The sequence below is a fragment of the Aeromicrobium halocynthiae genome (assembly GCF_039531385.1).
GTDB classification, from domain to species: Bacteria; Actinomycetota; Actinomycetes; order Propionibacteriales; family Nocardioidaceae; genus Aeromicrobium; species Aeromicrobium halocynthiae.
The window spans coordinates 57,035-112,539 of the sequence record NZ_BAAAPY010000009.1; the positions used below are offsets into that span (position 1 = coordinate 57,035).

The 55,505-nt window shown below is 71.5% G+C and carries 58 protein-coding genes and 1 tRNA gene (2 of these 59 running past the window's edge); 26 read left to right on the forward strand and 33 right to left on the reverse strand.

Going from position 1 to position 55,505, the window contains the following annotated elements:
- The 16 genes from ABD213_RS12145 to ABD213_RS12220 all read right to left on the reverse strand — a co-directional run.
- Positions 1-287, reverse strand: the 5' portion of a protein-coding gene (locus ABD213_RS12145) for a F0F1 ATP synthase subunit B (RefSeq protein ID WP_344328961.1). The gene continues 250 nt to the left of window position 1, outside the view; the window shows 287 of its 537 coding nt (coding positions 1-287); it begins with the start codon at positions 285-287; the stop codon falls past the left edge of the window.
- Between the two features lie 55 nt (positions 288-342).
- Entirely contained in the window at positions 343-549 is a 207-nt protein-coding gene (gene atpE, locus ABD213_RS12150; RefSeq protein ID WP_344328964.1) for an ATP synthase F0 subunit C, read from the reverse strand.
- 83 nt (positions 550-632) lie between these two features.
- Positions 633-1,433, reverse strand: coding sequence for a F0F1 ATP synthase subunit A (gene atpB, locus ABD213_RS12155; protein WP_344328967.1), 801 nt, complete (start codon positions 1,431-1,433; stop codon positions 633-635).
- Positions 1,430-1,687 carry an AtpZ/AtpI family protein gene (locus ABD213_RS12160; protein ID WP_344328969.1) on the reverse strand — a complete coding sequence of 86 codons (258 nt, stop codon included), beginning with the start codon at positions 1,685-1,687 and terminating at the stop codon, positions 1,430-1,432. The genes atpB and ABD213_RS12160 overlap by 4 nt, the downstream gene beginning before the upstream one ends.
- Before the next feature lie 35 nt (positions 1,688-1,722).
- Complete coding sequence (locus tag ABD213_RS12165) at positions 1,723-2,112, reverse strand: hypothetical protein (RefSeq protein ID WP_344328971.1); 390 nt, start codon at positions 2,110-2,112, stop codon at positions 1,723-1,725.
- Positions 2,109-3,230, reverse strand: a complete 1,122-nt coding sequence (locus ABD213_RS12170) for a glycosyltransferase family 4 protein (RefSeq protein WP_344328973.1) — start codon at positions 3,228-3,230, stop codon at positions 2,109-2,111. Before ABD213_RS12170 ends, ABD213_RS12165 begins: the two co-directional genes overlap by 4 nt.
- Positions 3,223-3,873 carry an L-threonylcarbamoyladenylate synthase gene (locus ABD213_RS12175; RefSeq protein WP_344328975.1) on the reverse strand — a complete coding sequence of 217 codons (651 nt, stop codon included), beginning with the start codon at positions 3,871-3,873 and terminating at the stop codon, positions 3,223-3,225. The genes ABD213_RS12170 and ABD213_RS12175 overlap by 8 nt, the downstream gene beginning before the upstream one ends.
- Before the next feature lie 36 nt (positions 3,874-3,909).
- The gene (locus tag ABD213_RS12180; protein ID WP_344328978.1) at positions 3,910-4,398 is read right to left on the reverse strand and encodes a VTT domain-containing protein; all 489 of its coding nucleotides are present in this window, start codon (positions 4,396-4,398) and stop codon (positions 3,910-3,912) included.
- A 76-nt stretch (positions 4,399-4,474) separates the two neighbouring features.
- A complete protein-coding gene (gene prmC / locus ABD213_RS12185) occupies positions 4,475-5,320 on the reverse strand; it encodes a peptide chain release factor N(5)-glutamine methyltransferase (RefSeq protein ID WP_425546061.1) in 846 nt (281 codons plus the stop codon).
- Positions 5,317-6,384: a peptide chain release factor 1 gene (prfA, locus tag ABD213_RS12190; RefSeq protein ID WP_344328980.1), complete on the reverse strand. Its 1,068-nt coding sequence runs from the start codon at positions 6,382-6,384 to the stop codon at positions 5,317-5,319. The genes prmC and prfA overlap by 4 nt, the downstream gene beginning before the upstream one ends.
- Positions 6,385-6,466: 82 nt before the next feature.
- Complete coding sequence (rpmE, locus tag ABD213_RS12195; protein ID WP_344328982.1) at positions 6,467-6,673, reverse strand: 50S ribosomal protein L31; 207 nt, start codon at positions 6,671-6,673, stop codon at positions 6,467-6,469.
- Between the two features lie 241 nt (positions 6,674-6,914).
- Complete coding sequence (locus tag ABD213_RS12200; RefSeq protein ID WP_344328984.1) at positions 6,915-7,397, reverse strand: glutathione peroxidase; 483 nt, start codon at positions 7,395-7,397, stop codon at positions 6,915-6,917.
- Positions 7,398-7,488: 91 nt separating this feature from the next.
- On the reverse strand, positions 7,489-9,327 hold the full coding sequence (gene rho / locus ABD213_RS12205) for a transcription termination factor Rho (protein WP_344328986.1): 1,839 nt from the start codon (positions 9,325-9,327) through the stop codon (positions 7,489-7,491).
- Between the two features lie 236 nt (positions 9,328-9,563).
- Positions 9,564-10,442 (reverse strand): homoserine kinase, encoded by an 879-nt coding sequence (gene thrB, locus ABD213_RS12210; RefSeq protein WP_344328989.1) that lies wholly within the window; start codon positions 10,440-10,442, stop codon positions 9,564-9,566.
- Positions 10,439-11,533 carry a threonine synthase gene (gene thrC, locus ABD213_RS12215; RefSeq protein ID WP_344328991.1) on the reverse strand — a complete coding sequence of 365 codons (1,095 nt, stop codon included), beginning with the start codon at positions 11,531-11,533 and terminating at the stop codon, positions 10,439-10,441. The genes thrB and thrC overlap by 4 nt, the downstream gene beginning before the upstream one ends.
- The gene (locus ABD213_RS12220; protein ID WP_344328993.1) at positions 11,533-12,852 is read right to left on the reverse strand and encodes a homoserine dehydrogenase; all 1,320 of its coding nucleotides are present in this window, start codon (positions 12,850-12,852) and stop codon (positions 11,533-11,535) included. The genes thrC and ABD213_RS12220 overlap by 1 nt, the downstream gene beginning before the upstream one ends.
- A gap of 88 nt (positions 12,853-12,940) precedes the next feature.
- On the opposite strand from ABD213_RS12220, the gene ABD213_RS12225 reads away from it, so the two are divergent.
- Genes ABD213_RS12225 through ABD213_RS12240 form a run of 4 tightly spaced genes read left to right on the forward strand, consistent with a single transcriptional unit; the run spans position 12,941 to position 14,896 of the window.
- Positions 12,941-13,396, forward strand: a complete 456-nt coding sequence (locus ABD213_RS12225; protein WP_344328995.1) for a hypothetical protein — start codon at positions 12,941-12,943, stop codon at positions 13,394-13,396.
- Entirely contained in the window at positions 13,393-13,857 is a 465-nt protein-coding gene (soxR, locus tag ABD213_RS12230) for a redox-sensitive transcriptional activator SoxR (protein ID WP_344328997.1), read from the forward strand. Before ABD213_RS12225 ends, soxR begins: the two co-directional genes overlap by 4 nt.
- Before the next feature lie 53 nt (positions 13,858-13,910).
- Positions 13,911-14,585, forward strand: a complete 675-nt coding sequence (locus ABD213_RS12235; RefSeq protein WP_344329000.1) for an AzlC family ABC transporter permease — start codon at positions 13,911-13,913, stop codon at positions 14,583-14,585.
- Positions 14,582-14,896, forward strand: a complete 315-nt coding sequence (locus ABD213_RS12240) for an AzlD domain-containing protein (RefSeq protein WP_344329002.1) — start codon at positions 14,582-14,584, stop codon at positions 14,894-14,896. Before ABD213_RS12235 ends, ABD213_RS12240 begins: the two co-directional genes overlap by 4 nt.
- A 3-nt stretch (positions 14,897-14,899) precedes the next feature.
- On the opposite strand, the gene lysA is transcribed toward ABD213_RS12240, so the two are convergent.
- The 3 genes from lysA to ABD213_RS12255 are packed head-to-tail and all read right to left on the reverse strand — an operon-like array spanning position 14,900 to position 18,392.
- Positions 14,900-16,294, reverse strand: a complete 1,395-nt coding sequence (gene lysA / locus ABD213_RS12245; RefSeq protein WP_344329005.1) for a diaminopimelate decarboxylase — start codon at positions 16,292-16,294, stop codon at positions 14,900-14,902.
- A 2-nt stretch (positions 16,295-16,296) separates the two neighbouring features.
- Positions 16,297-17,961, reverse strand: a complete 1,665-nt coding sequence (gene argS, locus ABD213_RS12250) for an arginine--tRNA ligase (RefSeq protein ID WP_344329008.1) — start codon at positions 17,959-17,961, stop codon at positions 16,297-16,299.
- Between the two features lie 44 nt (positions 17,962-18,005).
- Positions 18,006-18,392: a response regulator transcription factor gene (locus ABD213_RS12255; RefSeq protein ID WP_344329011.1), complete on the reverse strand. Its 387-nt coding sequence runs from the start codon at positions 18,390-18,392 to the stop codon at positions 18,006-18,008.
- Positions 18,393-18,469: 77 nt separating this feature from the next.
- Here ABD213_RS12255 and ABD213_RS12260 point away from each other — a divergent pair.
- A tRNA-Arg gene (locus tag ABD213_RS12260) sits at positions 18,470-18,541 on the forward strand.
- A gap of 698 nt (positions 18,542-19,239) precedes the next feature.
- Here ABD213_RS12260 and ABD213_RS12265 read toward each other — a convergent pair.
- Positions 19,240-20,124, reverse strand: a complete 885-nt coding sequence (locus ABD213_RS12265; protein WP_344329013.1) for an SDR family oxidoreductase — start codon at positions 20,122-20,124, stop codon at positions 19,240-19,242.
- Positions 20,121-21,194: a sodium-dependent bicarbonate transport family permease gene (locus ABD213_RS12270; protein WP_344329017.1), complete on the reverse strand. Its 1,074-nt coding sequence runs from the start codon at positions 21,192-21,194 to the stop codon at positions 20,121-20,123. The genes ABD213_RS12265 and ABD213_RS12270 overlap by 4 nt, the downstream gene beginning before the upstream one ends.
- A gap of 128 nt (positions 21,195-21,322) precedes the next feature.
- On the opposite strand from ABD213_RS12270, the gene ABD213_RS12275 reads away from it, so the two are divergent.
- Positions 21,323-21,607, forward strand: coding sequence for a helix-turn-helix transcriptional regulator (locus tag ABD213_RS12275; protein ID WP_344329020.1), 285 nt, complete (start codon positions 21,323-21,325; stop codon positions 21,605-21,607).
- Positions 21,608-22,093: 486 nt separating this feature from the next.
- Here ABD213_RS12275 and ABD213_RS12280 read toward each other — a convergent pair whose 3' ends face one another.
- Entirely contained in the window at positions 22,094-23,317 is a 1,224-nt protein-coding gene (locus tag ABD213_RS12280) for a PucR family transcriptional regulator (RefSeq protein ID WP_344329023.1), read from the reverse strand.
- Between the two features lie 121 nt (positions 23,318-23,438).
- Here ABD213_RS12280 and ABD213_RS12285 point away from each other — a divergent pair, with 121 nt between their 5' ends.
- From ABD213_RS12285 to ABD213_RS12300, 4 genes are all read left to right on the forward strand, one after another.
- Positions 23,439-24,941, forward strand: coding sequence for a flavin-containing monooxygenase (locus tag ABD213_RS12285; RefSeq protein ID WP_344329025.1), 1,503 nt, complete (start codon positions 23,439-23,441; stop codon positions 24,939-24,941).
- Positions 24,942-25,028: 87 nt separating this feature from the next.
- A complete protein-coding gene (locus ABD213_RS12290; protein ID WP_344329028.1) occupies positions 25,029-25,475 on the forward strand; it encodes an OsmC family peroxiredoxin in 447 nt (148 codons plus the stop codon).
- A 189-nt stretch (positions 25,476-25,664) separates the two neighbouring features.
- Positions 25,665-29,450, forward strand: a complete 3,786-nt coding sequence (locus tag ABD213_RS12295) for a multifunctional oxoglutarate decarboxylase/oxoglutarate dehydrogenase thiamine pyrophosphate-binding subunit/dihydrolipoyllysine-residue succinyltransferase subunit (RefSeq protein WP_344329030.1) — start codon at positions 25,665-25,667, stop codon at positions 29,448-29,450.
- Between the two features lie 65 nt (positions 29,451-29,515).
- Positions 29,516-29,692, forward strand: coding sequence for a DUF6104 family protein (locus ABD213_RS12300; RefSeq protein WP_344329032.1), 177 nt, complete (start codon positions 29,516-29,518; stop codon positions 29,690-29,692).
- Between the two features lie 242 nt (positions 29,693-29,934).
- On the opposite strand, the gene ABD213_RS12305 is transcribed toward ABD213_RS12300, so the two are convergent.
- The 4 genes from ABD213_RS12305 to ABD213_RS12320 form a co-directional block, all read right to left on the reverse strand.
- A complete protein-coding gene (locus ABD213_RS12305; RefSeq protein WP_344329034.1) occupies positions 29,935-30,555 on the reverse strand; it encodes a DUF559 domain-containing protein in 621 nt (206 codons plus the stop codon).
- A 615-nt stretch (positions 30,556-31,170) separates the two neighbouring features.
- On the reverse strand, positions 31,171-32,139 hold the full coding sequence (locus ABD213_RS12310; RefSeq protein WP_344329036.1) for a zinc-binding dehydrogenase: 969 nt from the start codon (positions 32,137-32,139) through the stop codon (positions 31,171-31,173).
- A 29-nt stretch (positions 32,140-32,168) separates the two neighbouring features.
- Entirely contained in the window at positions 32,169-33,368 is a 1,200-nt protein-coding gene (locus ABD213_RS12315; protein WP_425546062.1) for an NAD(P)-dependent malic enzyme, read from the reverse strand.
- Positions 33,369-33,474: 106 nt separating this feature from the next.
- Positions 33,475-33,987, reverse strand: a complete 513-nt coding sequence (locus tag ABD213_RS12320) for a hypothetical protein (RefSeq protein WP_344329040.1) — start codon at positions 33,985-33,987, stop codon at positions 33,475-33,477.
- Between the two features lie 193 nt (positions 33,988-34,180).
- Between ABD213_RS12320 and ABD213_RS12325 the strand changes: the two genes are divergently transcribed.
- Positions 34,181-34,432: a WhiB family transcriptional regulator gene (locus ABD213_RS12325; RefSeq protein ID WP_344329042.1), complete on the forward strand. Its 252-nt coding sequence runs from the start codon at positions 34,181-34,183 to the stop codon at positions 34,430-34,432.
- Positions 34,433-34,516: 84 nt separating this feature from the next.
- Here the strand turns inward: ABD213_RS12325 and ABD213_RS12330 are convergent, their stop codons facing one another.
- Positions 34,517-36,037, reverse strand: a complete 1,521-nt coding sequence (locus tag ABD213_RS12330; RefSeq protein ID WP_344329044.1) for a sensor histidine kinase — start codon at positions 36,035-36,037, stop codon at positions 34,517-34,519.
- Between the two features lie 88 nt (positions 36,038-36,125).
- Here ABD213_RS12330 and ABD213_RS12335 point away from each other — a divergent pair, with 88 nt between their 5' ends.
- The 7 genes from ABD213_RS12335 to ABD213_RS15115 all read left to right on the forward strand — a co-directional run bounded on the left by ABD213_RS12335 (position 36,126) and on the right by ABD213_RS15115 (position 43,462).
- Positions 36,126-37,043, forward strand: a complete 918-nt coding sequence (locus ABD213_RS12335; RefSeq protein ID WP_344329049.1) for a DUF2785 domain-containing protein — start codon at positions 36,126-36,128, stop codon at positions 37,041-37,043.
- A gap of 144 nt (positions 37,044-37,187) precedes the next feature.
- The gene (locus ABD213_RS12340; protein ID WP_344329051.1) at positions 37,188-38,903 is read left to right on the forward strand and encodes an acetolactate synthase; all 1,716 of its coding nucleotides are present in this window, start codon (positions 37,188-37,190) and stop codon (positions 38,901-38,903) included.
- 5 nt (positions 38,904-38,908) lie between these two features.
- Positions 38,909-39,445 carry a GNAT family N-acetyltransferase gene (locus ABD213_RS12345; protein WP_344329053.1) on the forward strand — a complete coding sequence of 179 codons (537 nt, stop codon included), beginning with the start codon at positions 38,909-38,911 and terminating at the stop codon, positions 39,443-39,445.
- Positions 39,446-39,460: 15 nt separating this feature from the next.
- Positions 39,461-41,188 (forward strand): ABC transporter transmembrane domain-containing protein, encoded by a 1,728-nt coding sequence (locus ABD213_RS12350; protein ID WP_344329055.1) that lies wholly within the window; start codon positions 39,461-39,463, stop codon positions 41,186-41,188.
- Positions 41,185-42,945, forward strand: a complete 1,761-nt coding sequence (locus ABD213_RS12355) for an ABC transporter ATP-binding protein (RefSeq protein WP_344329060.1) — start codon at positions 41,185-41,187, stop codon at positions 42,943-42,945. Before ABD213_RS12350 ends, ABD213_RS12355 begins: the two co-directional genes overlap by 4 nt.
- A gap of 31 nt (positions 42,946-42,976) precedes the next feature.
- The gene (locus ABD213_RS12360) at positions 42,977-43,357 is read left to right on the forward strand and encodes a thioesterase family protein (protein ID WP_344329065.1); all 381 of its coding nucleotides are present in this window, start codon (positions 42,977-42,979) and stop codon (positions 43,355-43,357) included.
- Positions 43,358-43,387: 30 nt separating this feature from the next.
- The gene (locus ABD213_RS15115; protein WP_407921286.1) at positions 43,388-43,462 is read left to right on the forward strand and encodes a 50S ribosomal protein bL37; all 75 of its coding nucleotides are present in this window, start codon (positions 43,388-43,390) and stop codon (positions 43,460-43,462) included.
- A 73-nt stretch (positions 43,463-43,535) separates the two neighbouring features.
- On the opposite strand, the gene rsrA is transcribed toward ABD213_RS15115, so the two are convergent.
- The 3 genes from rsrA to ABD213_RS12375 form a co-directional block, all read right to left on the reverse strand.
- Positions 43,536-43,805, reverse strand: coding sequence for a mycothiol system anti-sigma-R factor (gene rsrA / locus ABD213_RS12365; RefSeq protein WP_344329068.1), 270 nt, complete (start codon positions 43,803-43,805; stop codon positions 43,536-43,538).
- Positions 43,802-44,464, reverse strand: a complete 663-nt coding sequence (locus tag ABD213_RS12370; RefSeq protein WP_344329070.1) for a sigma-70 family RNA polymerase sigma factor — start codon at positions 44,462-44,464, stop codon at positions 43,802-43,804. The genes rsrA and ABD213_RS12370 overlap by 4 nt, the downstream gene beginning before the upstream one ends.
- A gap of 171 nt (positions 44,465-44,635) precedes the next feature.
- A complete protein-coding gene (locus ABD213_RS12375) occupies positions 44,636-45,361 on the reverse strand; it encodes an SOS response-associated peptidase (RefSeq protein WP_344329072.1) in 726 nt (241 codons plus the stop codon).
- Between the two features lie 161 nt (positions 45,362-45,522).
- On the opposite strand from ABD213_RS12375, the gene ABD213_RS12380 reads away from it, so the two are divergent.
- Genes ABD213_RS12380 through rsgA form a run of 3 tightly spaced genes read left to right on the forward strand, consistent with a single transcriptional unit; the run spans position 45,523 to position 48,299 of the window.
- Entirely contained in the window at positions 45,523-46,008 is a 486-nt protein-coding gene (locus ABD213_RS12380; protein WP_344329074.1) for a DoxX family protein, read from the forward strand.
- A gap of 45 nt (positions 46,009-46,053) precedes the next feature.
- Positions 46,054-47,325 (forward strand): 3-phosphoshikimate 1-carboxyvinyltransferase, encoded by a 1,272-nt coding sequence (gene aroA, locus ABD213_RS12385; RefSeq protein ID WP_344329076.1) that lies wholly within the window; start codon positions 46,054-46,056, stop codon positions 47,323-47,325.
- Positions 47,322-48,299, forward strand: coding sequence for a ribosome small subunit-dependent GTPase A (rsgA, locus tag ABD213_RS12390; protein ID WP_344329080.1), 978 nt, complete (start codon positions 47,322-47,324; stop codon positions 48,297-48,299). Before aroA ends, rsgA begins: the two co-directional genes overlap by 4 nt.
- Here rsgA and ABD213_RS12395 read toward each other — a convergent pair.
- Entirely contained in the window at positions 48,293-48,874 is a 582-nt protein-coding gene (locus tag ABD213_RS12395) for a TetR/AcrR family transcriptional regulator (RefSeq protein WP_344329084.1), read from the reverse strand. The genes rsgA and ABD213_RS12395 overlap by 7 nt on opposite strands.
- Positions 48,875-49,013: 139 nt before the next feature.
- Here ABD213_RS12395 and ABD213_RS12400 point away from each other — a divergent pair, with 139 nt between their 5' ends.
- From ABD213_RS12400 to arfB, 4 genes are all read left to right on the forward strand, one after another.
- Complete coding sequence (locus tag ABD213_RS12400; RefSeq protein WP_344329088.1) at positions 49,014-51,449, forward strand: MMPL family transporter; 2,436 nt, start codon at positions 49,014-49,016, stop codon at positions 51,447-51,449.
- A gap of 80 nt (positions 51,450-51,529) precedes the next feature.
- The gene (gene hisN / locus ABD213_RS12405) at positions 51,530-52,456 is read left to right on the forward strand and encodes a histidinol-phosphatase (protein WP_344329090.1); all 927 of its coding nucleotides are present in this window, start codon (positions 51,530-51,532) and stop codon (positions 52,454-52,456) included.
- A gap of 59 nt (positions 52,457-52,515) precedes the next feature.
- Positions 52,516-52,953, forward strand: coding sequence for a CBS domain-containing protein (locus ABD213_RS12410; protein ID WP_344329094.1), 438 nt, complete (start codon positions 52,516-52,518; stop codon positions 52,951-52,953).
- Between the two features lie 19 nt (positions 52,954-52,972).
- On the forward strand, positions 52,973-53,392 hold the full coding sequence (gene arfB / locus ABD213_RS12415) for an alternative ribosome rescue aminoacyl-tRNA hydrolase ArfB (protein WP_344329098.1): 420 nt from the start codon (positions 52,973-52,975) through the stop codon (positions 53,390-53,392).
- A gap of 27 nt (positions 53,393-53,419) precedes the next feature.
- On the opposite strand, the gene ABD213_RS12420 is transcribed toward arfB, so the two are convergent.
- A complete protein-coding gene (locus ABD213_RS12420; protein WP_344329103.1) occupies positions 53,420-53,785 on the reverse strand; it encodes a hypothetical protein in 366 nt (121 codons plus the stop codon).
- A gap of 139 nt (positions 53,786-53,924) precedes the next feature.
- Positions 53,925-54,335 carry a cyclic nucleotide-binding domain-containing protein gene (locus ABD213_RS12425; RefSeq protein ID WP_344329107.1) on the reverse strand — a complete coding sequence of 137 codons (411 nt, stop codon included), beginning with the start codon at positions 54,333-54,335 and terminating at the stop codon, positions 53,925-53,927.
- Positions 54,336-54,500: 165 nt separating this feature from the next.
- Between ABD213_RS12425 and ABD213_RS12430 the strand changes: the two genes are divergently transcribed.
- Positions 54,501-55,505: the 5' portion of an adenylate/guanylate cyclase domain-containing protein gene (locus ABD213_RS12430; RefSeq protein ID WP_344329111.1), read on the forward strand. Its footprint extends 591 nt past the window's final position; the window shows 1,005 of its 1,596 coding nt (coding positions 1-1,005); it begins with the start codon at positions 54,501-54,503; its stop codon lies beyond the right edge, outside the window.

Below are 55,505 nucleotides of genomic sequence, written 5' to 3' on the forward strand. Positions count from 1 at the left end.
TTGGCCTCCTCGCGGATGCGAGCGGCCTCGTGACGGGCCTCGGCGAGCTGGGCGTTGTACTTCTCCAGCGCGGCCTGGGCCTCCTTCTGCGCGGCCTGGGCCTCCTCGATGCCACCCTCGATGGCGGCCGTCCGATCGGCGTACGCCTTCTCGAAGTTGGGCACCACGAACTTGGCCACCAGGAAGATCAGGATGCCGAAGAAGACGGCGCCCATGATCACCTCGGGCAGGAACGGGATGAGGGGGTTCATCTCGTAGCCCTCGGCGGTGTGAAGGGTCGTGCTCACGACGTCACCTCGATCTTGGTCAACTGGGGTCCGGTCACGGGATAGGTGCCCGCGACTAGCTCAGGACGAAGGCGAGGGCGATGCCGATGATCGCGAGGGCCTCGGCCAGGGCGAAGCCGAGGATGGCGATCGTCTGCAGACGACCCTGCGCCTCGGGCTGACGGGCCACGCCGTTGATGTAGGCGGCGAAGATCAGACCGACGGCGAGACCGGGGCCGATCGTCGCGAGGCCGTAACCGATCATGTTCAGCGAACCACCCATTGTGGCTGTCCTTTCGTTCTCGGCGCCCTGCGGCGCCGCTCGGGAGAATCGTATGCAGTTGTACCGAGCCGACGGGTGCCGGATCAGTGCTCGTCGGCGAGCGAACCGCCGACGTAGATGGCGGTCAGGAGCGTGAAGACGTACGCCTGGAGGAACATGACCAGGATCTCCAGGAAACCGATGAGGATGAACATGATCGCCGAGCCGAAGCCAGCGATGATGTTGAGACCACCCAGGTCGAGGATCAGGTAGGCCGCGCCCATCGAGAACAGGATGAGCAGCAGGTGGCCGGCGAACATGGTGGCGAAGAGTCGCAGCGCCAGGGTGAAGGGCCGGACGATGATGTTGGAGAAGAACTCCAGCGGGATGAGGACGATCAGGATCGGGCCGTTGACGCCGGCCGGCATGGTCTGCAGCTTCAGGTAGCCGAGCAGGCCGTGCTTGGCGACGCCGACGCCGTTGTAGAGCAGCCACGTGATGCCGGCGAGGGCGGCGGTGAAGCCGATCCGCGAGAACGTCGGGAACTGCAGCACCGGGATCAGGCCGTAGTAGTTGTTCACCAGGATGATGAAGAACAACGACACGAGGTACGGCATGAAGCGCAGGAAGTGCTCGGAGCCGATGTTGTCGCGCGCGACGTTGCGCACGAACCCGTAGGCCATCTCACCGGCGAACTGCAGCCGACCCGGCACGACGGCCGCCTGGCGCGAGGCGGCCCACAGGACGCCCGCGATGAGCGGGACCGAGAGCAGCAGCAGGACCATCGGCTTGGTGACGCCGAGGCCGGCGACCTCGAACAGCGGCGGCAGGTCGAAGCTGGAGGGGCTCGGGATGTACGGGCCGCGCTCGGTGGCGGCCAGTCCCGACGGTGCAGCGAAGGTCACTCATCACCCTTTGTCTCATGGCGCGGTCGCGGTCTCGTGAGTCCGCCGACGGCCGACGTCATGTCATCGTGTCGCAGCGAGGCCCAGACCGTCCAGATGCCCAAACCGGCACCCAGCACGACTCCGATCCCCACCATGAACGTCGTGCCCCACCAGCGATCCAGTCCGAACCCGATGGCGCCGTACAGGACGACGCCGGCCACGATCCGACTGAAGGAGACCCAGGGGTCCACCGGCGGTGCAGTCTCGCTCATTGCACGAGCAGGCTAGCAGGCTCGCGGCGTGACTCCTACGGCAGGTCGTACAGGGGTCGACGGGTGCGCAGCTCGGCCACGACGAGCAACGCCGTCCACACCAGCGTGACGGCGATCACCGAGGTTCCGACGGCTCTCAGGTCGACCTGTTCACGGGTGCCGGGAGCGGCCAGGACGGACAGCGCGACGGCGAGGACGGCGACCTTCGTGAGGTAGAACGTGACGGCCGCCGCGAGCGACAGCTCGGGGACCACCCGTGTGATCGGACCGAGCACCACCGGCGTCGAGGTGAGCAGGACCGCCACGGCGAACCCTCCGCCGAGAGCCGACCAGCCCGCGCGCGCGTCGACCAGGAGGCTGTGCGCGGCGGCGACGCCCACGACGGCCACCAGTCCGGGGACCGCCACGCGCCACAGGGCGCTCACGTGTCCCAGACCTTCCTGTCCAGGCGCGGCAGGACGAAGACCGCCGCGGCCGTCACGACGGCGAGCGCGGCGAACCCGATGAACGAGGCCCACCCGCTGAACAGGCTCACCACGACGCTGCCGAAGGCAACCAGGCCGGCCGCGGCGTACATGATCAGGACCGCGCGCCGGTGCGAGTGACCGATCTCGAGCAAGCGGTGGTGGATGTGCATCTTGTCCGGGCTGAACGGCGAGCGTCCAGCGCGGGTGCGGCGCAGGACCGCGAGCCCGAGGTCGACGAACGGCACCAGCAGCACGGTGAACGGCAGGAACAGCGGCAGCAGCACCGCGAGGAAGCTCGCGTCGCCACCGATGCCCTCCTGCAGGCTCGTGGCCGGGAACTGCCCGGTGAGGCTGATGGAGGAGCACGCCAGGACGAAGCCGATGAGCATCGAGCCGGAGTCGCCGATGAACATCCGGGCCGGGAAGAAGTTGTGCGGCAGGATCCCCAGGCAGGCCCCGGCAAGGGCTGCGGTCAGCAGTGCCGCGGCGATGGCACGGGCCTCGCCGTTGACGACGGCGAGGATGAACGCGAAGGAGAAGAACGCCACGGCGCCGATCGCGACCATGCCGGCGGCCAACCCGTCGAGTCCGTCGACGAAGTTCACGGCGTTCGCGGTGCCGACGATGAGGACGACGGTGAAGATGACCGACTGCACGGTGTCCAGGCCAAGGTAGTTGTTGTAGAGCGGCAGGTAGAGGAACTGCACCCCGAGGGCGACCACGACCAGGCTCGCCAGCACCTGCCCGGCGAACTTGCTCAGCGCGTCGAGCTCGAAGAGGTCGTCGACGATCCCGACGACGCAGATGAGCGCTCCGCCGATGATGACTGCTCTCGCGTCGCCGAAGACGGCGTCCTCGTTGCGCGACAGGAACGGCAGGTTGGTGGCCACGAGGTAGGCCGCGAGCAGACCGCCGAGCATGGCCGGTCCCCCGAAGTACGGCGTCGGGATGGCGTGGACGTCACGGTCGCGGACCTTGGCGACGGCGCCGAAGCGCATCGCTGCCATCCGGGCGATGGAGGCCAGGAGGTAGGTGACGCCGAGGGCGACACCGAAGACCACCAGGTACTCACGCACCGAACGGCTCCACGGTGTTGTTGAACTCGTGGAGCTGCTCGAGGGTGACGGGACCCTCGCGGAGCACCCGGGGCGTCGACCCGGTGACATCGACGATCGTCGACGCCGTGCCGCCGCGGCTGGGACCGCCGTCGAGGTAGACCTCGACGAGGTCACCGAGCATCCGTTCGGCCTCGGCGACGGTGGTCGCAGCGGGGTCGCCGCTGGTGTTGGCGCTGCTCACCGCGAGCGGACCGGTCTGCTTCAGCAGGTTCAGCGCCACGGGGTCGTCGGGCATGCGCACGGCCACCGTGTGGTGGGTGTCGCCGAGGTCCCACGAGAGCGACGGCTGCTGCCGGCACACGATCGTGAGCGGACCGGGCCACAGCGTCTGCGTCATGGTGCGCAGCCAGCCGGGGAGGTCGGCGGCGAGCGCCTCCAGGGTGGTGGGCGCCCCGACGAGCACCGGCGGTGGCATGTCGCGACCGCGACCCTTGGCGTCGAGCAGGCGTTGCACCGCCGCCGGGGAGAACGCGTCGGCCGCGATGCCGTAGACGGTGTCGGTGGGCAGCACGACGAGCCCGCCGTCGTCGAGGGCCCTGGCGGCTGCCTCGATCCCGGCGGTGCGGCGCTCGTCGTCGGAGCAGTCGAACGTCGTCGTCACGGGCGCCACCCTAGCGGGACCGTCATCGATCCCCCGTCATCCGATGACCCGGTGGATGACGAACGCGATCGCGAGGTACTGGATCGCCCGCCCGATGAGCACCATCGTCAGGAAGACCCAGAGCCGCTGACGCGAGAGGGCCGCCACGATGGTGACGATCGCGAGCGGGGGGACGGCGACCAGCGAGGACAGGAAGACCGTCGCCGCACCTGCCCAGGGACGCTCCATCACGCCGAGCAGCACGTTCCCCACCCGTCGGACCCACGCCCCGAAGCGCGTGCGTGGCGGACGACGGGCCTTCGGGCTGCGGGAGAACCGCTCGGAGCCGCGGCGGATCAGCACGAAGACGACCGCCTTGCCGATGACCGTGCCGACGGTGAGCGCCACGATCGCGACGAGCAGCGTGACGTCGTCGGAGACCAGGCCGCCGAGACCGACGACGTAGGCCTCGGCGTTGAACACCGGGAAGATCGCCGAGGCGATCCCGAAGGCGAAGGCGGCCCCGTGGATCGCGAGGTCGCCCATGGCGATCACCCTAGGGCAGCCTCACCGCCGTTCGGCGACAGGTGTCGCGCGACGCGCGCTCGACGGTCTCGAGGACTCAGGGTCGCGTCGCCGTGACGAAGCGTGGTCGCCCGGCGAGGTCGTCGTGATCGACGACGTCGCGCCAGCGACGGGTGAAGACCGCCGGCGCGGACCCGCCCTGGGCGTCGGCGTGCTCGGCGCCGACCACTCCCCCGGGCCGCAGCAGGCGCCAGGCGGTCTCCTCGAGCCGGCGCATGGCGTCGAGGCCGTCGTCGCCGGACCACAGCGCCAGTGCCGGGTCGTGGTCGCGGGCCTCCGGTGCCACCGACTCCCACGCCTCCAGCGGGATGTAGGGCGGGTTGCACACCACGACGTCGACCGTGCCGTCGAGATCGGCGAACGCCTCGAAGGCGTCTCCCTGGCGCAGGTCGACGCCCGTGCCGAGGAGGTTGCGCTCGGCCCACGCCAGCGCACTCTCGTCCAGCTCGACGGCGTGCACGCGCGCGGCAGGCGCCTCGTGCACGATCGACAGCGCGATCGCGCCCGAGCCGGTGCACAGGTCGACCACCACGGGGGCCTCACGCGCCTGGGCCTGCTCGACGGCCCAGCCGGCGAGCAGCTCGGTCTCCGGACGTGGCACGAAGACCCCGGGGCCCACCTCGAGGTCGACGTAGCGGAACGCCGCGCTGCCCGTCAGGTGCTGCAGCGGGACACGCCGTGCCCGCGCCTCGACCAGCTCGAGGTAGGCACGGCGTTGCGGTTCCTGCGGCTTGGCCCGGGACCGGAGCATCGCGCGCGGCAGGCCCATCACGTGGGAGAGCAGCAGCTCCGCGTCCACCTCCGGCGAGGGGACGTCGGCCTGGGCGAGCGTCGTGACCGCCTCCTCCAGCAGCCGCTCGGCGGCGGTCCGCACGCGGCTCACGAGGACCCCGGCTCGAGCGCGGCGAGACGTTCGGCGAGGTCGGCCTCGACGAGGGAGGCGATGACGTCGTCGAGGGCACCGTCGATGACGGCGTCGAGGGTGTGCGCCTTGAAGCCGGTCCGGTGGTCGCTGATGCGGTTCTCGGGGAAGTTGTAGGTGCGGACCCGCTCGGAGCGGTCGACCGTGCGCACCTGCGACCGGCGCGCGTCCGAGGCCTCGGCGTCCGCCGCGGCCCGTGCCGCGTCGAGCAGGCGCGAGCGGAGGATGCGCATGGCCTGCTCCTTGTTCTGCAGCTGGCTCTTCTCGTTCTGACAGCTCACGACGATGCCCGTGGGCACGTGGGTGATGCGGACGGCCGAGTCGGTGGTGTTGACGCTCTGACCCCCCGGTCCGGAGGACCGGAACACGTCGATGCGCAAGTCGGCGTCGTTGACCTGGACGTCGACGTCCTCGGCCTCCGGCAGCACGAGCACACCGGCCGCCGAGGTGTGGATGCGTCCCTGCGACTCGGTGACCGGCACGCGCTGGACGCGGTGGACGCCGCCCTCGAACTTGAGCAGCGCGTACGGCGCCTCGCCCGGTTCCGGCGTGCCCTTGGCCTTCACCGCGGCGGTGACGGACTTGAAGCCGCCGAGAGCCGTCGAGGTGGCGTCGAGCACCTCGACGCTCCAGCCGCGCGACTCCGCGAAGCGTGTGTACATGCGCAGGAGGTCGGCGGCGAACAGGGCCGACTCCTCACCACCTTCTCCCCCCTTCACCTCGAGGATGACGTCCTTGGCGTCGGCGGGGTCGCGCGGGACCAGCTGGCGCTGCAGCCGCTCCGCGAGCACGGGGATCCGTCGCTCGGCGTCCTCGGCCTCCTCGGCGAGTCCGAGCTCCCTGGCCGCCTCGAGGTCGTCGACCGTCTGCTGCCACTCCCGATAGGTGCGGATGATGGCACTCAGCTCGGCGTACCGCTGCCCGACGCGCTTGGAGGCGGCCTGGTCGGCGTGCAGAGCGGGATCGCCCATGCGCTCCTCGAGCATCGCGTGCTCCTCGACGAGGGACTCGACCGCCTCGAACATCGGACCTCCTGCGGCAGGCGTGGGACGTGGACAGACGACGGCGCCGACCCACCCGACGGGTGGATCGGCGCCGTGGAGGTCGCTACTTCTTGCCGTACCGCTTCTCGAACCGGGCCACGCGGCCGCCGGTGTCGAGGATCTTCTGCTTGCCCGTGTAGAACGGGTGGCAGGCCGAGCAGACGTCGGCCCGGAGGGTGCCCTCGGTGGCCGTGCTGCGCGTGGTGAACGAGTTGCCACAGGTGCAGGTGACCTGGGTCTCGACGTACTCGGGGTGGATGTTGCTCTTCATGGTGTCCTCTCGTGGGGCACTGGGTCGGAAGTCCCGGGAGCCAGTACCGAGGGTCGATTGTGCCATCCGGCAGTGGTCTCAACGAAATCGACCGCCCGGAATGTTCCCCACCGCTCTCGCCGAGCTGCGGTTTACCACGGTCTGTAGGCAAACGCGTTCTTCCCGCGGCAGATCTGCCGCGGGAAGAACAGACATACCGAGGGACCGTGGTAAACCGCGGCCCCGGGCCAGGCAGGGAGGGTCAGGCGGGGAGGAGCTTCTCGATGTCGGAGGCGATCTTCTCGGGCTTGGTGGTCGAGCCGTAGCGCTTGACGACGTTGCCCTCGGGGTCGATGAGGAACTTGGTGAAGTTCCACTTGATCTTCGACGGGCCGATGCCGCCCTTCTCCTGCTTCAGCCAGACGTACAGCGGGTGGGCGTCGTCACCGTTGACGTCGACCTCGGAGAACATCGGGAAGCTCACGCCGTAGTTGCGCTCGCAGAAGGTGGCGGTCTCCTCGTCGGACTCCGGGTTCTGGCCGCCGAACTGGTTGCACGGGAACCCCAGGACGACGAGCCCACGGTCCACGTACTCCGAGTACAGCTCCTCGAGCCCCTTGAGCTGCGGGGTGAAGCCGCACTGGGTGGCGGTGTTGACGACGAGGAGCACCTTGCCGCGGTAGTCGGCGAGCTGGCGCTCGGCGCCGTCGATGGTCGTGGCGGTGAAGTCGTACGCGGAGGTCATGGCGCCAATCTAGACAGTGCGGCCTCGCGCCGCAGACCAGCGGCGGCCCGCGGTCCCGACACCCGGGACCGCGGACCGCGCGCGCCGGGGATCAGCCGAGACGGTCGAGCAGCGCCTGCAGCGCCTTGGCAGGGGTCGAGCCCGCAGCCTGCTGCCGGACGGCCTCGGCCTTCGAGCGCTCCGACGCGTCCTGCAGCAGGTCGTCACGGCGTGTGCCCGAGGCGGCGATGTCGACCGCCGGGAACAGCCGCTCGTCGACGAGGTCACGACGCAGGCGCAGCTCCTGGGTGGCCGCACCCTGCAGCTCCTCGAGGATGAGCTCGTCGGTGCGCGAACCGGTCTCCGACGACGCGACGGCGAGGATCGTCAGCGAGCCGCCGTTCTCCAGGTTCCGCGCAGCGCCGAAGAACCGCTTGGGCTGGTGGAGCGCGGAGACGTCGAGACCACCGTCGACGATGCGTCCCGACGAGGCGGCCTGGTTGTAGGCGCGCCCCAGGCGGGTCAGGGAATCCAGCAGCACGACGACGTCGTGGCCGAGCTCGACGAGACGCTTGGCCCGCTCGATCGCGAGCTCCGCGACGGTGGTGTGGTCCGACGCGGGACGATCGAAGGTGGAGGCGATGACCTCCCCCTTGACCGAGCGCTGCATCTGCGTGACCTCCTCGGGACGCTCGTCGACCAGCACGACCATGAGGTGGCACTCGGGGTTGTTGGCGGTCACGGCATCGGCCACGGCCTGCAGGATCGTGGTGCGGCCCGAGGAGGGCGGTGCCACCAGCAGGGCTCGCTGACCCTTGCCGATCGGGGCCACGAGGTCGATGACGCGGGTCGTGGCGACCGCCGGCGTGGTCTCCAGGCGCAAGCGCTCGTCCGGGAAGACCGGCGTGAGGGCCGAGAACTCCCGACGCGAGCGCGACTCCTCGGCGGTGGCGCCGTTCACGGTGTCGATGCGCACCATGGGGTTGAACTTCTCCTTGCGCTCGCCCTCGCGCGGCTGACGCACCTGGCCGGTGACGGCGTCGCCCTTGCGGAGCCCCAGCTTGCGAACCATCGACAGCGACAGGTAGACGTCGTTCTCGCTCGGCAAGTAGCCGGTGGTGCGGACGAAGGCGTAGTTGTCGAGGATGTCGAGGATGCCCGCGGCAGGCACGAGGACGTCCTCCTCGGTGTACGTGGGCTCACCGTCGGGACCGCGGCCCCCGCGGTTGCGACCGCGTCGGTTGCGGCGACGACCGTTGCCGCCGATCTCGTCGTCGTCCTCACGCGCGTCGGCACCACCGCGCTGGCGGTTGTCCTGGTTGCCGTTGCGTCCGTCGTTCCTGGACCCGTCGTTCCTGGACTGCTCGCCCTTGGTCTGGTCGCCCTTGGACTGGTCGCCGCGACCCTGGCCCTTCTGGCCCTGCTCCTTGTGGCCCTGCTCCTTCTGGCCCTGCTCCTTCTGGCCCTGCTCCTTCTTGCCCTGTCCGCGCTGTCCCTTCTGCGCCTGAGCGTCCTGCTGCTTCGAGCCCTGGTCCACCTGGTCGTCGGCCTTCTGGCCCTGACCCTTCCGACCCTGGTCCTTCGAGCCCTGGTCGTTCGAATCCTGGCCCAACTGGTCCTCGGCCTTCCGGGCCCGACCCCTCGATCCCCGACCCTTCGAAGCGGCATCGTCGGCGGCGGCCTGGCCGGACTCCTTCGGAGCGGCGACGGGCTCGGAGGACTGCGGCGCGGTGCGCGGGGCCTCCCCCCGTGCCTCCTTGATCGCGTCGATCAGCTGACCCTTGCGCATGGCGGAGGCGCCGTCGATGCCGAGCTCGGCGGCGATCTCCTTCAGCTCGGCCAGGACCTTGCCACCCAGGGCACCGCCCTTCTTCCGGGCGGGGGCGGCGGCCTTCTCGGCAGCGGGTGCGTCGGACGGGGAGGTGGACTCGGCCGTGGAGGTCTCGGTCACGTGGTGGTTCCTTCTGTGGTGGCCCGCAGACACGGGACGTCGTGGAGGCGACACCGGGCGCGGCCCCGTGGGACCGGCGATGCGCCGGGAACACCGGTGGAGGCTGATCCCTGGACCGGGCCCGGAGAACGGACTCGTGACGGGGGCTCAAACACCGACACGACCAGCCTAGCACCCGCCGCCGTCGCACCGACTCCCCGACGCGCGCCAGGCAGACTCCCTCCGGAGGGTGCGCCTCACACGACGGTGGCGCCTCGTGACGCCACCTCGGTCTCGACGACCGTCCACCCGGCAGGTGCCCAGTCGGCGAGACCGTGTCCGAACGCGAGCACGGTGGGACCGGCCCCGGAGATGACGGCGGGGACGCCCTCGACCCGCATCTGGCGGAGCAGCTTGTGCGAGTCAGGCATCGCCGGGGCCCGGTAGCCCTGGTGCAGGCGGTCCTCGGTGGCCGGCAGGAGTCGGGCGGGATCGACGAGCAGCGCGGCGACGAGCAGGGCGGCCCGGGCAGCGTTCGCCGCAGCGTCGGCGTGCGGCACCTGGACGGGCAGCAGTCCCCGCGCGACGTGCGTGGCCACCGCGTCCTGAGGCACGAAGAGGGTGACGGGCGCAGAGACGTCGAGTCGCTGCACGTCGACGACCGCCGCCTGTGTCCAGGCGATCGTGACACCACCGAACATCGCCGCCGCGACGTTGTCGGGATGGCCCTCGATGTCGTTGGCGAGCTGGTAGGCGGCACCGTCGCCGAGCAGCTCCGTCCCTGCGGGGACGAGTGCGCGCGCCAAGACGATCCCGCCCACGATCGCCGCGGACGACGAGCCCATGCCTCGGGCGTGCGGGATCCGGTTCGTGCATCGCAGGGTCAGGCCCGGACGAGGGACTCCCATGAGCGAGAACGCGGCGTCCATCGCCTGGACCACCAGGTGCTCCTCGTCGCGCGGGACGTCCCCCTCGCCCTCGCCGGAGACCTCCACGCGCAGCTCCTCGCCGGGAAGCACCTCGGCGGTGAGCTCGTCGTGCACGGCCAGTGCGAGGCCGAGGCTGTCGTACCCGGGACCCAGGTTGGCGCTGGAGGCCGGCACCTGCACCGTGACCGGAGCCTCGACGAACCTCATGCGAGTCCGGCGACCTCGGCGGCAGCCGAGACGTCGGCGTCGATGACCGAGTCGACGATCGAGTCCACGCCGCTGAGGGCGGTCTCCGTGTCCTTGAGGCCGTGGCCGGTCACGGTGACGGTGACCGTGAGGCCGGCCTCGACCTGTCCCGCCTCGGCGGCAGCGAGCAGTCCCGCGACGCCGGCGGCCGACGCCGGCTCGACGAAGACACCATCGCGTGCCCCGAGCAGACGCTGGGCCTGCAGGATCTGCTCGTCGGTGACCGCCTCGATGCGGCCGGAGGACTCGTCGCGTGCGGCCTCGGCGAGGTGCCACGAGGCAGGGTTGCCGATGCGGATGGCCGTGGCGATCGTGTCGGGGTCCGGCACCGGGGCACCGCGGACGATGGGAGCGGCGCCGGCGGCCTGGAAGCCCCACATCTGCGGGGTGCCCGCCGCCATGCCCGCCTCGGCGTACTCGCGGAAGCCCAGCCAGTAGGCAGAGATGTTCCCAGCGTTACCCACGGGGAGGACGTGCACGTCGGGAGCGCGGCCCAGGACGTCGACGATCTCGAAGGAGGCCGTCTTCTGGCCTTGCAGGCGCACCGGGTTGACGGAGTTGACGAGGGCGACGGGATACTCCTCGGCGAGGCCGCGGGAGATCTGCAGGCACTCGTCGAACCCGCCGCGCACCTGGATCACCTCGGCGCCGTGCATGACGGCCTGGGCCATCTTGCCCGCGGCGATCTTGCCGAGCGGCACGAGCACGATGGGCGTCAGCCCGGCGCGGGCGGCGTAGGCGGTCATGGAGGCCGACGTGTTGCCCGTCGAGGCACACACGACCGCCCGCGCGCCGTCCTCCAGCGCCGTGGAGATGGCGGCGGTCATCCCGCGGTCCTTGAAGGACCCCGTGGGGTTGCTGCCCTCGACCTTCAGGTGCACCTCGCCGCGGACGAGCTCGGACAACCACGCGGAGTGGACCAGCGGCGTGCCACCCTCGCCGAGGGTGACGACGGGGGTCTTGGCCGAGACCGGCAGCCAGTCGCGGTACTCCTCGATCACCCCACGCCAGGGCCGGGCCCCGCGTGCGGTGGTGGTCTCGTCCTGCGCCATCAGAGCATCCCCTCGACCCGCATCACCGACGAGACGTCGCGCACCATGTCGAGGTCGCGCAGGCCGGCCACCACGGCTGCGAGGTCGGCGTCGGCCGCCTCGTGGGTGACGATGACCAGCTGCGCGTCGGAGCCGTGGCCCTCCTGACGCACGGTCTTGATGGAGACGTCGTACTCAGCGAAGGCCGCAGCGACGGCCGCGAGCACGCCGGCGCGGTCGTCGACGTCGATCTGGACGTGGTACCGGGTGGTGGCGCGTCCGATCTCGAGGACCTCGAGCTGGGCGTGGGTGGACTCCCCCGGCCCCCACACGCCCTTGAGGCGGTTCCGGGCGACGGAGACCACGTCGCCGAGGACCGCGCTCGCCGTCGGGGCTCCCCCGGCCCCCGGCCCGTAGAACATCAGCTGGCCCGCGGACTCGCTCTCCACGAAGACAGCGTTGAAGGCCCCGCGGACGCTCGCGAGCGGATGGTCGAGCGGGATCATGGCGGGGTGGACGCGGGCGGAGACAGCCGCGCCGTCGGGTCCGTCGATGCGCTCGCAGATGGCCAGCAGCTTGACGACGCAGCCCATCTCCGCGGCCGATCGGACGTCGGCAGCGGTGACCTCGACGATGCCCTCGCGGTGCACGTCGCCGATCGTGACGCGGCTGTGGAAGGCGAGCGAGGCCAGGATCGCGGCCTTGGACGCGGCGTCGAATCCTTCGATGTCGGCGGTCGGGTCGGCCTCGGCGTACCCGAGTCGCTGCGCCTCCTCCAGCACCTCCTCGAAGCCGGACCCGTGGGTGGTCATGGCGTCGAGGATGAAGTTCGTGGTGCCGTTGACGATCCCCAGCACCCGGTGCACGGTGTCGCCAGCGAGCGACTCGACGAGCGGCCGGACGATCGGGATGGCACCGGCGACCGCCGCCTCGAAGGCGAGGTCGCGCTCGGCCTTGGCCGCCGCCGCGAACAGCTCGCCACCGTCCTCGGCGAGGAGCGCCTTGTTGGCCGTGACGACCGAGGCTCCGTTCTCCAGTGCCGTGACGATGAGCTCACGAGCCGGCTCGATGCCCCCGATCACCTCGATGACGAGGTCGATGTCCTCACGTGCCACCAAGGCGTGGGCGTCGGTCGTGAACAGCTCGGCCGGGAGGTCGAGGTCGCGTTCGCGCCCGGGTCGGCGCACGGCGATGCCGGCCAGCTCGAGGGGCGCTCCCACACGTCGAGCGAGCTCGGACGCGTCGCGCGTGAGCAGACGGGCCACCTCGCTGCCGACGACGCCACAGCCGAGCAGGGCGACGCGCAAGGGCCGGTCGGGATCTGCTGGAGTCGGGCTCACGTCCCGTAGCGTATCGGCGTCGCGTCCGGCCCGGTGCAGAGCCGCCATCGGTGAGACCGGAACGGCTGCCAGAGCCTAAGGTTGTCCCATGCCCCGCTCAGACGCAGCACGTCGGCGCGAGCGTCGATGGCAGGTCGGCGTGGTCACGGCGTTCGTGCTCGTCCTCGCAGCGGCGAGCGCGGCCGGCGTCGACGTCGTCCGCGAGGCGCGGGAGCGCCCTGCTGCCCTCTCGGCCGTCGATGCCGGGCCCGTCTCGTCGGAGGACTCTCGTCGCCAGGTGAACGTCACGATCTCGGTCTCCTCGGACGCGCCCTTCTCCTTCACGTACGTCACGACCGCCGGGGAGCAGGTGACCCGGGAGTCCGAGGACGGCTCACCGGTCAGCGTCACGACGGTCGAGCGTGGCAACGGACCCTACGTCCAGGTGTGGGCGCAGACCGCACCGTGGTCCACGTTCGTGCGGTGCGAGGTCGAGGTCGACGATGACCTCCGCTCGGAGGAACGCATCGAGGGCCCGGCCGCCGCGACCTACTGCGTCGCATGACGGGCGCCCCCACGAACGACGACCTGCGGCATCGGGAGCTGACGCCCGGCGAGGTCGCTCGGCGTTCGGGCGTGACGGTCTCGGCGCTCCACTACTGGGAGCGCGAGGGACTCATCGCGAGTCGGCGCACGAGCGGCAACCAGCGCCGCTACCACCGGGACGTCCTGCGACGGGTCGCGTTCATCCAGTTCTCGCAGCGGCTCGGCATCCCACTGAAGCTGGTGTCGCAGGCCCTGTCGACCCTGCCGAGCGACCGCACCCCGACCTCCCAGGACTGGGCCCGGCTCACCGACTCCTGGCGCGACGACCTCGACGAGCGGATCCAGCGGCTGCAGGACCTGCGTGACCGGCTCGACGGCTGCATCGGCTGCGGCTGCCTGTCGCTCACGAGCTGTGCGTTCTACAACGAGGGCGACCACCTCGCCGCGGAGGGACCCGGGCCGCGACGCGGGTTGCGCTGAAGCACGACCGAGGGACCTGAGAGCCGACGAGGGCACCGTGCGAGACTGCGCCGGTGACGCCCGCGGACCGTTCGAGCCTTCGCGAGGGTCTGCGCCTCGGAGTGGCCTTCGGCATCGCGGGCTTCCTGCTGTCGATGTCGTTCGGGGTGGTGGCACGAGAGTCGGGGTTCAGCCTCGTGGCGGCCGTCACGATGTCCGTCATCGTCTTCGCCGGGTCGGCCCAGTTCGCCGCCGTGGCCGTGCTCGGCGCCGGCGGCGGGCCGGTCGCCGCCGTGGCCGCGGCGACCCTGATGAACTCGAGGTTCCTGCCGATGGGCGTGGCGCTGGCCCCGTCACTGCCCGGGCGGGCGTGGTGGCGCGGTGTCCAGGGTCAGGCGGTCGTCGACTCGTCGTGGGCCGTGGCGTCCAACGGCGACGGCACCTTCGACCGGTGGCGGCTCTTCGGCACGACCCTCCCCCAGTACGGCGCGTGGCAGCTGGGGACCCTCGTCGGAGCCTACGGCGGCGACGTCATCGGCGACCTCGAGCGGTTCGGCCTCGACGCGGTCTACCCGGCGTTCTTCCTGGCCATCCTCGTCCCGGAGCTGCGTGACCGCGACCGACTCGGCGTGGCCGTCGCCGGCGGGCTCGTCGCCCTCGCGCTCGTGCCCGTCGCGCCACCCGGTGTGCCTGTCCTCGCCGCTGGGCTCGCGGCGCTGTGGGGCCTGCGTCGAGGGGGCGAGCGATGACCGTGGTCTGGGTGACGATCGGTGGTGTCGCGCTGGCGACGGCGGCGGTCAAGGCCGCCGGTCCGGTGCTGCTCGGTGGGCGTGACCTGCCGGCCCGCTTCGGGAGCGTCGTGGGCCTCATGGCGCCGGCCCTGCTCACGGCGCTCGTCGTGACGGCCGTGCTCGCCGACGACGGGCGGTGGACGGCCGGCGCGAGCGCGATCGGCGTGGCGGCGGCCGGGGTCGTCGCCTGGCGGGGGGCGTCGGTCGTCGTCACCGTCGGCGTCGCGGTGGCGGTCACCGCGCTGCTGCGGCTCGCCGGGATGTCGTGAGGCTCAGCCGAGGTCGAGCCGCAGGAGGTCGGCCTCGTCCTCGCGACGGACCACGAGGCGGGCCTCGCCGTCCCTGACGGCCACGACCGCCGGTCGGGGGACGTGGTTGTAGTTGCTCGCGAGGGAGCGGCAGTAGGCCCCGGTGCCGGGGACGGCGATCAGGTCCCCTGCCGCGACGTCGGCGGGCAGGTACTCGTCCTTGACGACGATGTCGCCGGACTCGCAGTGCTTGCCCACGACGCGACTGAGCACGGCCGGTCCGTCGGAGGAGCGTGAGGCGAGCGTGCAGGAGTAGTCGGCGCTGTACAGGGCGGGACGGATGTTGTCGCTCATGCCGCCGTCGACCGACACGTAGCGCCGGGTGGCGTCCCCGTCGAGACGGACGTCCTTGGTGGTGCCGACCTCGTAGAGCGTGAACGTCGAGGGCCCCGCGATCGCGCGGCCCGGCTCGATCGACAACTGCGGCACGTCGACACCGAGCGCGGCGCACTCGTCGGCCACGATCTTGAGCAGGCCGCGGGCGAGGTCGTCGGGCGTCGCCGGCCGGTCCTGCGTGGTGTACGCGATGCCGAAGCCGCCGCCGAGGTCGAGCTCGGGCGGCGCGCCGCCCTGCTCCTCGGCGATCTGCGCGTGCAGCCGCAGCACCCGGCGGGCAGCGACCTCGAACCCGTCGGTGACGAAGATCTGCGAGCCGATGTGCGAGTGCAGGCCGAGCAGGTGCAGCCCGGGCACCGCCGCGATGCGCCGGACGGCGTCCATCGCGGCACCGTCGGCGATCGAGAAGCCGAACTTCTGGTCCTCGTGGGAGGTGGAGATGTACTCGTGCGTGTGGGCCTCGACCCCGGCGGTCACGCGGACCATGACGTGGGCCGGGACGCCGAGCTCCTCGGTCAGTGCCGCGAGTCGGTCGATCTCCTCGGCGCTGTCGACGATGATGCGACCCACGCCGGCCTCGAGTGCGCGACGCAGCTCCGCGACGGACTTGTTGTTGCCGTGCAGTCCGATCCGCTCGGGCGGGAACTCCGCGCGCAGGGCGACCGCGAGCTCCCCGCCGGTGCAGACGTCGAGGTTCAACCCCTCCTCGGCCACCCAACGGGCGGTCGCGATGCACAGGAACGCCTTGGCGGCGTAGAAGACGTCGACCCCTGCGAAGGCCTCGGCGAAGGCACGTGCGCGGGCGCGGAAGTCGGCCTCGTCGACGACGTAGAGCGGCGTCCCGAACTCGCGGGCCAGCTCCGGCGCCGTGACGCCTGCCACCGACAGGACACCGTCGGACTTGGCCACACCGGCCGACCAGAGGTGCTCGACGAGGGCGTCGGGGTCGTCGGGGACCCGCAGCCACGCGGGGCCGCGGTCGCCGGCCTGACCGTGCAGGGCTCCTGCCTCGTGGGAACGCATGCTCACATCCTCTCGGGTGCCGTGACACCGAGCAGGCCGAGTCCGTTCGCCAGCACCTGCCGGGTCGCCGCGACGAGCACCAGCCGGGCCCGGTGGACGTCGGCGACGTCCTCGTCGCCCTGCGGGAGGACGCGGCACACGGCGTAGAAGGTGTGGAACGCGGCAGCCGTGCTCTCCAGGTAGCGGGCCACGCGGTGCGGCTCGCGCAGCTGGGCGGCACGCGCGACGACCTCGGGGAAGCTCGCGAGCGCTCGCAGGAGGTCGCCCTCCTTCTCGTGCTCCAGGAGTGCGGGGTCGAAGTTCTGGAGACCGTGCGCGATGGCGAGGTCGTCGGCGTTGCGCAGGATGCTGGAGAGGCGTGCGTGGGCGTACTGGACGTAGTAGACGGGGTTGTCGTTGGTGGTGCTGGCCCACAAGTCGAGGTCGAGGTCGATCGGCGAGTCCGTCGAGTAGCGGGACAGGGCGTACCGGGCGGCGTCGATCCCGATCGCGTCGACCAGGTCCTCGAGCGAGATGACCGTTCCGGCGCGCTTGCTCATCCTCAGCGGCTGTCCGTCGCGCAGCAGGTTGACCATCTGGCCGATGAGGATCTCGAGGTTGACGCCCGGCTCGTCGCCGAACGCGGCGCACATCGCCATCATCCGCGAGACGTAGCCGTGGTGGTCCGCGCCCAGCATGATCAGGCATCGGTCGAAGCCACGCTCGCGCTTGTCGAGGTAGTAGGCGAGGTCGCCGGAGATGTAGGCGGGCTGACCGTCGGACTTCACGACGACACGGTCCTTGTCGTCGCCGTAGTCGGACGTCCTCAGCCACCGGGCACCGCCGGACTCGTACATCTTGCCGAGCGCGTCGAGCCGGCCGATCGCCCGCTCGACGGCACCGGAGGCGTGCAGGTCGTTCTCGTGGAAGTAGACGTCGAAGTCGACGCCGAAGTCGTGCAGGGACCGCTTGATCTCCGCGAACATGAGCTCGACGCCCGCGGCCCGGAACACCTCGACGGCCTCGGCGTCGGGCAGCGCCACCGCGCCGGGGTGCTGGGCGACGACGTCGGCGGAGATGTCGTGGATGTACTGGCCCCCGTAGCCGTCCTCGGGCGCGTCCTGGCCGCGGGCCGAGGCGAGCAGCGACCGTGCGAACCGGTCGATCTGCGCGCCGTGGTCGTTGAAGTAGTACTCGCGCGTGACGTCGGCGCCGGCGAAGGTCAGCAAGCGTCCGAGGGAGTCCCCCACGGCCGCCCACCGCACTCCGCCGATGTGGATGGGACCGGTCGGGTTGGCGCTCACGAACTCGAGGTTGACCCGCTGGCCCGCGTAGGAGTCGTTGCGCCCGTAGTCACCGCCGCGCTCGAGCACCACGGCCGCGACCTGACCCTGCGCGCCGGCTGCGACCCGCAGGTTGAGGAAGCCCGGTCCGGCGACCTCCGCGCTCGCGATGCCGTCGGCGCTCTCGAGCTCCGCGGCGAGCCACTGGGCGAGGTCGCGCGGGTTCAGGCCGGCCTTCTTGGCGAGCTGCAGGGCGATGTTGGTGGCGTAGTCGCCGTGCTCCTTGACCTTGGGGCGCTCTACGCGGACCTCGGCAGGAAAACCGTCGGGCAGGGCGAGTCGGCCGTCGTCGACGAGCCGACCGAGGGCACTGACGATGGCGGTGGAGAGCTGGTCGGGAGTCACCCGCCGATCCTAGCGACGGCGGGCGGGTGTCCTGCGTCTCGTCCTCAGCCCTCGGAGTCGATGAGGTCGGTGATGGTCGCGATGAGCTCGTCGGGGTCGAACGGCTTGGTGACGTAGACGTCGGCGCCGGCCTCCATGCCGCGCTTGATGTCCATGGGCATGTTCTGGGTCGTCACCATGAGCACCGTGAGGTCGGCGAGCGCCGGGTCTGCGCGGATGGCGCGGACCGTGACCATCCCGCCCTGGCGCGGCATCATCTCGTCGACCGTCACCGCGTCCGGCAGGGTTCCGGCGGCCGCGTCCGCGCGCAGCTGCTCGATGCAGTCGATGCCGTCGACGGCCTCTCGCACCTCGAAGCCCGCGAGCTCGAGGTTCGTGCGGATGAGGAAGCGGATCGATGCGGTGTCGTCGACGACCAGGACGGTGGGCACGAGCCTCACGGTATCGGCTGTGCGCTACGCTCGGGGGGCAGTTCGGCAGACGTCCTCGGACCACGCCGGGACCGCGGGCCCCCGTAGCTCAGGGGATAGAGCACCGCCCTCCGGAGGCGGGAGCGCAGGTTCGAATCCTGCCGGGGGTGCCCAGGTGATGTCTCCAGACACCGAAACCTCCGAACCCTCAGGGTCGGAGGTCTCGTCGTCCTGCGGGGTCGGCCGTCGCGGCTGGTGTCGACGTCCAGTTCGCACCGGAGTTCTCCGGCCGTGGCGTTGACCGTGCGGACGTGCAGGTCGGCGATCGTGACGGGCTGGGCGCGGAGCCATCTCTTGAGGGTCCGTTGAAAGCGTTCGAGCCTTGCCTCGGGTGCTGGGGTGGTTGGCTCGGTCGTGCACGCAGTGCTTCGAGAAGGACCATGGCGTCGTCGTTGAGGGTCGAGGCCGGGATCCCAACGTCTGCGACGGCTCGGCAGACCTGAGCGACCACGGCCGAGCCGGTGATCCGTCGGTGGGCGGTGACTCCGATGCCTTGCGGGTGCAGTCGTCGAGCCAGGTCAGGATCTCGTCATCGATGCCGCCGGTGAGGTGATGACCGACGTCGCTCTCGACACCCGACGCAGCGTGGCCCGTGGCGTTCCCATGTCGTGCGACGTGGGTTGGCTACGTCCTGGGCCAGCACACTGCCGGCGATGCCCTGTGATGTCTCAGGACATCGCGGACAGCCGCACCCACGGAGCGGGTCCGGCTGTCCGAGACCTGGAGCCGGTGCACGAAGTCGAGGAGGCGGTGCACCGCCGTGGAGATCGACACTGGTGTCAACGGCGAACCGGTGCGGACGTCGGCCTCAGGAAGCCACTCCTGCGTCCCGCTCCCCCGACAGCCGTGGCCCTGTCCGTCGGTGACGCCCCAACGGGCCGGCCATCGCGTGGTACCCGCCGTCGACGTGCACGATCTCCCCCGTCACGGCTCGGGCCATGTCCGAGAGCAGGTAACAGACGGCGTCGGCCACCGGAGCGGTGTCACGGGGGTCCCACACGAGCGGCGAGCGGTCCGACCACGCCTCGAGCAGCTCATCGAAACCGGGGATCCCGCCCGCCGCACGCGTGTGGACGGGTCCTGCCGCCACGAGGTTGGAGCGGATGCCGACCGCGCCCAGGTCGCGCGCCAGGTACCGGTTGAGCGCTTCGAGGCCCGCCTTGCAGACGCCCATCCAGTTGTAGACCGACCAGGCACCCGCGGCATCGAAGTCGAGTCCGACGAGACTGCCTCCCGACTCCGGAGCCAGGTCACGCAGCACCCGAGCCAGCTCCGCGTACGAGACCGTGCTCGTGCGGAAGGCCTTCTCCAGCTCGGCGGGGTGGACGCCCAGCATCGACCCGGAGAGAGCCACGCGAGGGGCGAAGGCGATGGCGTGGAGCACACCGTCCAGACGGCCGAACCGTTCGCGGATGACGTCGACGAGCCCGGTCGTCTCCTCCGTACGCGCAGCGTCGTACGGGATCACCGGGTCGAGGTCGAGGGACGCGGCGACGCTGTCGGCCGACGCCAGGTCGCGGTGCAGGCCGGTGAGGACGACCTGGGCGCCGAGCTCTCGGGCCCGCAGGGCGACGGCGTACGCGATGCTGTCCGTCGTGACGACACCGGTCACCAGGACCACCTTGTCGTCGAGCAACGACGCCCTCTGCTCCTGCGGACTCGTGGCGGCGTGGTCCGGCTCGGGGCCGCTCATCGCGCGATCATCTCTGCGACGGCGTGGTACAGCGGGATACCGACGACGATGTTGAACGGGAAGGTGATCGCGAGGGACATGGTCAGGTACCGCGACGGCAGGGCTTCGGGGATCGCGTAGCGCACCACTGCCGGCACCACGATGTAGGAACCGCTCGCGGCCAGCACCATCAGGAGCGTCAGGTCCCCGACCGTGAGCCCGGCAGCCGATCCGAGCAGCAGTGCGAGACCCGCACCGACGAGCGGCATGACGATCGCGAAGCCCACCAGGAACGGTGGGATGCCCTTGACCTCCCGCGTCTGTCGGGCGACGAGCAGCCCCATCTCGAGCAGGAAGAAGGCGAGCAGACCCTTGAAGATATCGTTGATGAACGGCGTCATCGCCTCACCGCCGGCGGGCCCGGTAGCGGCACCGATGACCAACGAACCGACCAGGAGGAGGAAGGTCCCTTCGGTGAACGCTCCGCGTAGCACACCTCCGACCCCCTCGGAGCGCTCCGGCCGGCCCCCCGCACGACCCGCGGCGACCTCGGACCCCGACGACGCGCCGATGCCCGTCGCGAGCGGCGTCGCCCCGCCGCCGACGGTCGCGATCTGCCGGCTCGCGGCCTGCGACCTCGCCCAGCCCGCGAGGACGACCGCCATGACGATGGCTGGGGACTCCATCAGCACCAGCGCCACCGTCATGTGGCCACCGGGAGCGTCCCCCCGCGCCGTGAGGACCTGCGACGCCGCGATGAACGTCACGGCGCTGACCGACCCGTACGTGGCGGCGATCGCGGCGGCGTCGAAGGGGTTCACGCGTCTGCGCAGCACGAGGTAGCCGATGGCCGGGATGACGAGCGACAGCGTCATCGCGATGGCGATGACCGTGAGCGCCGTGGCGGTGAGGCCGGACTCGGCGAGGGCCTGTCCGCCCTTGAAGCCGATGGCCATGAGCAGGTAGAGGGAGAGGAACTTCGTCACCGGTGGCGGGACCTCGAGGTTCGATCGCAAGGAGCCGGCGAGAAGACCGAGGACGAAGAACAGGATGACGGGGTCCGTGAGGTTGCTGAGCGTGCTGAGGTCCATCGCGACTCCTGGGTGGTCGAACGTGACGACTCGTGGGTGAGCAGTCATTAACTGGAAGTAGATTACCGGCATTGAACTTCCGGTAAACCGAACGTGAGGTACGACACGCGCCCCGTTAGGGTGATGACGTGACGTCCGAGCGACCCTCGTGGACCTTCTTGAGCAACCACGGCCACGTGCTCGTGCTCGTCGCTCGCGAACCAGGGGTGCTGCTGACGGACCTGAGCGAGCGCGTCGGCATCTCCGAGCGCGCGGCGCGCTCGATCCTGCGCGACCTCGAGGACGCGGGGTACCTGAGTCGGACCAAGGTGGGCCGTCGCAACCGGTACGACGTGCACCCCGACGGTCCCCTGCGCCATCCCGAGGAGTCGACGACGATGGTCAGCGACCTCCTCACCATCTTCGGCGGCTGAGCCCTGATCCACCAGCCGCGGCGAGCGTCGTGTGTGTGGCGTAGAACGAGAATGCCCTCCTGAGCAGGGGAGGATGCCGATGGCGACGTCACCCTCCACCGCTCACGCGGAGCACTCGTACGTGCGACCTTCCCACAGGATCCGGCTTGTCCTCGATGACCCGCATCCGGTGTCGGCTGCTGGCTCGGTGCCGGCGCCGTGACGGGCCGAGTCCGCCGGTCTGCACGACCTGCCCGATGCCCCACGCCTCGGCCACCAGGGCCGGGCCCGTCGTGCGGCGCGTGCTCGCTCGCCGGGGTGAGGTGTTCGCGACCTACCGCCACCACGCCTTCATCACCGACAGCACCCCTGCGCATCGCCGAGGCCGGCCAGCATCACCGCGACCACAGCTGACGAATCAACTTCCGTGGATGAGGACCGAGCCAGGGCGGGCCTGCCGCCCCGCCGAGCGATCGTCACCGACGGCTCGGCGGGGCGACAGTGCGCTCAGCCCCGCCAGCGCACCGCCTCGAGCGCCATCGCGACCCGCAACGGGTCGTCGCCGAGCGGCCGCGGGAGCAGCTCGTTCGCACGCTCCAGGCGGCGCAGCACCGTGTTGCGGTGGGTGAAGAGCCTCTGCGCCGTGGCGGTGGCGTTACCGAGCAGGCCGAGGTAGACCCGCACCGTCTCGCGCAGGTCCTCGGGCGCCTCGGCCAACGGACCGAGCACCCGCTCGGTGAAGTCGCCCGACAGCGACGACTCACCGGCGACGATGGCCGCCACCTCGACCTGGTCGAAGGTGACCAATCCGGGCCGGGCCGACGCCCGCACCGCGAGTCGCTGCGCCTCGATCGCCTCGCGGTGGCTGCGCCGGAATCCCTCGACCCCGACGGCGGGGTTCCCGAGCGCCACCCGGACCGCACCGTCGCGGGCGGCGTCGGCCAACGCCTCGTCCGGCGGCGAGGCGTGGACGGGCAGCCACAGCCACAGCGTGCTCGACCCGGCCAGCACCGTCAGTCGCCGCCGGGTCCCCGCGCCCCGCATCAGACGCTCCGCGGCGGCCTCGAGCCGGCCCAGGTCGGCGTCGGCCGCCTCCTGCCACAGCACCGCCGCGAGATGCCCGCCCTCCAACCGGTGACCGAGCACGCGTTCCACCCGCGACCTGCTGACCGGCGCCCCGTGCAGGACGAGGGCGACGAGGTCGCGGCGTTCGGCCTGCGAGCCGAGCAGGAGGTCGTCGCTCTCGGCCGCCATGCGCTCGGCGAGCGCGGTGACCGTGGCATCGACGAAGTCGCTCATGGAGCGGGCGGTGACCGACAACAGCTCACGCAGCTCCTCGACGTCGTCGGTCAGGACGAAGCACAGGTCCATCCAGCGCTGCCACGCCACGCTCTGACCCGTGCGATACGCGTCGAGGGCGACGTCGGAGACCCCGCGCCGCACCATGTCGCGCGTGACGTCGAGCTGCACGTCGCTGACGTTCGCGGGGACCGGTTCGCCGGGTGCCCGGACGTTCGCCGCCGCCCAGGCCATGAGGTTGTCGAAGTTGCCACGACGCACGGCCTCGGCCAGCGACGGGTCGGCAGCGACCGTCGCGACCGCGGGTCCGGTCAGCGTGGCGGCGTCGATGGCCTCGGCCCACTGGCTGCTGGTGGACAGACCGATCTCCGCGCCCTGTCGGATGAGCTCACGCACCCGGGCCGAGATCGCGCGTCCCGCCTCGCCGTCCATCCAACGAGGGTAGTCCAGTGGTGCACTATGCACCAGGATAGTGCGGAAAGGGTGATGATCATCCCTGGTGGATGGAGTCGCGGAGCCGCGACGATGGAGGCCCCGCCGCCGAGGAGGCCCCATGACCACCACCACACCCGCCGAGGATCTCGAGGTCCTGATCATCGGTTCCGGGATCTCCGGCATCGGCGCCGCCTGCCACCTCACGATGGAGCGGCCGGGCACGGACTACGCCGTCCTGGAGGCTCGCGAGGCCTCGGGCGGCACGTGGGACCTGTTCCGCTACCCCGGCATCCGCTCCGACTCCGACCTCTTCACCTTCGGCTACGACTTCCGCCCCTGGCAGGACGACCAGGCCATCGCCTCGGCCGACAAGATCCTCACCTACCTGCGCGAGACGGCACGCGAGTACCGCGTCGAGGAGAACATCCGCTACCGCCACCGCGTCGTGCGCGCGGACTGGTCGAGCGACGCCGCCCGCTGGATCGTCCAGGTCGAGCGGGAGGATGGCGAGCGGGTCGAGATCCACGCGCGATGGATCTTCGGTGCGACCGGCTACTACGACTACGACGAGGGTTACACCCCCGACCTGCCGGGCCGCGACCGCTACGAGGGCCCCCTCGTCCACCCGCAGCACTGGCCCGAGGACCTCGACCCGAGCGGGAAGCGGTTCGTGGTCATCGGCTCCGGTGCGACGGCCGTGACGCTCGTGCCGGCCCTCGCAGAGCAGGGAGCCGAGCACGTCACGATGCTGCAGCGCACCCCCACCTACATCATGCCGGTGCCCGGCACCGACACGATGGCGACCGTGCTGCCGAGGCTGATCGGCCGCCGGCGGGGCTTCGCCGCCGTCCGCGCCCGCTACATCTGGCAGCAGCGACTGGTCTTCTCCCTCGCGCAACGGTTCCCGAAGGCGTCCCGGGCCCTCATCCGCCGGGTCAACCAGCGACTCCTGCCCGACCACGTCGACGTCGACACCCACTTCAACCCGCCGTACGACCCGTGGGACCAGCGCCTGTGTGCCGTGCCCGACGGCGACCTCTTCCGCACGCTCCGTCAGGGTCGGGCGTCGGTCGTCACCGACCGCATCGCCACGTTCACCGAGCGAGGGATCCGGCTCGAGTCCGGCGAGGAGCTCGAGGCCGACGTCATCGTCACCGCGACCGGCCTGAAGCTGTCGCTGTTCGGCGGCATCGACCTGGCCGTCGACGGCGAGGACTTCCACGCACCGGACCATGTCGCCTACAAGGGCATGATGCTCTCCGACGTCCCGAACTTCGCGTTCTCGGTCGGGTACACGAACTCCTCCTGGACCCTCAAGGTCGACCTGCTGTGCCGGCAGTTCACCGCGCTGCTGCGCCACATGGACGAGCACGGACTCGCCGTCTGCCGACCAGTGGCCCCGCCGATGCCGACCCGACCCCTCCTGGACTTCGAGGCCGGGTATGTCCAGCGCAGCATCGAGACCCTCCCCCGCCAGGGGGACCGTGCGCCGTGGCAGATGTCGATGAGCTACCTCGACGACGTCAAGCTCGTCGCGTCGACGCCGGTCGTCGACGAGTTCCTGCACTTCGACGCGGACCCCTCGTCGACGCGCCAGGACGCCGTGGCGACCGCCTCCTGAGTCACCCGAGGGAGACCGTCGCTCGGCTTGTGGGATCGTCGCCGCGCACTAGCGTCGAGTCGTCACCCACCCATGTCAGGAGGCACCATGCCCACTCGCTCAGCCCGCACCGCCTGGGACGGCGGATTCGAGGACGGAAAGGGCCAGGTCGAGCTCACCAGCTCCGGACTCGGCACGTTCGAGATGTCCTTCCCCAAGCGCTCGTCGCAGGACGGTGGCGACGCCACCAACCCCGAGGAGCTCCTCGGCGCGGCACACTCGTCGTGCTACTCGATGCAGCTCGCGGCCCTGCTCGGCCAGGCCGGCGGCACCGTGCAGTCCATCGAGACGACGGCGGACGTCTCCCTCGGAGAGGACCCCGCCGGTGGGTTCAGGATCCACACCATCGCCCTGACGGTGACGGCCGAGGTCGACGGGATCGACGACGCCGGCTTCCAGGAGGCGGCCAACGAGGCCAAGGAGTCCTGCCCGCTCAGCAAGGCCCTGGCCGGCGTCGACACCATCACGCTCGACGCCACGCTCGAGAACGGCTGAGCTCGACGGCACGCCCGGCCTCGCGTCGACGCCGAGCCCGTCGACGTGGGGCCGGGGCCGTCCGCCGCAGTCGTCCGACCGCCCGCCGACAGGCCGATGCCGCACCTGGCGAGCGAGGACGGGCGCGATAGGCTAGAGCGGCACCTCGTCCGGGTGCGAAGGCGATCAGTGGAAGAGGCGATTCTGGCCGTGGCCGAGTCCTCACAGGCATCTCCCGACTTCGGAACCAACGCGTGGTTGGTCGAGGAGATGTACGACCGGTACCAGTCCGACCCCGCGTCCGTCGACGCGTCGTGGAAGACCTTCTTCGAGGAGGGTGAGGGCGCCGCGCTGAACGGCTCGGCCAACGGCCGCTCGTCGACCGCGACGCAGCCCCGCGAGCAGAAGGCCCCCGAGAAGAAGGCGCCCGAGCAGAAGGCTCCCGGGCAGAAGGCTCCCGGGGCGTCGGCTGCTCGGGGCGAGGCTCCCCAGGGCAAGGCGCCCGCGAAGAAGGCGCCCGAGAAGAAGACGCCGCCCGCCGAGAAGCCGAGCGCCGCCACGAGCGGCAAGCCCGCGCCGAAGGCCGCTGCCGCCACGAAGGACAAGCCCGCGCCCGACAAGCCCACCGGTCCCGGTGAGGTCCAGCGGATCAGTCTCAAGGGTGCCCCGGCGCGCACGGCGGCCAACATGGACGCCAGCCTCGAGGTCCCCACCGCCACGAGCGTCCGGTCGGTCCCGGTCAAGCTGCTGTTCGACAACCGCACGGTGATCAACAACCACCTCGCCCGCGCCCGCGGCGGGAAGGTCTCCTTCACCCACCTCATCGGCTACGCCGTGGTGCGCGCCCTGTCCGCGATGCCGGAGATGAACACCGGCTACGACGTCGACGACAAGGGCAAGCCGGTCCAGCTCAAGCCCGAGCACGTCAACTTCGGCCTCGCCATCGACACCAAGAACGCCAAGGGTGACCGCCAGCTCCTGGTCCCCTCGATCAAGGCTGCGGAGACGCTCGGGTTCGCCGGTTTCTGGCAGGCCTACGAGGCGATGGTCAAGAAGGCCCGCGACGGCAAGCTCGAGGTCGCCGACTTCCTCGGCACCACCGTGAGCCTCACCAACCCCGGCGGCATCGGCACCAACCACTCCGTGCCGCGCCTCATGAAGGGTCAGGGCGTCATCGTCGGCGTCGGCTCCATGGAGTACCCGCCGGAGTTCCAGGGTGCCTCGGAGCACACGCTGGCGCAGTTGGCCATCTCCAAGATGATGACCCTCACCTCCACCTACGACCACCGCGTCATCCAGGGTGCGCAGTCCGGTGAGTTCCTGCGCCGCATCCACCAGCTCCTGCTGGGCGAGGACGGCTTCTACGACGAGATCTTCCAGGAGCTGCGGATCCCCTACGAGCCGATCCGGTGGGCGCGTGACATCCCGGTCAGCCACGACGACGAGGTCCACCGCCAGGCCCGCGTGCTCGAGCTCATCCACGCCTACCGCGTGCGCGGCCACCTCATGGCCGACACCAACCCGTTGGAGTACCGCCAGCGCAGCCACCCCGACCTCGACGTCGCCCAGCACGGCCTGACGCTGTGGGACCTCGACCGCGAGTTCGCCACCGGCTCCTTCGCGAACGGCTCGGGCAAGCGGTTCATGAAGCTGCGCGAGATCCTCGGCGTCCTGCGCGACTCCTACTGCCGCACCATCGGCTTGGAGTACATGCACATCCAGGACCCGGCCGAGCGCCAGTGGCTGCAGGACCGCATCGAGATCGGGCACACCAAGCCCCCGCGCGAGGAGCAGCTGCGGATCCTGCAGAAGCTCAACCAGGCCGAGGCCTTCGAGACGTTCCTGCAGACGAAGTTCGTCGGGCAGAAGCGCTTCAGCCTCGAGGGTGGCGAGACCACCGTGCCCCTGCTCGACGAGATCTGCGAGGAGGCGGCCAGCGACGGCCTCGACGAGGTCTGCATCGGCATGGCCCACCGTGGGCGCCTCAACGTCCTGGTCAACATCGCCGGCAAGAGCGCGGGCCAGGTCTTCCGCGAGTTCGAGGGCAACATCGACCCCAGCACCGTCCAGGGCTCCGGCGACGTCAAGTACCACCTCGGGGTCGAGGGTGAGTACACCTCCGAGAAGGGCGACGCCATCAAGGTCTCGGTCGCGGCCAACCCGTCGCACCTGGAGGTCGTCAACCCGGTGCTGGAGGGCATCACCCGGGCCAAGCAGGACCGGCTCAACCAGGGCGAGGCGTTCCCGGTCCTGCCGGTGCTCGTCCACGGCGACGCGGCCTTCGCGGGCCAGGGCGTCGTGGCCGAGACCCTCAACCTCAGCCAGCTGCGCGGCTACCGCACGGGCGGCACGATCCACGTCATCGTCAACAACCAGGTCGGGTTCACCACGAGCCCCTCGTCGTCGCGCTCGTCCACGTACTGCACCGACGTCGCGCGCATGATCCAGGCGCCGATCTTCCACGTCAACGGCGACGATCCCGAGGCCTGCATCCGGGTGGCCGAGCTGGCGTACTCCTACCGCAAGACGTTCAAGAAGGACGTCGTGATCGACCTCGTCTGCTACCGCCGTCGCGGCCACAACGAGGGCGACGACCCGAGCTTCACCCAGCCGTTGATGTACGACACGATCAGCGCCAAGAAGTCGGTGCGCAAGCTGTACACCGAGGCGCTCGTCGGTCGTGGCGACATCACGCTGGAGGAGGCCGAGGAGGCCCTCGCGGACTACCAGGCGCAGCTCGAGCGCAACTTCGCCGACGTCAAGCAGGCGTCCTCCGATCCCTCCTACACGCGCACCCCGGACTACCCCGAGAAGCCCGAGGAGCCCGCCGCCGGACTGGTGACGGCCGTCTCGCAGGAGACGCTCAAGGCCGTCGCCGACGCCTACACCGCGGTCCCCGACGGGTTCACCGTCCACCCGAAGGTCCTGCCGCAGCTGCAGCGCCGGGCGCAGTCGATCTCGGCGGGACCGATCGACTGGGGCACCGGCGAGATCATCGCGCTCGGCTCGCTGCTGCTCGAGGGCCGGCCCGTCCGCATGGCCGGGCAGGACTCGCGTCGCGGCACCTTCTCCTCCCGGTTCGCGACCATCATCGATCGCGCCAACGGCAGCGAGTGGACGCCGCTGGCGCACGTCGGAGACGACCAGGCGACGTTCTACATCTACGACTCGCTGCTGAGCGAGTACGCCGCCCTCGGCTTCGAGTACGGCTACTCCGTGGCCCGGCCGGAGGCGCTGACGATGTGGGAGGCGCAGTTCGGCGACTTCGTCAACGGCGCCCAGTCGGTGATCGACGAGTACATCTCCTCCGGCGAGACCAAGTGGGGTCAGAAGTCCGGCGTCGTGCTGCTCCTGCCGCACGGCTACGAGGGTCAGGGCCCGGACCACTCCTCGGGTCGGATCGAGCGCTTCCTGACGCTCGCGGCCAACGACGAGATGACCATCGCCCAGCCGTCGACGCCCGCGTCGTACTTCCACCTGCTGCGCAAGCAGACGCTGGAGTCCGAGCACCGGCCGCTCATCGTCTTCACGCCGAAGTCGATGCTGCGCAGCAAGGCCGCCGCCTCCCAGCCCGAGGACTTCACGTCGGGACGGTGGCGACCCGTCCTCGGCGACGAGACCGTCGACGCCGAGCGCGTCGAGAGGGTGCTGCTGTGCTCGGGCAAGATCGCATGGGAGCTGTTCGCCGAGCGCAAGAAGCGCGAGGGCGACGAGCCGCGGACGGCGATCGTGCGCATCGAGCAGCTGTACCCGCGTCCGATCGAGGAGCTGAAGTCCGAGCTGGCCCGGTTCTCCGGCCTCAAGGAGGTCCGCTGGGTCCAGGACGAGCCCGTCAACCAGGGCCCGTGGCCGCACGTCGCGATGCACTACCCGGCCGAGCTCGGCGACCGTCGGATCGTGTCCGTGACCCGTCCGGAGTCCTCGACGACGGCCGTCGGTTCGAAGGCGCGCCACGACCAGGAGCACAAGGAGCTCATGGACCAGGCCTTCGCCTGACCCGCACACCGTGACGTGGGGCCCGGGTCGTCGACCCGGGCCCCACGTCGTCCCCCTGGAGGAGCATGTACTTCACCGACCGAGGCATCGAGGAGCTGCAGAAGCGTCGCGGCGAGGAGGAGGTCTCCCTCTCCTGGCTGGCCGACCGCATGGTCGAGTTCGTCGACCTCCACCCCGAGTTCGAGGCCGCTACCGAACGCCTCGCCACCTGGCTCGCCCGCCTCGACGACGACGAGGACTGACCCACCCCGCCACACCGCCCCGGGCCTCCGCGACTGGCGCAATCGGGGGACTTTGAGACGGCGTGTCGCCCCAGTTCGCGCCACTCGAGGACGGGTTCGCGCCAGTCGCTGTCCGCTTTCCGCCAGTCGGTGCGCCTGAGCGCCTGCCCCCACCTTCGGCCTGCCGCCGGAGAGGCGCTCCTCGTCCGGGGTGGGCAGGAGGCGACCGGCGGTGCTCGCCGCCCGGTCGGTCGCCGTCGGTCTCAGGCGGACGGGTCGTCGGGACGCTCGCGACGCAGCGCGGCCGGGCGGACCGACTCGCGGCGCCGAGGGACGTCGGATCGCACGAAGCGCCGCAGCCGGTGCTCGAGCGCCGTCACCCCTCGGCCGCTGAAGCTGGAGGCTCCGATCTCCTGCTCCCAGACCATCAGGCGGGAGGGGTCGTGGCGTCGTCCCAGCGCTTGGTCGGCGTCCCTGACGACCTGTCCCGGATCGGCCATGATCTCCGGCGCGACGTAGCCGAACCGCTCGAACCCGAGTCGGGTCAGGGCCTTCTCGCGTCGCAGGTCCGACCGGTGCTGATCGCGGTCGCGATGGTCCGCGCCGTCGTACTCCACGAGACGTCTCGTGCCACGGATCCGGAGGTCCCCACGCGCCACGACGTGGCCGAGGGCGTCGGTGACGAGTGACTGTGGCTCGACCGGTACCCCGGCGAACACGTGGAGCAGGCGCAGCACGCTCTCCCAGGCCGACTCGCTGCGCCCGTCGACGAGGTCGAGGGCGCGGCGCAGGACACGCACGCCGCGGCGACCCGGCACCATCGCCTCCCGGATCCCCGGCACGTCCACGTGGCCGAGGTGGAGGGCACCGTCGATCGCCACCACGAGGTCGATCGCCGCAGGTGCTCGGCGAGCTCGACGATCGTCCAGGCCGCGGAGGCGATCGGGACGTCACCGATCCGCTCCCGGTGACGGGGCGGGATGCCGCAGCGTCGGACGTAGACGCCTCGGCGGTCGTGGTGGGGAGCGTCGGTGTCGCTGCAGGCGACGAGCAGCGGCAGTCGCACGTCCGGAAGCCACCATCCGCGCAGCGTCGCGGAGGTCAGGTGGGTGAAGACGACGTCATCGGGCAGGACGAGCGCGACGGCTCGACACCGGCTCGCGAGGTCGTCCTCGTGGGCGCGCAGCATCGAGACGCCGTGCGCTGGGCGGGTGAACTGGGCGCCACGGAGGACGTCACGGGTGAGTCCGCGCGCCTCGGCGTCGCGGTGCAAGACAGGGTCCATCGAACGATCGTCGAGGGCGCTGCGGCATCCCGACACCCCTCGCGGGCGACGTTGTGGACAGCGTCCGTCGACCCCCGGCGCTGTGGACCTGCCGGCCCCACCGAGCGGCGGATTGCCGGTGGCGAGTGGCGCACACCGGTCAACGAGTGGCGCAGTTCGGGGCGACACGCCGTCTCGAAACCCCCGTCTTGCGCCACTCGCGGAAGGGGGAGCGTCAGAGGGTGAGGACGATCTTGCCGAAGACGTCGCCGTCGGCGACGGCGCCGATGGCGGTCGCGGCGTCGGACATCGGCAGCTCGCGGTCGATGAGGGGACGCGTGCCGGTGACGTCGAGGAACTCCGCCAGGCGGTGCAGCTCGTCGCGCGTGCCCATCGTGGAGCCGTGGACCCGCATCTGCTGGAAGAAGATCCGGGTCAGCTCGGCGGCCTTCGGGGCGTCGCCAGACGTGGCGCCGGCGATCACGATCGTGCCACCGGGACGCATCGACTTCACCGAGTGCGACCACGTGGCCGCGCCGACGGTCTCGATGACCGCGTCGACCTTCTGCGGGAGGCGCTCGCCGGCGTCGAGGACCTCGTGGGCGCCCAGCTCGAGGGCCTTGGCACGCTTGCCCTCGTCGCGACTCGTGGCGAAGACCCGGAAGCCGGCGGCCCGCGCGAGCGTGATGGCCGCCGTGGCCACGCCGCCACCCGCGCCCTGGACCAGCACCGCGTCGCCCTGCTTGAGGTCGGACTGGGTGAAGAGCATCCGATAGGCCGTGAGCCACGCGGTGGGCAGGCAGGCGGCCTCGGCGAACGACAGCCCCGCGGGCTTCGCGACGACGTTGCGACGCGGCACGGCCACCTTCTCGGCGAACGTGCCCGGGTGCTTCTCCGACAGCAGGGAACGACGGGGATCGAGCGTCTCGTCGCCGGCCCAGTCCGGGGAGCTGATCACCGCGTGCACGACGACCTCGTTGCCGTCCTCGTCGTAGCCGGCGGCGTCGCAGCCGAGGATCATCGGCAGCGACTCCTCGCGCAGCCCGACGCCACGCAGGCTCCAGACGTCGTGGTGGTTGACCGACGCCGCCTTGACGGTCACGGTGGTCCACCCGTCCGGGACCTGAGGCTCGGGCTGATCGCCGACGACGAGTCCGTCCAGAGGAGCGTCGGGGTTGATCTCTCGGGCGTAGACGGCGAACATCGGCGGTCTCCTAGCGTCGGTCAGGGGCGTCAGTAGGGGCGGCGGGCCAACCCGTCGCGCCGCGCGGTGTCGGTCACCGCACGCGCCACGACCGGTGCGACCCGGGGATCGAACGGCGAGGGAATGACGTACGTCTCGCTGAGGTCGTCGCCGACGAGGTCGGCGATGGCGGTCGCCGCGGCGAGCTTCATGCTCTCGGAGATCTCCGTGGCCCGCACGTCCAGCGCGCCGCGGAAGATGCCCGGGAAGACGAGGACGTTGTTGATCTGGTTCGGGAAGTCCGAGCGTCCCGTGGCCACGACCCGGGCGTGCCGCGCGGCGACCTCCGGATGGACCTCCGGGTTGGGGTTCGCCATGGCGAAGACGATGGCGTCCGGCGCCATCCGGGCCACCGACTCCTCGGCCACCGTGCCGCCGGAGACGCCGATGAACACGTCGGCGCCCTCGAGGGCGTCGTCGATGCTCCCCGGTCGCGCCCACGGCGCGCACTGGTCGGCCAGCATGTCCTTGACCTCGTTCATGCCCGCTCGACCGGGCACGAGCACGCCCGAGCGGTCGACGACGCTGATCTTGCGCACTCCCGCGGAGCGCAGGATGGCGCAGATCGCGACACCTGCCGCCCCGGCGCCGGAGATGACGACCTTGAGGTCCTGGAGGTCGCGGTCGGTCAGGCGCGCGGCGTTGATGAGCGCGGCCAGGGTGACCACCGCGGTGCCGTGCTGGTCGTCGTGGAAGACCGGGATGTCGAGCCGCTCGACGAGACGACGCTCGATCTCGAAGCACCGCGGGCTCGAGATGTCCTCGAGGTTGATGCCGCCGAAGGTGGGTGCCAGGCGAGCGACCGTCTCGACGATCTCGTCGACGTCGGTGGTCGCCAGGGCGACCGGCACGGCGTCCACGCCACCGAACTGCTTGAACAGCACGGCCTTGCCCTCCATCACCGGCATGGCCGCCGACGGGCCGATGTCGCCGAGACCCAGCACGGCCGTCCCGTCGGTCACGACGGCGACCGTGTTCGAGACCCACGTGTACTGGTGGGCCAGCTCGGGGTCGGCGGCGATCGCCTCGCACACGCGGGCGACGCCCGGCGTGTACGACAGCGACAGGTCGTGCGCATCACGCAGGGGTACCGTCGCGGCGACCTCCATCTTCCCACCCTGGTGCAGGGCGAAGACGGGATCATCGGGATCGGGCGAGGCCACATGGGCGTCGCTGTCAATGGCAACCATGAGTCTGGGAGAAGGTCCTCGGGCGGGGTCCGGGCGGCGCGCTGCGGAGTCGGTCTGACTCACGGCGCCGGGTGATCGAGCGGGTCGTGCCCTGTCCGGGAGTCTGTCACATGCCCGACGACGACCCGAGGGCGCGGGTGACCGGCCGCGACAGCAGACAGGCGAGCGCGACGACGGCCGCCGCCGCGAGCCCGGTCGGTATCCACCAGACGTCGCCACGGAAGTTGTACGACAACAGCAGCTGGATCAGCTGGGAGAACACCAGGAACCCCCGGGCCCAGCTGTGCCCCTTCAGGAGCCGGTTGAGCGCCGCCAGCAGCATCACGCCGAAGGCACCCAGGAAGAACGCCGTGCTCACACCGAGCCCGACGCGGCCGGGCGTGATGACCCTGGCCTCGGCGACGGCGAGCGCGATCAGTCCGAGCGCCTCGACGCTGATGATCGCACCGGCCACCAGCAGGAGACGGCGCGCCGTCCCGGTCGGTGGCGTCGGCGGGGGCGGGACGTAGGCCATCGGGTCGCCCGGGTCGTGACCCGTGTCGTGCCCGCCGCCGGCGTCCTGCGCGTCGTCGGGGTCGTCGGCGGGCGGGCCCACGGGCCGGGAAGTCGGGTCGTCCACGGTCACCAGCCTACGGCGAGGACCACCGTTCACCCGCTCGTCACCTTCATGTGACACAACCGACAAACGACCGCACGTCCGTTCCCCTTGTGCTCCCCGGCCTTTGTTGAAACGATGATGATTGCGTCTCGGGACGGGTCTGCCACCGTGGGCCGACCGAGTCGATCACCAGAGGTGGGAAGGAGATGTCGTCATGGACTGGCGCCACAAGAGCGCGTGCCTCGACGAAGACCCTGAGCTCTTCTTCCCCATCGGCAACACGGGACCCGCGATCATGCAGATCGAGGAAGCCAAGGTCGTGTGTCGCCGTTGCGACGTTCGTGAACAGTGCCTGCAGTGGGCTTTGGAGTCCGGACAGGACCACGGCGTCTGGGGAGGCATGAGCGAGGACGAACGTCGTGCGCTCAAGCGCCGCAACGCCCGGGCACGCATCCGCACCGCCTGAGCCTGCACGCAGCGATCGAACCCCGTACCCACGACTGGGTACGGGGTTCTTCCGTGTCCCGCCCCGTCACGCCCGGACGTGCCGTCACGCCCCGATGGTGATCGCGACCGTGGTGCCGCCCCGAGGACCACGCTCGAAGGCCAACGTGCCGTCCAGCTCGGTCTCCACCAACGTGCTCACGATCGACAGACCCAGGCTCGCCGTCGGGTCGAAGTCGGCCGGCAGTCCGACACCGTCGTCGCTGACCCGCATCCTCAGGCGACCGCGGATCCGGTTGACCGCCACTGTCACCCGCCCCTGACCACCGTCCGGGTAGGCGTGCTCGGCAGCGTTCTGGACCAGCTCGGTCAGGGCCATCGCCAGCGGCGTCGCCCGATCACCGCCGACGAGCCCGAAGTGGCCGATCCGCTCCCCCCGGACGCCCGGTCCCCCGACCTCCAGCACCGTGCGCAGCAGCCGGTCGGCGATCACGTCGAAGTCGACCTGCTCGTCGAAGGACTGGCTGAGGGTCTCGTGGACCAGGGCGATCGAGCCCACCCGCCGCACGGCCTCCTCCAGCGCCTCGCGCGCCTGCGGCACCTCCATCCGTCGACCCTGGAGCCGCAGCAGCGCCGCCACCGTCTGCAGGTTGTTCTTCACCCGGTGATGGATCTCGCGGATCGTCGCCTCCTTGGAGACCAGCTCGCGCTCCCTCAGACGCAGCTCCGTCACGTCGCGCAGCAGCACGACGGCCCCCGCTGTGTCGTTCGCCGCCCTCCCCCAAGCACTCCGCTCCGCTCCGTGCAGGGCGGTACCCCCAGGCCCGGCACCCCCGCCCGCGCCCGCCGCTCGGCGCAGCGGGATCACCCGCAGCAGCACCGACGCCGTCGCGTTCTCCACCTCCATCTCCCCCGGCTCGCGCCCGGCCAGGACCGAGTGCGACCCCCGGTGCGTGGGACGGACGTCGAGACGAGCGGTCAGGCGTGCGAGGTCCTGTCCCTCGAGATCGCCCTCGACGCCCAGCCGCCGGTATGCCGACGTGGCGTTCGGACTCGCGTAGGTGACCCGTCCGCGCGCGTCGAGTCGCACGAAGCCGTCGCCCACGCGCAAGGAGTCCGCGAGCTCGCTGCGCGACCCCGGGACCGGGAAGCTGCCGTCGCCGATCATGGCGACCAGCCGCGAGGCGCAGTCGCGGTACGTCGCCTCCAGTGCGCTGCGACTGCGCCGCCCCGTCGCCGGGGTGCGGATCGCGAGCGCTGCCACGACGTCGTCACCACACCGCACCGGGGCGAGCGCCACGACCACGTCGCCGTCGGCGTGCGCAGGCCGGCCGGGAGTCGCCGCCACCGATGTGCCCGTCGTCAGCACCCGCTCCAGCTCCGGCGCCGCGCCGCTGGGGAGGAACGTTCCCACGACGTCCTCGAGCAACGTCGTGGGACCCGTCGTGGGGCGGATCTGCGCGCAGGCCCAGACGCCCTTCGCCTCGGCGTCGGCGACCCACAGGACGAGGTCGGCGAAGGAGAGGTCGGCGATGATCTGCCAGTCCGAGACGAGCGCGTGCAACCAGTCCAGGTCGCCGGGGCCGAGCGCGGTCTGGAACCGGGCGATGTCGTCGAGGCTGGGCACGGCTCCAGCGTAGGGCGCAGAGCAGGTGCAGCGCGGGGTCCGGCGCAGGACGCGGACCGGTCGAGGGGCTCTGGCACGATGGGACACGATGTCCGAGGCGTACTGGCAGTCCGTGATGCAGACCGGCAAGCACGTGCCGGTCGACCGCTCCCTGGACGAGTCCACCGTGGAGCTCGTGGAGATGCTCGGCCACCCCAACCCGCGCATGCGCGAGGAGATCGCCTACCCGTTGCTCACGACCTGGCTGTCGCAGGGCGTCTACGACGACCTCCTCGCCGGCCTCGGCGACGGCATCGCACCGGGTCTGCGCTACGGGCTCGGTCACGACGGCGACGTCTCGGTCATCCGCCGGTCCTACAGCGCGCTGATGCTCGCCGAGATCCTCGGCCGGGACAACGACGAGCACCTCATGAGCGCTGACACCGTGCTCGGGTGGGGCGACCTCGCCACCAGCTGGTACGTCCGCGAGCAGGACCACCGGGGGTGGATTCCCGAGCAGGGCTGGGCCCACGCGATCGCGCACGGCGCCGACCTGCTCGCCGCGCTCGCCCGGTCCAGGCACTTCGGGCGCCTGGAGCTGACCGTCCTGCTCGACGTCATCGCCGACCGCGTCCTGACCCCGACGGCCTACGTGTGGCGCCACGGCGAGGACGACCGGCTCGCCTACGCCGTCATGACGCTCCTGCACCGCAACGCGCTGGACACGGGGATCGTGGAGCCGTGGCTCGCCCGGCTCGGCGACGGCCTGCGGCCACCGCGGACCCGTGGCCACCTCGACGCGGAGTGGCCGTCACCCGCGGCCGGCAACACCTCGGCGTTCCTGCGGGCCCTGCACCTGCAGCTCGCGCTCGGCGTCCAGGGCCGCGCCGACCTGCGCAGCGACGACGAGCTCTTCGCCGAGCAGCCGGCCCACCGCGCCGACCTCCTGCTCGCCGTGCTCGACCAGATCCGCGGGGAGAGCCCGTGGCTGTACCGGCCGACCAGCCGGGCGCGCCCAGTGGAGTGAACCCAGTTGGTGAGCCCAGTGGAGTGAGGACCGTGGCGTGAGGACGGGGCGCGAGACCCGTCGAGTGAGCGTCGATGGGGCGAGCGCCCCGGCATCGAAGCGGATCACCCTGGAGTGACTCCCTTGCCGGATATGGTGCGCAGCATGACCGACGCTCCCATCCCCGCCAGCGAGTCCGGAGACGACCCGACGCCCCCCTCGACGGAGCCCCGCTCCGCGCACGGCGGCGTCCACGCGGTCGACGTCGCCCGTGCCCACGGCGTCGAGACGATGTTCACGCTCTCCGGTGCCCACGTGTTCCCGATGTACGACGGCGCCGTCACCGCCGACCCGGCGATGCCGATCGTCGACGTCCGCCACGAGCCGACGGCCGTGTTCGCGGCCGAGGCGATCGGCAAGCTCACCCGGCGTCCCGGCCTGGCGGTCCTGACCGCGGGTCCCGGCGTCACCAACGGCGTGAGCCCCGTGGCCCAGGCTCACTTCTCCGGGTCGCCACTGGTCGTCGTCGGAGGCCGCGCGCCGGCCGGCCGCTGGGGCACCGGCAGCCTGCAGGAGCTCGACCACCCGCCGATCTTCGAGACCGTCTCCAAGTCCGCCACCACCGCACACACCGTCGAGGACATCGCCCCGACGCTCGACGCCGCCTTCACCGCGGCCGGCTCCTCGCACCGCGGTCCCGCGTTCGTGGACGTCCCGATGGACCAGTTCTTCAGCCACACGACGGTCACCGAACCCTCGCGCGGCAACACGACCGACAGGATCGAGCCGGACGGTGACGCCCTGCGGCAGGTCGCCCGGCTGCTGGCGGAGGCGAGCCGACCGGTGCTCGTGCTCGGGACCGACGTGTGGGCCGACGGTGCCGAGGAGGCCGCGCTGCGCTTCGTCACCGAGACGGGCGTGCCGGCCATCGCCAACGGCATGGGACGCGGCATCGTGCCCGGCGGCCACCCGCAGCTGGTCACCAAGGCACGGTCGAAGGCGCTGGGACAGGCCGACCTGGTGGTCGTCGTGGGCACCCCGCTGGACTTCCGGCTCGGGTACGGCGTCTTCGGCGGCAAGGACGACACCACGCCCGCGCGGGTCGTCCACCTGGCCGACTCCCCCGCCCAGGTCTCCACCCACGCCGAGCTCGCGGCCTCCGCGGCCGGTGACCTGAGCACGTGCTTCGACCAGGCGCTCGCCGCGCTGCAGTCGACGAGCGGCAGCAAGCCGGACTGGAGCGGCTGGCTCGCGGACCTGCAGACCGCCGTCACGGCCGCCGCCGAGCGCGACGCCGAGCTGCTCGGCGCCGAGGCCGACCCCATCCACCCCGCCCGCATCTACGGCGAGCTGCTCCCGCGGCTGGCCGACGACGCCGTCGTCATCGGTGACGGCGGCGACTTCGTCTCGTTCGCCGGGAAGTACGTCGAGCCGCAGCGTCCCGGCGGGTGGCTCGATCCCGGACCCTACGGCTGCCTCGGTGCCGGCATGGGCGCCGCCATGGCCGCGCGCATCACGCGACCGTCGAGCCAGGTGGTGCTGCTGTACGGCGACGGCGCGGCCGGCATGTCCCTCATCGACGTCGACACCCTCGTGCGGCACCAGCTGCCCGTCGTCATGGTCGTGGGCAACAACTCCGCCTGGGGGTTGGAGAAGGGGCCGATGAAGTTCCTCTACGGCTACGACGTCGCAGCCGACCTCGCCCCGAACACCCGCTACGACCAGGTGGTCACCGCACTCGGCGGAGGCGGGGAGATGGTCACCGACCCGCGCGAGATCGGACCGGCCATGGACCGCGCCTTCGCCTCCGGGGTGCCCTACCTGGTCAACGTCGTCACCGACGTCGAGGCGATGTACCCCCGCAACACGACGGGTGTCTGAGCTGCGTGGCTCACCTGAGGATCCGGCCGGCACGCGCGCCGGAGCTCCCGGCCGTCGGAGCGCTGACGGTCGCCGGCTACGACAGCGAGGGCTACCTCCTGCGCGACGACGGGACGCGCGACGAGGGCTATGCCGCCTGGCTGGGTGACGCCGCCGCTCGGGCCCGCGACGCCGTCCTGCTCGTGGCCGTCGAGCGGGAGGTGCTGCTCGGCACGGTGACGTGGTGCCCACCCGGCGCCACCACCCGCGAGGTCGCCACGCTCCCCCACCAGGGCGAGCTGCGCACGCTCGCCGTCGCGCCGGCCGCGCGGGGCCGCGGCGTCGGCGGGGCGCTCGTCGACCGGTGCCTCGAGGAGGCTCGGTCCGCGGGGCTGACCGAGGTCGTGCTCAGCTCGCTCCCGACGATGGTCCCGGCCCACCGCCTGTACGTCGCCCGTGGGTTCGTCCGACGTCCCGAGCTGGACTGGCGACCGCACCCGGACGTGCCCCTGTGGGTCTTCTCCCGGTGCGTGGGCCCGGCCTCGGTCGACCCTGCCGAGTGAGGCTAGCCTGACCCGGTGTCCGTCGATCGTCCCTGCGCCCCGATCGCGGAGGAGGCGAACCATCCACGGACGGGCCTGCGCCTGATCGGACGCGGTCTGCGTCGGCACGCACGCCGGTTGAGCATCGGCTACGCGTTGATGGTCGCGTGGCAGATGAGCGAGACGCTCGTGCCCGTCGTCATCGGGCTGGTCGTCGACCAGGCCGTCGACGGTGGCGGGTGGGACGACCTCGCGTGGAGCCTCGGCGTGATGGTGGCGCTGTTCCTGGTCCTGGCGAACGGGTACCGCTTCGGCAGCCGGTTCGTGGTGCGCAGCGTCGAGCTGGAGTCCCACCGGCTGCGCCTGGAGATCTCCGGCCACGTCCTGCACCCCCGCGGTGCCCGCACCGCGTCGCTGACCGGCGAGACACTCTCCCTCGCCACCTCCGACGCCCGCCAGGCACCCCAGGTGATGCGCCAGCTGGGCTACGCGCTCGCCTCGCTGGTCGCGGTCGTCTTCGTGGCCGTGTACGTGCTGCGGCTCGACCTCGTGCTCGGACTGCTGGTGATGCTCGGCGTTCCCGGCGTGCTCGTCCTGATCCAGGTCCTCGCGCCCATGGTGGCCCGCCGCACCGCCCGCCAGCAGGCCCGCACCGCCACGGCGGCCGGACTCGCCGCCGACCTCCTGCAGGGACTGCGCCCGCTCAAGGGCATCGGCGGCGAGGACGTCGCCCTGCGCCGCTACCGGGCGGCGAGCCAGGACGCGAGCACCGCGACGGTGGGTGTGGCCGCGGCGTCCGGGCTGCTGGCGGGGCTCACCGCGGCGCTCAGTGGCGTGCTGCTCGCCCTCGTGGCGCTCGTGGCCGGACGACGGGCGCTCGCGGGCGACATCAGCCTCGGTGAGCTCATCGCCGTGGTCGGCCTGGTGCAGTTCATGGGCGAGCCGCTGCGCGGGCTCGGCGAGGTGACGGCCCAGTTCGCTGCCTCGAGAGCCTCCGCCGGCCGGATCGCGGCGTTCCTGCAGACCCCTCGTCTCACGCACGTCGGTCCTGGGAGCCTGGACCCGCGCAGGGTTCCCGTGCTGGAGCTCGACGGTGTCGACGCGCCGCCCGTCGTGCGTCTGGACCTGCGGGTCGAGCCCGGACGTCTCGTCGTCGTCAGCGCCGACGACCCCGCCGTGCTCGACGTCCTCGTGCGCCTGCTCGGCGCAGAGCAGGTCCCGGACGCCGGCACCGTCACGCTCGACGGTGTCGAGCTCACGACACTGACCACCGAGGACCGTCGTCGCCACGTCGTCGTCACCGAGCACCACACCGAGATCTTCGAGGGCACGTTGCGCACGACGGTCGACCCGCTCGGCAGCCACGACGACGACGCCCTGCGGCCCTACCTGGAGGCGTCCGCCGCCGACGACGTCGTCGCCCTGCACCCGGACGGACTCGACCGCGCGGTGCGCAGCGGCGGGGCGAGCCTCTCCGGCGGTCAACGGCAGCGACTCGCACTGGCACGCGCTCTCGTCACCGAGGCGTCCGTCCTCGTCCTGCACGACCCCACGAGCGCGGTGGACGCCGTCACCGAGCACGCCGTCGCCGAGCAGGTCCACCGCGTGCGAGCAGGACGCACCACCCTCGTGCTCACGTCCAACCCGGCCTGGCTGCAGCAGGCCGACGAGGTGGTGGTCGTGCGTGACGGTGTCGTGGCGGCCTCGGGTCGCCACCGTGACCTCCTCGCCGACGCCCGCTACCTCGAGGAGGTCATGAGGTGAGCGTCGACGTCGCGACCCACCAGGTCCTGCCCGTCGCTGGGCCCCGCGCCACGACCGCGCTCGCGTTGCGCCTCGTGCGCACGCGATGGCTCGGCGTCGGCGCGACCGTCATGTCCTTCCTCGCCGCGGGACTCACCGGGATCGTGCCCGTCCTGATGATCGGGCGCATCGTCGACGTCGTCACCGGCGACGGCGCCGCGCAGGACGTCACGCGCGCCGTCGTCATCGCGCTGCTCGCCGGACTGGGCACCGGACTGTTCACCGCGGCTTCGGCCGTCGGACTGGCCCGCGTGGTCGCCCCCTCCTTGGCCGAGCTGCGCGAGGAGGTCCTCGACCGGGTCCTGCACCTCGAGGGCGAGCGCGTCGAGGCAGCCGGAACCGGCGACGTGCTCGGACGCGTCAGCGACGACGTCCGGCGTCTCACCGAGGCTCTCGACGAGGCCATCCCCCTGCTGCTGTGGTCACTCTCGGCGATCGTGTTCACGGTGGGCGGGCTGTTCAGCCTCGACTGGCGCCTCGGACTCGCCGGACTCACGACCGCACCGTTCTACGCGTGGGCGCTGCGGTGGTACCTGCCGAAGTCGGCCCCTTTCTACCGAGCCGAGCGCCGTGCCGAGGGCGAGCGTGCCGACGCGCTGGTGACCGGCGTGCGGGGCGCGGCGACGTTGCGCGCCGTGGGGGCGGAGCAGGTCGCGATGCAGCGCATCGAGCAACGATCGAGCGCCGCGGTGGACATCACGGTCGGCGTCTTCCGCCTCTTCACCCGCTTCGGCTCGCGGATGAACTGGACCGAGTGCCTCGGCCTGATCATGGTGCTCGGCACCGGCTTCGTGCTCGTGCGCAGCGGCAACGCGTCCGTCGGCGAGGCCACCGCCGCCGCGCTCTTCTTCCACCGGTTGTTCAACCCCGTCGGCGCGCTGCTGTTCGTCTTCGACTCGGTCCAGGCCAGCGGAGCGGCACTCGCGCGACTCGCCGGCGTGGCCCTGATGCCCGGCGAGGCGGACGCCCCCGACGAGCGGATCGGCCCTGCGCTGCTGAGGGTCCGTGGAGTGCGCCACGCCTACGAGGCGGGTCGGGAGGTGCTGGCCCCCGTGGACCTGGACGTCGCACCGGGTGAGCGCGTCGCGATCGTCGGGGCCACCGGCGCGGGCAAGACGACGCTCGGCGCCATCGTCGCCGGAGCCGTCACGCCGTCCGCCGGATCGGTCCGCCTGGGCGGCCTCGACGTCGTCAGCGCACCGGCGCGCCTCGTGCGCCGGCACGTCGCCCTCGTGTCCCAGGAGGTGCACGTCTTCGCCGGGACGGTGCGCGACAACCTGCTGCTCGCCCGGCCCGACGCCGACGACGATGCCCTGCGGGGAGCGCTGGACGCAGCCCTCGCGACCGCCTGGGTGCGCGCCCTGCCCGGCGCCCTCGAGACGCAGGTCGGTGACCTCGGGCACCCCCTGACCGCAGCGCAGTCCCAGCAGCTGGCGCTGGCCAGGGTGCACCTGCTCGACCCGGAGCTCGTCGTCCTCGACGAGGCCACCGCCGAGGCCGGCTCGGCAGGAGCCCGAGGGCTCGAGCTCGCCGCCGAGCAGGTCACGCACGGTCGAGCCGCCATCGTCATCGCCCACCGCCTCACCCAGGCGCGCTCGGCCGACCGCGTGCTCGTCATGGAGTCCGGCGCCGTCGTCGAGCAGGGACGCCATGACGACCTCGTCGCCGCCGGCGGGCGCTACGCCCGCCTGTGGGCGGCGTGGAGCGACACTGCCTGACCCATGTCGCGGGGCGTGAGAGGCTGCCACGATGAGCGACATCGCGACCGCAAGCGTCCGTCACGTCGTCGGTGACGACGACACCGCCGCCGCCCTGGGCAGTGGCGACCTTCCCGTGCTGGGCACCCCGAGACTGCTCGCCTGGTGCGAGGAGGCGACGTGCGCAGCACTCGACCTGCCGGAGGACAGCACGAGCGTGGGGACCCGGGTCGAGCTCGAGCACCGCGCCGCCTCTCCCGTCGGAGCGACCGTCACGGCCACCGCCGAGCAGATCCACCGGGACGGACGGCTCGTGACGTTCCGCGTCGTCGCCGTCGACCAGGACGGGACCGTGCTCGGCTCCGGCGAGGTCCGACGGGTCGTCGTGGACCGGGAGCGGTTCCTCGCGCGCGTGCCCGCTGTGGGAGGATGAGTGGTCGATCCGTCCGTCCGAGGAGGAACCATGGGCAAGACCGGCCGCAAGCGCCGCGCGCGTCGCAAGAAGAGCGCGAACCACGGCAAGCGCCCCAACGCGTGATCCTGCTGTGATCCACGACAGAGCCCCCGTCGAGACGACGGGGGCTCTGCTGCGTCCGGGGGCGACCCGGCGTCTACGCCTGACGCTTCTCGGTGATCTGCACCTCGACGGCGCGGATGGAGAACAGCACCTTCTCGCGCAGCGGTTCTGGTGCCCGCTCGGCGCACGAGCGCGAGACGAGCGACTTGACGAGTCGGTCGAGGTCGTAGGCGCTCAGGCAGGTCGAGCAGTCGTCGATGTGGGCCTGGATCTCCTCGCAGCTGGCGGAGTCGATCTCGCGGTCGAGGAAGAGGTAGAGGCGCCTGAGCGCGTCAGAGCAGTTCGATCCGTGCGTGGGGCTCATGCACTCTCACCCGCCCCGCTGACGGCCATGCCGCGTTCGCGCGCGTAGTCCGACAACAGCTCGCGGAGCTGACGCCGACCGCGGTGCAGCCGCGACATGACGGTGCCGATCGGCGTGTCCATGATCTCGGCGATCTCCTTGTACGGGAACCCCTCGACGTCGGCGAGGTAGACCGCGTACCGGAAGTCCTCGCCCAGCTGCTGCAGCGCGTCCTTGACGTCGCTGTCGGGCAGGCGCTCCAGCGCCTCCATCTCGGCGGACTTCAGCCCGCTGGAGGAGTGCGCCTCGGCTGCGGCGATCTGCCAGTCCTCGATCTCGTCGGTGACCTGCTGCGGCTGGCGCTGCTTCTTGCGGTAGGAGTTGATGTAGGTGTTCGTCAGGATGCGGTACAGCCACGCCTTGAGGTTCGTGCCCGGCTTGAACTGGTGGAAGGCGCTGAACGCCTTCGCGTACGTCTCCTGCACGAGGTCCTCGGCGTCCTGCGGGCTGCGCGTCATGCGCAGGCCGGCCGAGTAGAGCTGGTCCAGGAAGGGCAGCGCGTCGGCCTCGAAGCGGGCCTGTCGCTGCGCGGGCGTCTCGGTGTCCAGGTCGACGGTCTCGACCTGGTCGACGGCCTCGGCAGGGGACTCCTGCGGGCTGGAACTCGCGGTGTCAGTCATCGCCTCGGAGTCTACCGGCGACGACGGACGTTCGCGGGTCGTCGATCCGACGCCGACGCGTTCGGCTGTGATGAGCATGGGGCCTCCTCTGGAAGCGTCAACGACGCCCCCCCGGGTCGCTATTCCACGACCGACCCCGGCCGCGGGCCACGCGGCCGGGTCAGGAACGGCTCACGAGAGCGCGACGGGCTCCACCAGGTGGGGCCCGTTGTTGCGGACGTTGCCGACGGCGCGGTCGACCGGGTAGGCGACGAGGCGCCCCGGGGTGGCGGGCACGAGGAGCTCACGCCAGTGCTCGCCGTCCAGGGGTCGCGGCGCCAGCCACTCGTCGAGGGCGGTGGTGGGCACCAGCAGGGGCGCACGGTCGTGGATGCGGCCCTCGGCATCCTCGGCGCTCGTGGTGAGCACCGTGAAGGTCAGCAGCCAGTCGGCGTCCGGCGTCGGACGCCAGAACTCGTACAGCCCGGCCAGCCCGAGGCCGGAGCGGTCGGGATCGGTGATGAAGAAGGGCTGCTTCGGCTGCTTGCTCGTGCCGGCGTCCTGCCCGGCGTACCACTCGTAGTACCCGTCGGCCGGCACGACGGCGCGGCGGGCGGCGAACGCCCGGCGGAAGGCCGGCTTCTCGGCGACCGTCTCCGAACGAGCATTGATCATCCGGTTGCCGATCGAGCGGTCCTTGGCCCAGCTGGGCACCAGGCCCCAGGCCGCCGCGACGACCTCCCGTGCGGGCGGCACGCCCGGCGAGGACGCGTCGATCCGACCGATCACCAGCGGCGCCGTGTCGGTGGGAGCGACGTTGTAGTCCGCCACGAGGCCGGCCGCGGCATCGCTGAGCCCGGCCTCGAAGTCGCGGGCGAGGTCGGACGGGGTGCGCGAGGTGGCGTAGCGGCCGCACATGACACCAGCGTCCCAGACGGCGCCGACAGGACCGGGGCGGTGTCGACAGGACCGCGGCGGTGTCGACAGGACCGAGGCGGTGTCGACAGGATCGAGGTGGGGGGGGCGACGCACGGGCGGTTCGCGTTGTGCGCTGACCCACACCTTGGTTTGATGAGGCCATGACCCTTCTGCGCTCCGTGGCCCGACCGATGCTCTCTGCGATGTTCGTCCTCGGCGGGGTCAACTCGCTGCGCAACGCCAAGGCGATGGCGCCCAAGGCCGAGCCCGTCGCCGACGCCCTCGGCTCCGTCGCGCCGCAGGCGTCCACGTCGCCGGCCAACCTGGTCCGGATCAACGGTGCGGTCCACGTCGTGGCCGGCGCCGCCCTGGCCACCGGTCGCTTCCCGCGACTCAGCGCGTTCGTGCTCGCCGGCTCGCTCGCGCCCACGACCGCCGTGGGACACCAGTTCTGGAAGGAGTCCGACCCGGCATCGCGCCAGAACCAGCTCATCCACTTCACGAAGAACGTCTCGCTCATCGGCGGTCTCTTGATGGCGACGCTCGACCCGGACCCGCACAAGAAGTTCATCACGCGTCGCGCCAAGGACCGTGCCGTCGACGCCAAGGACGCCGTCGCCCACCGGATCGACGACCTGCGCCACTGACGCACGCGGCACCGGCGCGAGTCCGCCGCCGATAGACTGCGCGCGATGGAGACTCCGCTGCCCTGGCTCGCGCCCTACCGCGACGCGCCTCTCGACGCCCGGGTCCTCGTGCCCAGCTCCAAGTCGCTCACCAACCGCGCGCTGGTGCTCGCCGCACTCGCCGACAGCCCGTCCACGCTCACGCGGCCACTGGTCTCACGGGACACATCGTTGATGGCCGACGGGTTGACCGCCCTCGGCATCGAGGTCGAGCGCGGCGCCGGTGCCTGGACGGTGCGCCCGGCGTCCCTGTCCGGTGACGCGACCATCGACTGCGGACTCGCCGGCACCGTCATGCGGTTCCTGCCGGCGGTCGCGGCCCTGGCCGACGGGCCCGTCGTCTTCGACGGCGACGAGCGTGCCCGCGAGCGTCCCATGGGCACCACGATCGCCTCGCTGAGGGCGCTCGGCGTCCGGATCGAGGACGACGACCGCGCCGCGCTCCCCTTCGCCGTGACCGGGACGGGCCGCGTGCGCGGCGGTCGTCTGGAGATCGACGCGTCCGCGTCCAGCCAGTTCGTCTCCGCCCTCCTGCTGGCCGCGCCCCGCTTCGACGAGGGTCTCGATCTGCGCCACGTCGGGCCGTCGCTGCCCTCGTTGCCGCACGTCGAGATGACGGTCGCGGAGCTGCGGCGCCGCGGCGTCGCGGTCGACGACTCCACGCCGGACCGGTGGCACGTCTCCCCCGGTCCCGTCGGCGCCCTCGACGTGGAGATCGAGCCCGACCTGTCCAACGCGGGCGTCTTCATCGGCGCGGCCCTCGTCACCGGCGGCAGGGTCGCGGTCCGGCGCTGGCCGGCGACCACTCAGCAGGCCGGCGATGCCTGGCACCGCATCGTCCGTGCCTTCGGCGGGACGTCGGAGCGTGACGGCGACGACATGGTCTTCACGGCCGGCTCGACGCTCACCGGCGCCGACCTCGACCTGCACGACGTCGGCGAGCTCACCCCCGTCGTCGCCGCCGTGGCCGCCCTCGCCGAGGGACCCTCCCGCCTGAGCGGCATCGCGCACCTGCGCGGGCACGAGACCGACCGGCTCGCCGCCCTCGCCACGGAGATCGCCCGACTCGGCGGCGACGCCCGCGAGACCGATGACGGCCTCGTGATCACGCCCCGGCCGCTGCACGGCGAGATCTTCCGCACCTACGACGACCACCGGATGGCGCACGCCGCGGTCGTCCTGGCGCTGCGCGTGCCGGAGCTCTTCGTCGAGAACGTCAGGACGACCGTCAAGACCTACCCGAACTTCGCCCCCGTCTGGGAACGTCTCGTCGCGTGAGGGAGGCCGACGAGCACGCCGCGTTCGAGCGCCCCGGGCGGCGCAGCCGACCGCGCACCAAGGACCGTCCGCGCCACGCGAACGCCGTCCCGGGCCGCGTCCTCACGATCGACCGGGGTCGCTACACCGTCGAGGTCGACGGTCGGCGGGTCATGGCGGTCAAGGCGCGAGCCCTGGGACGCACCGGCGTCGTCGTCGGCGACGACGTCCGCGTCGTGGGCGACGTGAGCGGTGACGACGGCACCCTCGGACGCATCGTCGACGTGGAGGAGCGGCGCACGGTCCTGCGCCGCACCGCCGACGACGACGACCCGATCGAGCGGATCATCGTCGCCAACGCCGAGCAGCTCGTCGTGGTCACGGCGCTCGCCGACCCACCCCCGCGGCCCGGTCTGATCGACCGCTGCCTCGTGGCGGCCTACGACGCCGGGATGGACCCGGTCGTGGTGCTCACCAAGGCCGACCTCGCCGACCCCGGTGACATGCTCTCCCTGCTGGCGCCGCTGGACGTCCGCAGCGTCGTCACCGAGCGCGGCCAGGACCTCGCGGACGTGCGCTCGCTCCTCCAGGACCGCACGAGCGTCCTGATCGGCCACAGCGGCGTCGGGAAGTCGACCCTGGTCAACGCCCTCGTCCCGGTCGCGCGCCGCAGGACGAGCCACGTCAACGAGGTCACGGGCCGCGGTCGACACACCTCGACGTCAGCCGTCGCGCTGCCGTTGCCCGACGGTGGCTGGATCATCGACACCCCGGGCTTCCGGTCCTTCGGTCTCGCGCATGTGGACGCCCACGACGTCGTCCGCGCCTTCCCCGACCTCGCCGAGCTCGGTCTCTCGTGCCCCCGCGGATGCACCCACGCCACCACCGAGCCGGAGTGCGCGTGGGACGCGGCCGTCGACCGTGGCGAGCTCGACGCGGACCGGGTGGCGTCGGTGCGCCGCATCCTCCTGGCGCGGGAGGCGACCACCTACTGAGCCGAGTCGGCCACGCGCCGCACCTGGGCCCCCGGCTCGGACAGCACCCGCCAGATCCACTCCGCCGCGGTCTCGACGTCGGGACGGTCCTCCATCGCGATCCAGGTGCCGAGCACACCGACGACCGAGCCCGCGAGACCGGCTGCGGCGACCCGGACCGGCATGCCCGCGAACGCGTCGGTCTCGGATGCCTCGATCGCCTCCTGGGCGAGATCGGCCACCCGTGCCTGCAGACGGGCCACGGTCAGCGGCGAGCCGTGGTCGCCGAAGATCGTGGCGTACACCGCGGCATGGGACTCGAAGTGCCGAAGGTACCGCACGAGCGATTCCGGCGGGTTGTCGTCGAGATCGCTCGGCACCGGGGGCAGCGTGGCCTGGTCGGCGCTCATCGCGGCGTCCACCGCGTCCGCCAGCAGGGCGTGCTTGTCCTCGTAGTGCTGGTAGAACGTGCTGCGGTTGACCTCGGCGCGCTCGACGAGGTCGGCCACCGTGACGGCGTCCAGGCCTCGCTCGGCCACGAGTGCGAGGATGGCCTGCTCGAGCTGGTGACGGGTGCGGGCGACGCGGCGGTCCATGCCACACATCATGCCAGCGCACCTCCGTGCCGCCATGAGAAGAACGTCACACGTCGCATTTCCGACAGATGCCGTATTTTGGACCCGTCGACCGCGCCGGACGGCCGCGAACGTCCAGACCATCCCGAGAGGACCCCCCATGGCCCGCCTCCTGTTCCGCATCGGACAGTCCGCCGCTCGACGAGCCCGCTGGGTGGTCTTCGCGTGGATCGCGATCGCTGCGCTCGCCGTCGGTGCCTTCGCGACCCTCGGCGGTACCCTCGCCACCACGTTCTCGGTCCCGGGGACCGAGACGAGCCGGGTCGCGGACCGCATCGCCGACGAGCTCGGACAGACCGCCGGAGCCACCGGCACCGTCGTCTTCAGCTCCGACGCCCCCCTCACCGACGCCCAGCAGGGCGAGATCGCCGCCCTGAACGAGCGTGTCGCCGACCTGGACGGCGTCGACACCGTCGTCGACCCGTTCGCGACCGAGGCCCAGCGCACCGCGCAGGCCCAGGAGCTCCGCGAGGGTCGCTCGGCACTCGAGGAGGGCCGCGTGCAGGCCGATGCCGGCGCCGAGCAGCTCGCGGACGCACGGGCGCAGCTCGAGGCGGCCCTGGAGCAGGCGCAGCAGGCCGGCCCGCAGGCGGCCGCGCCGCTGCAGGAACAGCTTGCCCAGCTCGAGGCGCAGGAGGAGGAGCTCGAGGCCGGTCGGGCCGAGATCGAGGCCCAGGAGAGCCAGCTCGAGGCCGGCGAGACCCTCCTTGAGGCGTCGTCGGGCATCCGCACGGTCTCCGAGGACGGCACGGCCGCGCTCGCGACCGTCGTCTTCGAGCAGGACATCTTCTCCCTGCCCGAGGAGGTCCGCACCGACGTCGTCGCGCTGCTCGAGGACGCCTCCGTCCAGGGCGTGACCATCGACTGGTCCAACGAGCTCGCCGCGACCACCGAGGGACTCGTCGGACCGGCCGAGATCATCGGCGTCGCGGTCGCGGCGATCGCCCTGCTGATCATGTTCCGGGCGGTCCTGCCCGCCGTCGTCCCGCTGGTGTCCTCGCTCGTGGGCGTCGCCACCAGCGTGACCGGCGCCCTGGCCTTCTCGGGGGTGGTCGAGATGTCGAGCGTCACCCCGATCCTCGGCCTGATGCTCGGGCTGGCCGTCGGCATCGACTACTCGCTGTTCATCCTCAACCGCCACCGTCGGCACCGCCGCGAGGGCATGGACGCCCTCACGTCGATCGGCCTGGCGAACGGCACGGCCGGCAACGCCGTCGTCTTCGCCGGCAGCACGGTCATCATCGCTCTGCTGGCACTCAACGTCACCGGCATCTCCTTCCTCGGCGTGATGGGCACCGTCGGGGCGGTGAGCGTCCTCGTCGCCGTGCTCGCGGCCGTGACCCTCACCCCTGCGCTCGCCATGCTCGTCGGCGACCGCATCCTCGGGCGCGGCGCGAGCCGCCGGACCACGGGCGCCTCGACGCCCGCACGCGCCATGAAGGGCTCCACGGCGCTCGTCGGGGCGGTCGTGGGCGTAGCGGCACTGCTCGTGATCGCCATCCCTGCGCTCGACATGCGACTGGGGCTGCCGGACGGGTCCTCGGAGCCGCAGGACTCCACGGCCTACCGTGCCTACAGCCTCACCGCCGAGGAGTTCGGCATCGGCCTGACCAGTCCGCTCGTCGTCGCGGCCGAGCTCACCGGGCCCGTCGACGAGTCCGCCGTGCCCGCCGCGCAGGCCCGCATCGCCGAGGACCTGCTCGCGAACCCGCGCGTCAGCGCGGTCGCGCCCGCCGGCGTCTCCCCCGACCGGGACTTCCTCGTCCTGCAGGTCGTGCCGACCGACGGTCCCTCGGCCGAAGCCACCGAGCAGCTCGTCGACGACCTGCGCGCGACGGCGTCCGACGACCTCGTCGAGGAGGTCGGCGTCGCCGGTGCCACCAGTGGCAACATCGACATCTCCGAGATCCTGTCCGACGCGCTGCCGGTGTACCTCGCCGTCGTCATCGGGCTCTCGCTGGTGATCCTGGTCGTGGTGTTCCGCTCGATCGCCGTCCCCCTCATCGCCACGGCCGGGTTCGTGCTGTCGCTGCTCGCCGCGTTCGGCGCCATGGTCGCCATCTACCAGTGGGGATGGTTGAGCTCGGTCTTCGGGGTGAACGAGCCCGGACCCCTGCTGAGCTTCGCGCCCATCCTCATCATGGGGATCCTGTTCGGCCTGGCGATGGACTACCAGCTCTTCCTCGTCTCCGGCATGCGCGAGGCGTGGGTCCACGGCACGCCGGCGCGCGAGGCCGTCGTCGAGGGCCGTCGTAACGGCATCGTCGTGGTCACCGTCGCCGCGATCATCATGATCTCGGTCTTCGGCGGGTTCGTCTTCTCCCACCTGACGGTCGCCCGACCGCTCGGCTTCGGCCTGGCGGCAGGGGTGCTCTTCGACGCGTTCGTCGTGCGCATGGTCATCGTGCCCTCGCTCATGCACGTCCTGGGCGAGCGTGCCTGGTGGCTGCCGGGCTGGCTCGACCGGCTGCTCCCCGACGTCGACGTCGAAGGGGCAGCGCTCGAGCGTGACGTCCCGGCGCCGGCCACCGCCTGAGCGAGCGGCCCGCGCCCGTCGTGACGCCCGCCCGGGCACGCCGCCGGGGTGGGCGCCGCGACGCCGATACCCTGAGGTCCATGGCCCACTCCTGGAACGACGACGTCCGCCTCGCGCACGTCCTGGCCGACACCGCCGACAACCTCTCGATGGAGCGCTTCGGTGCCATCGACCTGCAGGTCGCCACCAAGCCGGACATGACGTACGTGACCGACTCGGACCAGGCCGTGGAGGCCGCGATCCGTCGCCACCTGCGAACGGCCAGGACCCGCGACGACGTGCTGGGCGAGGAGCAGGGTGCCGCCGCCGGCACGTCCGGCACCCACGAGCGTCGGTGGATCATCGACCCGATCGACGGCACCTCGAACTTCGTGCGGGGGGTCCCCGTCTGGGCCACCCTCATCGCCCTCGAGGAGGAGGGCGAGATCGTCGTCGGCTGCGTCTCGGCGCCTGCACTGGGTCGGCGCTGGTGGGCAGCGAAGGGCTCGGGGGCCTTCACCGGCAAGTCCTTCATGCAGGCGCGGGAGATCCGCTGCTCGCAGGTGGCGTCACTCGACGACGCCTCCTTCTCCTACAGCGCCGCCGAGAGCTGGGAGGACATCGGTCAGGAGGAGGCCTTCGCCGCGCTGACCCGCCGCTGCTGGCGCACCCGCGGCTACGGCGACTTCTGGTCCTACATGCTGGTCGCCGAGGGAGCCGTCGACATCGCCGCGGAGCCCGAGCTCAAGGTCTGGGACATGGCCGCGCTCGACGTCGTCGTCACCGAGGCCGGCGGGCGGTTCACGAGCCTCGCCGGCGAGCCCGGCCCCTGGGGAGCGAACGCGCTGGCCACCAACGGCCGCCTGCACGAGGCGGCGATGGCCTACCTGGGCCACTTCCCCGACGGCGCCGAGCTGCCCGGCTGGACCGACGAGGAGCCCCCGGCGGACGGGGACGACGCCCCCGAGGTCGAGGGCAACGTGCGAGCCCTGACCTTCGGCCGACGGGACCGGACCGACCCCTCCTGAGGCTCGTCGCGAGGGTGTGACCTGGCCTACACTGCCCTCTACCGACCCCAGGAGGAGCCATGCGCGTTCGCGACGTCCTGTCGTCCAAGGGCAGCACCCAGATCTTCACCATCGCACCCGACGCGACGGTCCGCGAGCTGCTCGACGCTCTCGCCGAGCACAACGTCGGAGCGCTCGTCGTCAGCGACGACGGCGGCGCGACGATGCGCGGGATCGTCTCCGAGCGCGACGTCGTCCGCAAGCTGCGCCACGTCGAGAACGCCCGCGAGGCCACGGTCGAGAGCATCATGACGACCGACGTGCGCCGTTGCGGTCCCGACGACCCCTTCGCCTCGCTCATGGGCACGATGACCGAGCACCGCGTCCGGCACGTGCCGGTGGTCGACGACGACGGCCGGCTCGTGGGCGTCTTGAGCATCGGCGACGCCGTGAAGCACCGCATGGAGCAGCTGGAGTTCGAGCGCGACCAGCTCAACAGCTACGTCTCCGGCGGCTGACGCCGGTAGCCTCGGCCCCGTGTCGAACGGCCCGGGACAGCGCCTGCGTCTGCCCGACGCCGAGCTGACGTGGCGCTTCAGCCGCTCGTCCGGCCCGGGCGGACAACACGTGAACACCTCCGACACGCGCGCCGAGGTGTCGTGGGACCCCGCCACCTCGTCCGCGCTCACCCCGGTCCAGCGTGACCGTGTCCTCGTGGCCCTGCGCGCTCGACTGGAGTCCGGTCTCCTGACGGTGGCGTCGTCGCGCTACCGCTCCCAGCACCGCAACCGCGAGGACGCTCGGTCCCGCTTGGAGGACATGGTCGCCAAGGCCGCTGCCGCGCCGGCACCGCCCCGTCGCCCGACACGGGCGAGCCGGCGCTCGCGGGAACGCCGACGAGCCGCCGAGCAACGGCGAGCCCAGGTCAAGCGGGAGCGTCGCGGCGACTGGGGCTGATCGTCCCGGTCGACGGCACACGGCCGATCAGGACGCGGGCTCGGCCGGCTTCGTCGGGGCTCCGATGTCGGACGGGTTCCCATCGGAGGACCCGGAGTCGGCCGCGTCGTCCACCTCGGAGGAGTCGTCGGTCTTCTCGTCGGCGTCGGGCGCCTCCTCGGCGGCCCCCTCGATGTCGCCGACCTGCGCGATCCCCTCGTCGGTGTCGTCGTCGGCGCCCTCGTCGACCTCCGTCCCCGCGGGGGACTCGTCGGTCGGGTGGCCCGGCACCTCGGTCGAGAGCGTGTTGGCGTTCTCCTCGGGGACGTCGGGTCCGGGTGGGTCGTTCGGCACCCCGGGGGCGTCGGACTCGACCTCGTCGCCGGGCCGTGGGCCGTCGGTGGACTCGCTCATCGTGGGGCTCCTGACGTCGCTGTGGTGGTGCCTCCATCGTGGGCGCGATCGTCGGGCGATGCCAATCGAGCACCGGAGACGAGTCGAGCACCCGTCGTCGACGGGTGCTCGATCCGGTGGGAAGGGCCTGCCGGCCGGGTCAGTGGCCGCGGCGCTCCTCCGCGGCGTGCGTGAAGAGCTCCGAGAACGCCGGGACGCTGTCGACGAGCTCGGCGATGGCCTCCGCGGTGAAGTGCAGCGCCTCGATGCGCGTGGCAGCGACGACCGATGCGCTGCGCAGCTGGCGGTCCAGCAGCCCGATCTCGCCGATCACGCCGCCGGGGCCGACCTCGGCGATCTTCTCACCGCCACGACGGACGTCGACCGTGCCGTCGAGCAGGATGTAGGCCTTGTCCGACGGGGTGGTCTCGAAGATGATCGACCAGCCCTCGGGGACGCGGACGCTCTGGCCGGCCTTGACCAGCGTGGTGGCGTCCTTCTCGCCGAGGCTGGTGAGCTCCTGCAGACGGCGCACGAGATCCTTGTCGACCTTGTCGGGCTTGAAGGGCATGGGATGGTCCTCTCGGGACGGGATGGTCAACCGCTCGGCCGCGATCTTCCCACGAGTGCGTCGAGGGTGTCCACGGATGACGCCGACGTCCCGGGCGCGTCGCACGCCGGTCCGCGAGGACGGGGAGCACTACGATCGGGAACCACCCCGACGAAACGAGCGCGCATGTCCCACCCCCTGCGAGGGTCGCTGCTGCTCGGCTCGGCCGATCAGTCCATCCGGCGGCTGAGGGTCCGCATCCAGGTGCTCCTCACCGTGCTGCTCGTCGGAACGAACCTCATCGGCGCCGGCATCGTGCTGATCCTTCGCCTGTTCGTCCTGCCCGGTGGCGACCCGACCCCGGCCTACGGGCTCGCCCTGGCGATCGCGGCGCCCACCTACGTCGGCGTGGCGGTCGTGGTCGGAGCGGTCATGGGCACGATCATCTGCATCCGTCCCCTGCGCTGGGCACTGCAGGGCCGACGTCCCACCGCTCACGAGCGCCGCACGGCGCTGCGCCTCTCGGGACGGCTCACGGCGATCCAAGGCGTGCTGTGGTCGGTGGCGGTGGCGCTGTTCACGATCCTCTCGGCGGCGATCCAGCCGGCCGCGGCCCTCAGCGCCGGCCTGTCGGTCGCGATCGCCGGCACGGTGGTGTGCACCATCGCCTACCTCTTCAGCGAGTACGCCTTCCGACCCATCGTCGCCATGGCGCTGTCCGACGGCCCGCTCGAGGACGTGGCCGGGACGGGTCTGCAGCGACGCATGGTCGTGTTCTGGTTCCTCGGGACCGCCGTCCCGATCATGGGCATCGTCGCCACCTGCGTCGCCGCCATCACCTACCAGCCGATGACCGTCCAGCGGGTCACGCTCGTCGTGCTGAGCCTGACCGGTGTCATCCTCGTCTTCGGCCTACTGGTGACCGTCCTGGACGCCCGCGCGGTCGTCGGTCCGGTCGAGTCGCTGCGCGAGGGCGCCGAACGGGTCCGCGACGGCGACTTCAGCATCGCCATCCCCGTCGACGACAGCACCGAGCTCGGTCTGCTGCAGGCCGGCTTCAACCAGATGGCGGCGGGGCTGCGCGAGCGCGAGCGCATCCGCGACCTCTTCGGGCGCCACGTCGGCCGCGACGTCGCCGAGAGCGCGTCGGAGGACGTCGAGCTCGGCGGCGAGGCGAGCACCGTCTCCACC

Bases quoted from the DNA above. Each gene is read 5' to 3' on its own strand.
- atpE (WP_344328964.1), bottom strand. From the start codon at position 549: ATGGGTGGTTCGCTGAACATGATCGGTTACGGCCTCGCGACGATCGGC.
- ABD213_RS12160 (WP_344328969.1), bottom strand. From the start codon at position 1,687: ATGAGCGAGACTGCACCGCCGGTGGACCCCTGGGTCTCCTTCAGTCGG.
- ABD213_RS12180 (WP_344328978.1), bottom strand. From the start codon at position 4,398: ATGGGCGACCTCGCGATCCACGGGGCCGCCTTCGCCTTCGGGATCGCC.
- prfA (WP_344328980.1), bottom strand. From the start codon at position 6,384: ATGTTCGAGGCGGTCGAGTCCCTCGTCGAGGAGCACGCGATGCTCGAG.
- rpmE (WP_344328982.1), bottom strand. From the start codon at position 6,673: ATGAAGAGCAACATCCACCCCGAGTACGTCGAGACCCAGGTCACCTGC.
- ABD213_RS12200 (WP_344328984.1), bottom strand. From the start codon at position 7,397: ATGACCTCCGCGTACGACTTCACCGCCACGACCATCGACGGCGCCGAG.
- thrB (WP_344328989.1), bottom strand. From the start codon at position 10,442: ATGAGGTTCGTCGAGGCTCCGGTCACGGTGCAGGTGCCGGCCTCCAGC.
- thrC (WP_344328991.1), bottom strand. From the start codon at position 11,533: ATGGCGCAGGACGAGACCACCACCGCACGCGGGGCCCGGCCCTGGCGT.
- ABD213_RS12225 (WP_344328995.1), top strand. From the start codon at position 12,941: ATGCCCCGCTCAGACGCAGCACGTCGGCGCGAGCGTCGATGGCAGGTC.
- soxR (WP_344328997.1), top strand. From the start codon at position 13,393: ATGACGGGCGCCCCCACGAACGACGACCTGCGGCATCGGGAGCTGACG.
- ABD213_RS12240 (WP_344329002.1), top strand. From the start codon at position 14,582: ATGACCGTGGTCTGGGTGACGATCGGTGGTGTCGCGCTGGCGACGGCG.
- lysA (WP_344329005.1), bottom strand. From the start codon at position 16,294: ATGCGTTCCCACGAGGCAGGAGCCCTGCACGGTCAGGCCGGCGACCGC.
- ABD213_RS12265 (WP_344329013.1), bottom strand. From the start codon at position 20,124: ATGAGCGGCCCCGAGCCGGACCACGCCGCCACGAGTCCGCAGGAGCAG.
- ABD213_RS12270 (WP_344329017.1), bottom strand. From the start codon at position 21,194: ATGGACCTCAGCACGCTCAGCAACCTCACGGACCCCGTCATCCTGTTC.
- ABD213_RS12280 (WP_344329023.1), bottom strand. From the start codon at position 23,317: ATGGACGGCGAGGCGGGACGCGCGATCTCGGCCCGGGTGCGTGAGCTC.
- ABD213_RS12285 (WP_344329025.1), top strand. From the start codon at position 23,439: ATGACCACCACCACACCCGCCGAGGATCTCGAGGTCCTGATCATCGGT.
- ABD213_RS12290 (WP_344329028.1), top strand. From the start codon at position 25,029: ATGCCCACTCGCTCAGCCCGCACCGCCTGGGACGGCGGATTCGAGGAC.
- ABD213_RS12300 (WP_344329032.1), top strand. From the start codon at position 29,516: ATGTACTTCACCGACCGAGGCATCGAGGAGCTGCAGAAGCGTCGCGGC.
- ABD213_RS12310 (WP_344329036.1), bottom strand. From the start codon at position 32,139: ATGTTCGCCGTCTACGCCCGAGAGATCAACCCCGACGCTCCTCTGGAC.
- ABD213_RS12315 (WP_425546062.1), bottom strand. From the start codon at position 33,368: ATGGTTGCCATTGACAGCGACGCCCATGTGGCCTCGCCCGATCCCGAT.
- ABD213_RS12325 (WP_344329042.1), top strand. From the start codon at position 34,181: ATGGACTGGCGCCACAAGAGCGCGTGCCTCGACGAAGACCCTGAGCTC.
- ABD213_RS12335 (WP_344329049.1), top strand. From the start codon at position 36,126: ATGTCCGAGGCGTACTGGCAGTCCGTGATGCAGACCGGCAAGCACGTG.
- ABD213_RS12340 (WP_344329051.1), top strand. From the start codon at position 37,188: ATGACCGACGCTCCCATCCCCGCCAGCGAGTCCGGAGACGACCCGACG.
- ABD213_RS12360 (WP_344329065.1), top strand. From the start codon at position 42,977: ATGAGCGACATCGCGACCGCAAGCGTCCGTCACGTCGTCGGTGACGAC.
- rsrA (WP_344329068.1), bottom strand. From the start codon at position 43,805: ATGAGCCCCACGCACGGATCGAACTGCTCTGACGCGCTCAGGCGCCTC.
- ABD213_RS12370 (WP_344329070.1), bottom strand. From the start codon at position 44,464: ATGACTGACACCGCGAGTTCCAGCCCGCAGGAGTCCCCTGCCGAGGCC.
- ABD213_RS12375 (WP_344329072.1), bottom strand. From the start codon at position 45,361: ATGTGCGGCCGCTACGCCACCTCGCGCACCCCGTCCGACCTCGCCCGC.
- ABD213_RS12380 (WP_344329074.1), top strand. From the start codon at position 45,523: ATGACCCTTCTGCGCTCCGTGGCCCGACCGATGCTCTCTGCGATGTTC.
- aroA (WP_344329076.1), top strand. From the start codon at position 46,054: ATGGAGACTCCGCTGCCCTGGCTCGCGCCCTACCGCGACGCGCCTCTC.
- ABD213_RS12395 (WP_344329084.1), bottom strand. From the start codon at position 48,874: ATGGACCGCCGCGTCGCCCGCACCCGTCACCAGCTCGAGCAGGCCATC.
- ABD213_RS12400 (WP_344329088.1), top strand. From the start codon at position 49,014: ATGGCCCGCCTCCTGTTCCGCATCGGACAGTCCGCCGCTCGACGAGCC.
- hisN (WP_344329090.1), top strand. From the start codon at position 51,530: ATGGCCCACTCCTGGAACGACGACGTCCGCCTCGCGCACGTCCTGGCC.
- ABD213_RS12410 (WP_344329094.1), top strand. From the start codon at position 52,516: ATGCGCGTTCGCGACGTCCTGTCGTCCAAGGGCAGCACCCAGATCTTC.
- ABD213_RS12420 (WP_344329103.1), bottom strand. From the start codon at position 53,785: ATGAGCGAGTCCACCGACGGCCCACGGCCCGGCGACGAGGTCGAGTCC.
- ABD213_RS12425 (WP_344329107.1), bottom strand. From the start codon at position 54,335: ATGCCCTTCAAGCCCGACAAGGTCGACAAGGATCTCGTGCGCCGTCTG.